Genomic DNA, 51,165 nt, shown 5'->3' with positions numbered 1-51,165 from the left:
ATGGCTGCTGTTGACGAGTACATCCCGACACCGGATCGTCCTGTTGACCAGGACTTCCTGATGCCGATCGAGGACGTGTTCTCCATTTCCGGTCGCGGTACAGTTGTGACCGGCCGTGTTGAGACCGGTATCGTGAAGGTTGGTGAGGAAATCGAGATCGTTGGTATCCGTGACACTCAGAAAACCACCTGTACAGGTGTTGAAATGTTCCGCAAGCTTCTGGACCAGGGCCAGGCTGGCGACAACATCGGTGCCCTTCTGCGTGGTGTTGGCCGTGAAGACGTTGAGCGTGGTCAGGTTCTTGCGAAGCCGGGTTCCATCACACCGCACACACACTTCTCTGCTGAGTGCTACATCCTGACGAAGGAAGAGGGTGGTCGTCACACGCCATTCTTCGGCAACTACCGTCCACAGTTCTATTTCCGTACCACAGACGTAACCGGTGTTGTTACTCTGGAAGAAGGTACTGAAATGGTCATGCCTGGCGACAACGTGAAGATCAACGTTGAGCTGATCGCTCCGATCGCCATGGACAAGGGTCTGCGTTTCGCGATCCGTGAAGGTGGTCGTACTGTTGGTGCCGGCGTCGTTGGCGACATCAGCAAGTAATATCTGAAATCCGCTTCAAAAGCGGGTTTTGGAAGCCGTTTTAGAGCTTCGAGGCGTAAAAGTTATCGTTTCTTTAAATTAGGCATTGCCTGTAACGGGGCGTTCTGTTATTAGAACGCCCCGTTACCTGTTTTTACCCGGCTTTCTTTTGAGGGGCGGAAAAAACGGGTTTCGTTTATGTTTGACTCTTATCGAACAAGAAAGGGGTTAACGGCGTTCCAATGCCTCTGGCAATGCCAAGGTAAGAACGGGTTAATCAAAGGTGGCTGAAAATGGACAGCCAAAACATTCGTATCCGCCTTAAGGCATACGATCACCGGGTGCTGGATCAATCCACTTCCGAGATCGTAAATACGGCAAAACGGACTGGCGCGCAGGTGCGTGGCCCGATCCCGCTGCCAACACGTATCGAGAAATTCACCGTTCTTCGTGGTCCTCACATTGACAAGAAGAGCCGTGAGCAATTCGAAATGCGTACGCACAAACGTCTTCTGGATATCATCGAACCAACTCCACAGACCGTAGACGCGCTGATGAAGCTCGATCTGGCTGCCGGTGTTGATGTCGAGATCAAACTGAAAGGCTGATTGAGATGCGTACGGGAATTATTGCGCAAAAACTTGGCATGTCTCGTGTCTTTACAGACGACGGGAGCCACGTTCCTGTTACTGTTCTGAAACTGGACAGCTGTCAGGTTGTAGATGTTCGCACCCAGGATCGTGACGGCTACACAGCCGTTCAGCTGGGTAGCGGTGAGGCGAAAGTGAAAAACGTCAGCAAAGCTGAGCGTGGTCACTTCGCAAAAGCTAAAGTTGCTCCCAAAAAGACCGTGGCCGAGTTCCGCGTGTCTGCTGATGCGCTTCTCGAAGTTGGTGCAGAGATCTCTGCAGACCACTTCATTGCGGGTCAGTATGTGGATGTAACCGGTACCTCTATCGGTAAGGGTTTTGCCGGTGCCATGAAACGCCACAACTTCGGTGGTCTTCGTGCGTCACACGGTGTTTCCATCTCCCACCGTTCCCACGGTTCCACTGGTAACAGCCAGGACCCGGGCAAGGTTTTCAAGGGTAAGAAAATGGCTGGTCATATGGGTGACCGTCGTGTGACAACCCAGAACCTTGAAGTGGTTGCCGCTGATGCTGAAAATGGTCTTCTGATGATCAAGGGTGCAATCCCTGGCTCAAAAGGCGGTTGGGTGTTTGTTCGCGATGCAGTGAAGCGTGCGCTTCCTGAAGGCGTTCCGTTCCCTGCCGGTCTGAAAGCTGGTGAAGCTGCTCCTGCTGAAGCAGAAGCGTCTGAAGAGAAGGATGCATAACCCATGAAAATCGCGGTTACTTCCCTCGAAAACAAAAAAGCCGGTGACATCGAGCTGAATGATGCTGTGTTCGGTCTGACCGTTCGCGGCGACATCCTGTCTCGCATGGTCAACTATCAGCTGGCAAAGCGTCGCGCTGGCACCCACAAGGTGAAAGAGCGCGGTGAAGTGTCTGGCTCCACACGCAAAATCAAGCGCCAGAAGGGCGGCGGTGCACGTCACGGTTCCATCCGTGCGAACATCTTCCGTGGTGGTGGTGTTGTTCACGGTCCACGCGTTCGTGATCACGCTATCGAACTGCCGAAGAAAGTGCGCAAGCTGGCTCTGAAAACAGCTCTTTCTGCAAAAGCTGCAGAAGGCAAGCTGATTGTTCTGGACAGCCTGAACGTGGGTGAAGCGAAAACCTCCGCTGTTGCCAAAACACTTGCAGGTCTCGGTTGGTCTTCTGCCCTGATCGTTGATGGTGCATCCGTAAGCGAAAACTTCGCTCGCGCTGCTCGCAACATTCCGGGTGTAGATGTGCTGCCTTCTCAGGGTGCGAACGTTTACGACATCCTGCGTCGCGACACACTGGTTCTGACCAAGGACGCTGTTGAAGCGCTGGAGGCTCGACTGTCATGAGCAGAGCACGTGCACGCAAAGCTACCCCGGCGGTAGTTGTTTCTACAGAGCGTACATACGAAATCCTTCGTCGCCCTGTCGTAACAGAAAAATCCACTCTGGGTGCTGACCACAATCAGGTCACATTCCAGGTTTCCCTCGATGCGACCAAGCCGGAAATCGGTGCGGCCGTTGAAGCACTTTTCGGTGTTAAGGTAAAGGCTGTGAATACCATCCGTCAGGCTGGTAAGAGCAAGCGTTTCCGTGGTCGTCCAGGCCGTCGCTCTGATTACAAAAAAGCGATCGTGACCCTGGAAGAAGGCCACAGCATCGACGTGACAACAGGAATCTGAACCGATGGCTTTGAAAACCTTTAATCCGGTTACGCCAAGCCAACGTAACCTGGTCCTGATTGATCGGTCCGAGCTTTACAAAGGCAAGCCGGTCAAGAAACTCACTGAGGGTCTGACCAAGTCCGGTGGTCGTAACAACACCGGTCGTATCACCATGCGTCGTCGTGGTGGTGGTCACAAGCGCAGCTACCGTCTGGTCGACTTCAAGCGTAACAAGCTTGACGTTCCAGGCACAGTTCAGCGTATCGAATACGATCCGAACCGTACTGCGTTTATCGCCCTGATCGAATACACCGACGGTGAGCTGGCTTACATCCTGGCTCCACAACGTCTTGCAGTAGGTGACCAGGTCATCTCTGCTGCCAAGGCGGACGTGAAGCCCGGTAACACCATGCCTCTGAGCGCGGTTCCGGTTGGTTCCATCGTTCACAACGTTGAACTGAAAGCAGGCAAGGGCGGTCAGCTGGCGCGTTCTGCAGGCTCTTACGTTCAGCTTGTTGGTCGTGATGGTCCCTACGCACAGATCCGTCTGAGCTCCGGCGAACTTCGTCTGGTTCGCGGTGAGTGCAAGGCGACAATCGGTGCGGTGTCCAACCCGGACAACTCCAACCAGAACCTTGGTAAGGCTGGTCGTAACCGTTGGCTGGGTCGTCGCGGCGCTGTTCGTGGTGTTGCCATGAACCCGATCGATCACCCGCACGGTGGTGGTGAAGGTCGTACATCCGGTGGTCGTCACCCAGTGACACCATGGGGTAAGCCGACCAAGGGTGCCAAGACCCGTCGCAACAAGAAGACGGATGGTCTGATCATTCGTCGTCGCAGTAACAAACGTTAATCGAGGAAGGCTAGTACTATGGCTCGCTCCGTATGGAAAGGCCCTTTCGTTGACGCCTACCTTCTCAAGAAGGCAGAAGCAGTTCGTTCTGCTGGTCGCAACGAAATCGTCAAGACCTGGTCTCGTCGCTCCACGATCATGCCACAGTTTGTTGGTTTGACGTTTGGCGTCTATAACGGCCAGAAGCACATCCCTGTTCTCGTTTCCGAGAACATGGTTGGTCACAAGTTCGGTGAATTCGCTCCATCCCGTACCTACTACGGTCACGGTGTGGACAAGAAAGCGAAGAAAGGCAGAAAATGAGCAAGTCTACACGTGAACGCGCGTTGGCAGACAACGAAGCTCGCGCAGTTGCTGTCAATCTTCGTACTTCTGCTCAGAAGCTCAACCTGGTTGCAGCTTCTATCCGTGGCAAGTCCGCGGAGGTTGCACTGGCAGAACTGACTTTCAACAAGCGTCGTATCGCTGAAGAAGTCAAAAAAGCCGTGCAAGCAGCAATTGCGAACGCTGAAAACAATCATCAGCTCGATGTTGACCGTCTCTACATTGCAGAGGCTTATGTCGGCAAGAGCTTCGTCATGAAGCGCTTCCGTGCTCGTGCACGCGGCCGTGTTGGTCGTCTGCTCAAGCCATGGTCCCGCCTGACTGTTGTTGTCCGTGAACGCGAGGAGGCCGCATAATGGGTCAGAAAATTAATCCAATCGGTCTTCGCGTCGGTATCAACCGTACTTGGGACTCCCGCTGGTTTGCAGATGGTGATTATGCCGATCTGCTGCATGAAGACCTGCGCATTCGTGAATTCCTGCGTAAAAAGCTGAAGCAGGCCGGTATCTCCCGCATCGTTGTGGAGCGCCCGGCCAAGAAAGCACGCGTTACCATCTACACTGCTCGTCCGGGCGTTGTGATCGGTAAAAAAGGCGCGGATATTGAAAAACTGCGTGGCGCACTTCAGAAAATGACTTCTTCCGAAGTTCATCTGAACATCGTCGAAATTCGCAAGCCTGAACTGGATGCGAATTTGGTTGCAGAGAACATCTGTTCTCAGCTAGAACGTCGCGTAGCATTCCGTCGTGCAATGAAGCGTGCGGTTCAGTCCGCTATGCGCCTCGGCGCTCAAGGTGTTCGTATCAACTGTGCCGGCCGTCTGGGTGGTGCAGAGATCGCGCGCACCGAGTGGTATCGTGAAGGCCGTGTTCCTCTCCACACACTGCGTGCGGAGATTGACTACGCTGAAGCTCGCGCACTGACAACCTACGGGATCCTGGGCGTCAAGGTCTGGATCTTCAAAGGTGAGGTGCTGGCGCACGATCCTATGGCTATGGACAAACGCGCTCAGGATTCACAGGCAGCTCGCTAACGCGGGCTCAGCTTGAGGAAATAGAAAAATGTTGCAACCAAAGCGGACGAAATTCCGCAAAGCACATAAAGGCCGGATCCACGGCACTGCAAAGGGTGGCACCGAACTGAATTTCGGTGCATACGGTCTCAAGGCCGTTAGCCCTGGTCGTGTTTCCGCCCGTCAGATTGAAGCGGCTCGTCGTTCTGTTACCCGTCACATGAAGCGTGTCGGTAAACTGTGGATCCGCATCTTTCCGGACACTCCTGTGTCCTCTAAACCCGCTGAGGTTCGTCAGGGTAAAGGTAAAGGTAACCCGGAATGGTGGGCTGCCAAAGTCAAACCCGGACGTGTCATGTTCGAACTGGACGGTGTTCCGTTGGAACTGGCTCGTGATGCCTTTAAACTGGCATCTGCGAAACTTCCTGTTCAGACCAAGTTTATCGTACGTCCAGGTGAGGGAGAAAAGTAATGAAAGCTTCTGATCTTCGCACCAAGTCTGTCGATGAGCTGAAAGCTGAACTGGCAACTCTTCGCAAAGAGCAGTTCAACCTGCGTTTCCAGGCGGCTTCCGGCCAGCTGGAGAACACAGCTCGTGCACGCCTCGTGCGTCGCGACATCGCCCGCGTAAAAACTGTCCTGCAGTCTCTGCAGGCTACCTCCTAAGGAGTTCGACCATGCCACGGCGTGTTCTACAGGGTGTTGTTGTGAGTGACAAAACTGACAAGACAGTAACTGTTCTTGTTGAGCGTCGCGTAATGCACCCGATTTATAAAAAGTTCATCAAGCGTTCCAAGAAGTATCACGCTCACGATGAGAACAACGCCTTCAGCGAAGGCGATACCGTTCGCATCATCGAGTGCACACCAATTTCCAAGACCAAGTCCTGGACAGTGGTGTCCGAGACTTCTGACGCATAAGTAAGGATTGAACCAATGATCCAGATGCAAACTCAACTTGATGTCGCCGACAACTCCGGCGCGCGTCGAGTCCAGTGCATCAAGGTGCTTGGCGGTTCCAAACGCAAAACCGCTGGTGTTGGTGACATCATCAAGGTTTCCGTAAAGGAAGCCATTCCACGCGGTCGCGTGAAGAAAGGTGATGTTCACCGTGCCGTCATCGTTCGTACAGCGAAGGAAATTCGCCGTCCGGATGGCACCTCGATCCGTTTCGACACCAACTCTGCAGTTCTGCTGAACAAGCAGGACGAGCCGATTGGTACTCGTATTTTTGGCCCGGTTACTCGTGAGCTGCGTGCGCGCAACTTCATGAAAATCGTATCTCTGGCACCGGAGGTTCTGTAATCATGGCACAAAGAATTAAAAAAGGTGACCAGGTTGTTGTGACAACCGGTCGCGACCAGGGTAAGAAAGGCGAAGTGCTTTCTGTTCTGACCAAGGAGAACCGTATCGTTGTCCAGGGTGTGAACATTGTGAAGCGCCACACGCGTCCTTCCCAGGTATCCGCAGGTGGGATCGTCGAGAAAGAAGCTCCCATCCACGTTTCAAACGTTGCACATGTTGATCCGAAGTCCGGCGAGGCGACCCGTGTTGGTTTCCGCGTTGACGACAAGGGCAACAAGGTGCGCTTCGCCAAGAAGTCTGGCGAAGCAATTGACGCGTAAGCAGGAGTAACCTGAAATGCAGCCGCGTTTGAAAAAACACTTCGAAGATACAGTTAAACCGGCTCTGACCGAGCAGTTTAACTACTCCAACCCGATGATGATGCCACGTCTTGAAAAAGTCGTTCTGAACATCGGTGTTGGTAAAGCCGTGCAAGACTCCAAGAAAGTGAAAGCTGCGGCTGAGGAGCTCACCAAAATCACAGGTCAGAAGCCTGTGATCACTCGTGCCAAGAAATCCATCGCGGGTTTCAAGGTTCGTGACGGTATGCCCCTCGGCTGCAAGGTCACTCTTCGCGGGGCCCAGATGTACGAATTCCTCGATCGTCTGATCACCATTGCCCTGCCGCGTGTTCGCGACTTCCGTGGTGTATCTGCCAAGGCATTTGACGGTCAAGGTAACTACAACATGGGTCTGAAAGAACAGATCGTTTTCCCAGAGATCGAATACGACCAGATCGACGAGATCCGCGGGATGAACATCACAATCTGTACCACTGCGAAGTCTGACGACGAAGCGCATGCGCTTCTGAAGGCTTTCGATATGCCTTTTGAGAAATAAGGGCTGAAAGGAACAGTATAATGGCAAAGAAATCTGCCGTAGCGAAAAACAAGCGTCGTGAGCGCCTGGTGGCTCAGCAAGCTGAAAAGCGCGCTGAACTCAAAGCACTCGCGACCAACCGTGATGTTTCTCCCGAAGAGCGTTTCATGGCTAACCTGAAGCTGGCTCAGCTGAAGCGTGACGGATCCAAGATCCGTCTTCGCAACCGTTGTGAAGTGACAGGTCGTCCTCGTGCGTTCTATCGCAAGTTCAAGATGTCTCGTATCGCCCTGCGTGATCTGGCCTCCGTTGGCCAGGTTCCAGGCGTCGTGAAATCTAGCTGGTAATGAAAGGATCTGCGAGATGGCGATGAGCGATCCCTTGGGGGATATGCTAACCCGCATCCGCAATGGACAACGGGTAGGCAAAGCCTCCGTTCGTACTCCGGCTTCCAAACTGCGCGCAAGCGTCCTGGAAGTCCTGTTGCGTGAAGGTTACATTCGTGGGTATTCCGAAGAAGAAATCCGTAAGGGCATCAACGAGTTCGTTGTAGAACTCAAGTATGCTGACGGCGAAGCGGCGATCTCCGAGATCAACCGTGTTTCCCGTCCTGGCCGTCGGGTTTACTCCAAAATCAAGGAATTGTCCCGTTTCTACAACGGTCTTGGTATCACAATCCTGTCCACTCCAAGTGGCGTGATGTCAGACAATGAGGCTCGCGCTGCCAATGTTGGCGGTGAAGTCCTCTGCCAGGTATTCTAAGGGGAGGGAACCACATGTCACGTGTTGGTAAGAACCCCGTCGCAATTCCTGACGGTGTGGAAGTAACTGTTGACGGTGTAACCGTTAAAGCCAAAGGCAAGCTCGGCGAGCTGTCCTTTGTAGCAACTGAAGATGTAAAAATCGCAGTTGAAGACAAGTCCGTCGTTGTAACACCTGTTAACGACAGCAAAAAGGCTCGCTCCATGTGGGGTACAGCCCGTGCACGCATCAGTAACCTGGTGGAAGGTGTTTCCAACGGCTTTGCGAAAGAGCTGGAAATCAACGGTGTTGGTTACCGTGCGCAAGTTCAGGGTCAAACTCTGAACCTGTCTCTCGGTTTCTCCCACGATGTTCTCTTCCCCATTCCTGAGGGTATCGAGATCAAGTGTGAAAAGCCTACATCCGTACGCGTTTCCGGTCGTGACAAACAGCTTGTTGGTCAGGTTGCTGCGAATATCCGCGCTTACCGCCCACCAGAGCCTTACAAGGGCAAAGGTGTGAAGTATGCGGACGAAGTAATCCTGCGCAAGGAAGGCAAGAAGAAGTAACCATGCAAAACGTATCTCTCAATGAGCGCCGCAAACGCCGCGTTCGTACACAGATCCGACGTAAAGCTGGTGGCCGTCTGCGTTTGTCAGTTTTTCGTTCGAGCAAGAACATCTACGCTCAGGTGATTGACGACAGCAAGGGTGTAACCGTTGCTGCTGCCTCCAGCCTGGAAGGTGATCTTAAAAAACAGCTGAAAACAGGTGCTGATGTGAATGCAGCCGCGTCTGTTGGCAAGCTGATCGGTGAACGTGCCCTTGCGGCTGGTGTCAGTGAAGTGGTCTTTGATCGTGGTGGTTATATCTTCCACGGTCGTGTAAAGGCTGTTGCTGATGCTGCCCGTGAAGCCGGCCTGAAGTTCTAAGGGGATCAGTAATGGCTCGTGCACAAAAAGAAGATCGCAATCGCGATCAGGAATCAGAACTGATCGAGAAACTGGTCGGTATCAACCGTGTTGCCAAGGTTGTCAAAGGTGGTCGTCGTTTCGGCTTCGCTGCGATGGTCGTTGTTGGTGATGGTCGTGGCCGCGTTGGCTACGGCACCGGTAAGGCTCGTGAAGTTCCTGAAGCCATCCGTAAGGCTACCGAAGATGCGAAACGCAAAATGATCCGCGTTCCGCTGCGTGAGGGTCGTACCCTTCACCACGACGTGAAAGGTCACTTCGGTGCTGGTAAAGTTGTCCTGCGTTCTGCGCCAGTTGGTACCGGTATCATTGCCGGTGGTCCGCTGCGTGCAGTATTCGAAGCCGTTGGCGTTCAGGACGTTGTTGCCAAGTCTAACGGGACCTCCAACCCGCACAACATGATCAAGGCCGCTTTCGAAGGCCTGGGTCGTAGCCGCAGCCCTCGTATGGTTGCGCAACGTCGCGGCAAGAAGGTTTCCGATATCCTTGGCTCACGTCCCGAAGCAGAAGCTTGAGGGGTAATGAACCATGGCTAAGAAAAAAACCATCACCGTTGTTCAGATCGGCAGCCCGATTGGTCGTACAAAAGATCAGCGTGCGACTCTGGTAGGCCTCGGCCTGAACAAAATGAACCGCCAACGTACACTGGAAGACACTCCTTCTGTTCGTGGCATGATCAACAAGGTGAGCCATCTTGTGAAAGTGGTGGAGGCGTAAGCCTCCTCCTCATCTCACCGAGATTGGGAAACTGGGACCAATACTATGAAGCTCAATCAGCTTTCCGATAACCCTGGTGCTACAAAAGACCGCAAACGCGTCGGTCGTGGTACCGGTTCCGGCTACGGCAAAAACGCCGGTGGCGGTCACAAGGGTCAGAAGTCCCGTTCCGGCGTAGCCATCAAAGGCTTCGAAGGTGGTCAGATGCCTCTGCACCGCCGCCTGCCGAAACGTGGTTTCAACAACATTTTCCGCAAGGATTACGTGCCACTGAACATTGGCCGTCTGCAAGCAGCGATCGACGCAAAGAAAATCGATGCTTCCAGCGCCATTGATACAGATGCACTGATTGCTTCCGGTCTGATCACCAAAGCCCGCGACGGTATCCGTCTGCTGGGTAGCGGTGAACTGACTGCGAAAGTCAACATCACTGTTGCCGGTGCTTCCAAAACAGCTGTTGCAGCTGTTGAGAAAGCAGGTGGTAGCGTGACTGTTACTGAAAGCAAGTAATAGCTCTTTGCTGCATGAAAACGGCGGTTGTCTCAATCTTTTGAGATGCCGCCGTTTTTTCGTGTTTGCGAAGCGGGAGTTAATTTGCTAGGTAAAGTCTCTCTTTAAGAATTTGACAACATTTATCGGAGATCAGGTCTCATGGCCTCTGCTGCCGAACAGCTCGCGCAGAATATGAATTTCAGCGCCCTGTCCAAAGCGACAGACCTCAAGAAACGCATCTGGTTCACCCTGGGTGCGCTGATCATCTATCGCCTTGGAACATATATCCCACTGCCAGGAATCGATCCGGAAACCTTCCGCCAGATCTACAGCAGTCAGTCCGGTGGTGTGCTGGATATGTTCAACGCCTTTTCCGGCGGTGCGCTCGAGCGTATGACCATCTTCGCACTGAACATCTTCCCCTACATTTCTGCATCGATCATCATGCAGCTCATGACCGCGATTGTTCCTTCGATCGAGGCGATGAAGAAAGAGGGTGAGGCGGGCCGCAAGAAGATCAACCAGTACACCCGTTACGGGACTGTTCTTCTGGCGTCTGTACAGGCTTACGGTATTGCTGTCGGTCTGGAAGCTGCGGGTGCTTCCGGTTTCGGGAGCGCGGTGATTGATCCGGGTATGTTCTTCCGTATCTCCACTGTGATCACCCTGACCGGTGGTACTGTCTTCCTGATGTGGCTGGGCGAGCAGATCACCCAGCGTGGTATCGGCAACGGTATTTCCCTGATCATCTTCTCCGGTATTGTGGCGAACCTGCCTCTTGCGCTGGCTGAAGCGTTCTCTCTGGGACAAAGCAACGGTATCGTGGCTGTGATCATCCTGGCTGTGCCTTTCATTATCGCAGGTATCGTTGCCTGTGAGCGTGCGCACCGCCGTGTGATTGTCCAGTATCCAAAGCGTCAGGTTGGCAACAAGATCTTTGGTGGTGATTCGTCTCACCTGCCAATCAAACTGAACGTTTCCGGTGTGATTCCTGCGATCTTTGCGTCCTCTCTGCTGCTGATGCCGCTTTCTGCTGCTAACCTGTCGGGTGCGGGCGGACCGGAGTGGCTGACTTGGGTTACTGCAAATCTGGGTCGCGGATCTGTTCTCTATCTGACAGCCTATTCGCTCCTTATTGCTTTCTTTGCTTTCTTCTACACCGGCATTGTCTTCAACACTGAAGAGACTGCCGACAACCTGAAGAAGCATGGTGGTTTTATCCCGGGTATTCGTCCGGGTGCGAACACAGCTGCGTTCCTGGAGCGCATTATCAACCGTCTGACTGTTGTTGGGGCTTCCTACCTTGTCGCAGTTTGTCTGCTGCCGGAACTCCTCATCACGGAATTTAACGTTCCGTTCTATTTCGGTGGCACGAGCTTGCTGATCGTTGTCTCCGTAACAATGGATACCGTTGGTCAGATTCACTCACACTTGGTGGCTCACCAATATGAAGGGCTTATCAAGAAGTCCAAGTTGAAGGGACGTCGTGGATGAACATTATTCTCTTTGGCCCTCCCGGGGCAGGGAAGGGTACACAAGCGGCCTTTCTGGTCGAGGAATTCGGAATTGTTCAGCTCTCTACCGGCGACATGCTGCGTGCAGCGATTGCCGAGGGAACCGAGCTGGGCAAGAAGGCCAAGGCGATCATTGACGCAGGTCAGCTGGTGGCCGATGATATTATGGTTGGCATCATCTCGGACCGCATTGACGAGCCGGACTGTGCAAAGGGCTTCATCCTTGATGGTTTCCCGCGCACAGTGGCCCAGGCCGAAGCCCTGGAAACGATGCTGGTTGAAAAGGGGCTTGATCTGGATGCCGTTATCGAAATCCAGGTTGATGAGCAGATCCTCTTTGACCGTATTGAAAAGCGTGTGTCTGAAACGCCTCCGGAACAGCGTCGTGCAGATGACAATGCGGAAACCCTGCGCAAGCGTCTGCAGGTCTATCGCGACCAGACTGCGCCGGTGCTGCCGTTCTATTCCGAACGCAAGATGCTGCGTCCTGTGGACGGCATGCAGCCTATTGAACAGGTGACCTTTCAGATCCTGTCCCAGATCGGGAACTGATCCAGACATAAAAAACAGGAAAAGGCCCTGCTCGAAAGAGCGGGGCTTTTTCTTTTTGCGGTTCGGAACCGGCCTGAAGGATTCTTTGACGGGCCGGGGAATGTAGGGATTGACAGCGCAGTTGTTATGCCTATAATCCGCCGCCAAACACAGGGTTTATCGGTGTTTTTGGCGGTTTGTATTCCATCGGGGAAAGGAATCGTCAGAAGCTCTGGTTTTTTGTGTGCTTTTTTCTTTGATTTTGCTGTTGTGACATCATAAGAAAGGGGCGATCAATCCAATGCATTCATAGCGCGGTGTATCTGACGCGCTGGCAAAGGGTTGAAAGTGTCGGCGTCTTCCTTCACCTCTGACGACTGCCGCGGATTTTGAACTGGAGTGTCATGGGATACTCCTTAACCGATTAGCGAGGAGACCTTAAGTGGCTCGTATTGCTGGCGTCAACATCCCGACGCAAAAACGGGTGGTGATTGCATTGACCTATATCCACGGTATTGGTCCTGCAAAAGCTCAAGAAATCTGCGATGCTGTTGCTATTCCGGCTGAACGCCGGGTCAATGAGCTGACAGATGATGAAGTACTTCGCATCCGCGAAACCATCGACAACAACTTCACTGTCGAAGGTGACCTGCGTCGCGAAGTTGCAATGAACATCAAGCGTTTGATGGACCTGGGTTGCCTGCGCGGCCTGCGTCATCGTAAGCGTCTGCCTGTACGTGGTCAGCGGACCCGTACAAATGCACGGACCCGCAAAGGCCCTGCAGTCGCAATCGCTGGTAAGAAGAAATAATTCTGGAAAGAGGATTTTAAGCCAATGGCAAAACCTCAGGCTCGTATTCGTCGTCGCGAGCGGAAGAATATTTCTTCCGGCATTGCGCACGTAAACTCTACATTCAACAACACCGTCATCACCATTACTGACGTTCAGGGCAATGCTATTTCCTGGGCTTCTGCTGGTGGTCTGGGTTTCAAAGGTTCCCGTAAGTCCACACCTTACGCTGCTCAGCTGGCTGCTGAAGAAGCGGGTAAAAAGGCTCAGGACCACGGTATGAAAACCCTGGAAGTCAACGTGAAGGGCCCTGGTTCAGGACGTGAATCTGCTCTGCGTGCGCTTCAGGCGGTTGGTTTCACAATCACTGCAATCCGTGATGTGACACCTATCCCGCACAACGGTTGTCGCCCTCCAAAGCGTCGCCGCGTATAATCCGCAAGGATTTTGAGCAGGGTCTGCGTTGGGCGATCCTGCTTTTTCCTGTCAGAAAGTCGGAAGAATGCTTCCGGCTTTTTGGCGTCTCAAAAGACAGGACGGGAACCATTGTTGCCTCCCAACGGCAAACGACAGCCTGTCCTTTATTTCAAGAGGTAATTCCGTGATTCAAACCAACTGGAATGCACTGATCAAGCCGGAAAATCTGGTCGTTGATAATGAAAAAGACGCAACCCGCATGGCGAAGGTTGTTGCCGAGCCGCTCGAGCGTGGTTTCGGTCTGACACTGGGCAATGCCCTGCGTCGTGTTCTGCTGTCTTCCCTGCAGGGTGCAGCGGTTACATCCATTCAAATCGACGGTGTGTTGCACGAGTTCTCTTCCATCCCGGGTGTCCGTGAAGACGTGACAGACGTCATCCTGAACATCAAAACCATCGCTCTGCGCATGGAAGGCGAAGGTCCGAAGCGCATGCGTCTGCGTGCTGAAGGCCCTGGTCCTGTAACTGCCGGTCAGATCGAAACCGGTGCGGATGTCGAGGTTCTCAGCCCTGATCTGGTGATCTGTAACCTTGACCAGGGTGCAACCCTGGACATGGAGCTGACCGTCAACACAGGCAAAGGCTACATTCCTGCTGCGCAAAACCGTCTGGAAGATGCGCCAATCGGTCTGATCCCGGTTGATTCCATCTTCTCGCCTGTTCGCAAGGTTTCCTACAAGGTCGACAACACGCGTGTTGGTCAGGTGACTGACTATGACAAGCTGACCATGGAAATCGAAACCGACGGTTCCATCACTCCGGAAGACGCGCTGGCTGTTGCATCCCGCATTCTGCAGGATCAGCTGCAACTCTTCATCAACTTCGACGAGCCACAGGCCGAGAAGGTTGAAGAGCATCCAAGCGAGCCTCCGTTCAACCGCAACCTGCTGCGCAAGGTTGACGAGCTGGAGCTGTCCGTTCGTTCTGCAAACTGCCTGAAGAACGACAACATCGTTTACATTGGTGATCTGGTTCAGAAGACCGAAGCTGAAATGCTCCGCACTCCGAACTTCGGTCGTAAGTCCCTGAACGAGATCAAGGAAGTTCTCGCCGGTATGGGCCTGCACCTCGGCATGGAAATTGTCGAGTGGCCACCGGAGAACATCGAAGAGCTTGCCAAGCGTCTGGAAGAGCCTTACTAAGGCAGCCAGCCGTTATGGTTTGATCGGGGATCTCCGGATCCCCGTTTACCCGCTGTTGCCAGAGGGGCACAGCACAACAGGTACACAGCCCGCTGACATGCTTTCGGGCCTGTTTCGGTTCTGCGGCCTGTTGACGTTCAATCTGTCTCATGCGTGAGACACCAGACATGGAGAAGAGAAATGCGCCATAGAATGTCCGGTCGTAAACTCAACCGTACCAGCAGCCACCGTAAAGCAATGTTCGCGAACATGGCTCACGCCCTGATCAAGCACGAGCAGATCAAGACAACCCTGCCGAAGGCAAAAGACCTTCGTCGCGTTGTCGAGAAACTTGTGACTCTCGGCAAACGTGGTGACCTGCACGCTCGTCGTCAGGCCGCTTCTGTTCTTCGCGATGATGCTCTGGTTGCCAAACTCTTCAGCGAAATCGCTGAGCGTTACACAGATCGCCCGGGTGGTTACACCCGCGTTCTGAAGGCAGGCTTCCGCCGCGGTGATATGGCTCCAATGGCCATCATCGAACTGGTGGACCGCAACGTTGATGCAAAAGGTCAGGACTCTGGCCCTGTTGCTGAGTTGGATGATCAGGCTGAAGGCGAAGAATAAGTCGCTGTTGGTCGAAAGATCCTGTCGGGTTTACCCGGCGAGAAAAGGCAACCGCAAGGTTGCCTTTTTTGTTTAAGAGCTTAGGTTTGAAAGAGGGGATGCGGATTCTGTCCCCTTGTGCTGAAAAGAACGGGGAAAATCGACAGTCTGTCGAACCGATTGTTTAAAGGGGACCCAGGGGTGATGCGTTTGATGAATAGAACAGGAAGTCTGAGATCTGCTGCGCTGGCCGGAGGCTTTGCAATCGCTCTTGCGGCCCTGCCGTCTCTGGTTGTGGCGCAGGACAATCAGACAACACGGACTGTTCCGGTTTCCCAGCAACAGGTTCTGCTGTCCTATTCCGAGGTGGTGAAAAAGACTGCGCCGGCTGTTGTGAACATCTTCACCAAGCAGGAAGTCACGCAGAAACAGGCGCGTTTGCCCGGGCTTTTCAATGATCCCTTTTTCAAGCGATTCTTTGGCCAGAATGCACCGGCGCGCAAAAGGAAGAGCAATTCTCTGGGCTCTGGTGTGATCGCAACGGAAGACGGTCTGATTGTGACCAACCATCACGTGATCAAGGGAGCGACCGAGATCAAGGTGGTCCTGTCTGATCGCCGCGAGTTTGATGCACAGCTCGTCATCAGTGATGAAGCGACCGATCTGGCGATCCTGCAGATTGATCCCGGCAATGAGACCCTGCCTGTTCTGGAGTTTCAGGACAGCGATTCCATCGAGGTCGGGGATCTGGTTCTGGCGATCGGAAATCCCTTCGGTGTCGGACAAACCGTGACCAGCGGTATTGTGTCTGCACTGGCCCGAACCCGTGTCGGAGTGGCTGACTACCAGTTCTTTATCCAGACAGATGCCGCAATCAACCCCGGTAACTCCGGTGGTGCGCTGGTGACGATGGACGGGAAGCTGCTGGGAATCAACACAGCCATTTTCTCCAAATCCGGTGGTTCTATCGGTATCGGCTTTGCCATTCCGGCCAACATGGTTCAGACCGTTGTCAGTTCTGCCGTTGAGGGGAATGAAGTTATTCGCGGCTGGCCGGGTCTGACCGGTCAAACGCTGACATCCGATCTGGCAGAAGGATTTGGACTGAGCAGGCCGGGTGGTGTTCTGGTGGCTAAAATCTATCCGGGTGGTCCGGCTGATCTTGCCGGATTGCAGGAAGGGGATGTCATCCTTGCTGTAAACAATCAGGAGATCACGGACTTCCAGTCCCTGCGGTTCCGTATTGCCACGGTTCCGGTCGGTCAGCAGACTGACCTCAAAATCTGGCGGAACAGGCAGGAGCTGACGCTTCCCTATATCTCCAGCATGGCACCGGAAACCCCGCCAGCCAATCGCCAGTTTGTCGAGGGACGGACGCCGCTTTCCGGAGCAGAGCTGGCCAATCTTTCACCGGCTCTTGCTGAAACGCTTGATCTGATCGGGCAGTGGGATGGTGTTGTGATCACCCGTGTTGCATCACGCTCTCCTGCCGCACAGTTGGGTTTCAAGCCGAGAGATATTGTCCTGTCCGTCAACGGTGTTGAAAGCCGCCGGGTTACGGATATCGAAACAGGTCTCCAGCAGCCGGGTCAACGCTGGAAGGTTGTGGTGCGGCGTAATGGCAAGATTAAAACCCTCGACCGCAAGCGCTAGGTCGCTTCTTTAGGAAAGCAGAAACAATGGCTGGCCTTTTTGAAAATCAGGCTTTGCGTCCGCTGGCTGACCGTCTTCGTCCGGCTGCACTGGAACAGGTCGTCGGGCAGGATCACCTGATTGGTGAGACCTCTCCCCTGGGGCGCATGGTCCGGGCACGGCGTCTGACCTCCATGATCCTCTGGGGGACGCCGGGCTGTGGAAAAACGACAATTGCCCGGTTGCTGGCTGATGTCACGGATATGCATTTCGAACAGCTTTCCGCGATCTTTTCCGGAGTGGCTGATCTTCGCAAGGTTTTTGACAGGGCGCGCGAGCGCAGGGCAATGGGGCAGGGCACACTGCTCTTTATTGACGAGATCCATCGTTTCAATCGTGCGCAGCAGGACAGCTTCCTGCCACATATGGAAGATGGCACCATCGTGCTTGTCGGAGCGACAACAGAGAATCCGTCCTTTGAGCTGAATGCGGCGTTGCTGTCGCGCTGTCAGGTTTTGACACTCAATCGCCTCAGTGACGAGGGCATGGAAGAACTGCTGAAGCGGGCGGAGAGCGAGATGGGCTATCCCCTGCCTTTGCAGGATGATGCCCGTGCTGCTGTTGTGGCCATGGCCGATGGCGACGGACGGTATCTGTTGAACATGGCTGAAGAGCTTTTCACGCTGCCGCCGGGGGAAGACCTGCCGGCTGACGGTCTGGAGCAGGTTCTGCAAAAACGTGCGCCAGTCTATGACAAGGCACAGGAAGGTCATTACAACCTGATGTCTGCCTTGCACAAGTCGTTGCGAGGGTCGGATTGTGATGCGGCGCTTTACTGGTTCGGGCGGATGCTGTCTGCCGGGGAGGACCCGCACTACATCGCCCGCAGGCTTTTGCGCTTTGCTGTCGAGGATATCGGTCTGGCTGATCCCAATGCGATGACGCAGGCTCTTCAGGCCTGGCAGACCTTTGAGAGACTGGGAACACCCGAGGGCGAACTGGCTCTGGCCCAGGCTGTGATCTATCTGGGGACGGCACCAAAATCGAATGCGGCCTACAAAGCCTACAAGCAGTCGGTGGCTGCGGCAAAGACAATGGGATCGCTTTCCCCGCCGAAACATATTCTCAATGCGCCAACGCGGCTGATGAAGGACCTCGGTTACGGTGACGGCTATGCCTATGACCATGATGCGCCGGACGGTTTTTCCGGCCAGGACTACTTCCCCGAGGAGATGCCCCGACAGCAGTTTTACCAGCCTGTGGATCGCGGTTTCGAGAGAGAGTTGAAAAAACGTCAGGAGTACTGGGCGCGACTTCGGGCAAACCGAAACAGGTAACAGGAGCGCTTTTGAATGGCTCTGTCGGCAGGAAACCATGATCATGAATCCTGCGCAGTGACGCTTGTTTCAGGGGAAGAGTTCATTTTTTTTCGTTAAAAAACAAAGGCGAAACCCTGTGTTGATTATCATCCAAGGGTTTTGTTTTGTTTTTTAACTTATGTTTTTCAATATATTAGACGATTTTTGAACGGTTAGATAAAAAGCTTTGCAAAAAATGCGCATCTGCTATGTTTTGTCGCGTCTTGTCAGACAGGGGCTTTGTCGCGTTAGCTGAGGGTCAGGATTACGACACGAGAGCCTCAACAGGAAATGGTAAAACTGAAGAGGGGGCTTTCGTTCGATCTGGCTCCAAGACCAGAAGTGCAAAAGCAATCCAGTGTGTCCTCTTTCCAGTGACCATAAGTGTGGTGTGAATGGTTCGGCTTTCCCAGTGCTTTCTTTGTGGCATTTGCGGAAAGTGATCAGTTAGGAAGATCGAATGCCTGAATATACAGCTCCGCTGAAAGACTCAGCTGCTTTGATAACTCTTTCAGCACAGCGTGATTATACCCTCCCGAAATCACCGATCCGGGCTTCAGGCCTGAAACGTGCTCTGCCTGCCCTGTCTCTTCTTGTACATGGCTGCCGTGACAAGTCACTTCCGATCTATCACTCCATTCGTCTCTATCGCCCCGATGGCTCGAATGTCGACGTCTGTCGTCGTCGGGATGTTGAAAACGGGCTGCGTGTCTTCATGCCGGGCAGCATGGGTGCTGAACTCATTCCTGAAGCACTGCCGGAAGACGACACGCATCGTATTGAGGCCGAACATCTTATGGCAGGCGAGTTTCAGACGATCGGCAACAGGGAAAAGATTTTCTATCGTCCCCGCTGGGGTGCCTTCCATGGAACCAACCTGGAAGAAGAGCTGAAAGCTCAGGGGATTACCACCTTGATCCTTTGTGGTTTCAGCTTTACGACAGCAACCCGCGCAACAGTTTACGAGGCATCTGCACGGGATTTTCGTGTCGTTGTTGTTCCCGATGCGCTGTGCAATGCCAGCGATGCGGCCCTGAGTGAGCTGGGTCGCATGGGTGTCTATCTGATGGAAAGCGAGCAGGTTGTGTCCTGGCTCGACTGAGTTTTGACCTGATATCACAAAATTGCTCCCGGATAATTTATTCGTTTTTTGCTATAATGCGGAAAATGTTGCGTTGAGGGAGTAACAAGACATGCGTGCCGTTATGGTTTTGATTGCTGTACTGGGATTGAATGCCTGCAAGACTGTTCCTGATGACGTAACTGTCAAGGGTGATGGTTACGAAGTTACTGTCGGGGATGAAAAGAGTGGAGATTTCTGTCCTCCCGGTCAGGCGAAAAAAGGCAACTGCTGATCAAAAGTATCTGAATATGACCTTGTTCATCATGAAAGCCCGGTTTTGATCCGGGCTTTGCTGTTTTCTGTCCTGCGTCTTTGAGTTTGCCTGAATAGCTGCTTTTTGATAGTTGAAAGGCCAGACTGATGGAGAAAGGTCGCTCATGTCCGTAAAAGTCCTGATATTTATCGCCATGGGTGGGGCCTTGGGGGCTGTGAGCCGCTATCTTTCGGTTGTGCTGGTGGGCAGGCTCTTTGACAGCGCCATGCCGCTGGGAACTCTTGCTGTGAACATTGTCGGTTCCTTTGTCATGGGGATGCTGGTTCCCTGGATTGGAAGCGGCATGGTCGTGGACCCGGCCATGCGTGCGCTGATGACGGTGGGTTTCCTTGGAGCCTTTACAACCTTTTCGACCTTTTCCATGGATGCGGTTTTGCTGCTTCAGCAAGGCAATCATATTCTGGCAGGGGCTTATATGACCCTGTCGGTGCTGGGGGCCGTTGGCGCCTTTATGGCTGGCTATGCCCTGATGAGAGGATTTGTTTCATGACCGGCGAAAATGAAAAGCCGACAGGCGGTGTGCGCCTTGAACAGGTGGGACGTGACGATGACGGCATGCGTCTGGACCGCTGGTTCAAAAAACACGTTCCGGCACTCAGTCACATCCAGGTGGAGAAGGCCCTCAGAAAGGGGCAGATTCGTCTGGATGGAAAGCGTGCGAAAGGGGCAACGCGCATCGAGGCCGGACAGTCTGTCCGCATTCCTCCGACCGGTGAAGGCAAGTCCGGTGCAGCTGGTGGTGAACGTCGCCAGCCTCAAAGTCGGCTGAGTGCAGAAGAAATAGCAGAAATTCGTGACTGGGTGATTTACAGGGACGAATGGATTATCGCCATCAACAAGCCTGCCGGGCTTGCGGTTCAGGGTGGTTCCGGTCAGACACGCCATCTTGATGGAATGCTGGAGGCCCTGCGCTACAACGCGGACGAGCGCCCGCGACTGGTTCACCGCCTGGACAAGGATACATCCGGTCTGCTCCTGCTGGCCCGCAATGCCACCATTGCCCGTTCCCTTGCAAAGATTTTCGAAGGGCGCTCCGCACACAAGATCTATTGGGCACTGGTGCGTCAGACACCGTCTCAGGACAAGGGCTGGATTTCCCTGCCGCTGGCCAAGCACCCCAGTCCGGCCGGAGAGAAAATGGTCGTGGATGAAGAGGACGGCAAGGAATCGCTTTCGCTCTATTATAAAATGGGCAAGGCCCGAAAGGGTGTTGGCTGGGTGGCTCTGATGCCGCTGACGGGGCGTACGCACCAGCTCCGGGTTCACTGTGCTGCTTCTGAAGCTCCCATTCTGGGGGATGGCAAATACGGCGGTCGGGATGCCTATCCCTTCAATGAGGACTTCCCGAAGGACCTGATGCTGCATGCAAGGGAACTTTCCCTGCCGCATCCTCATGATGGGACGACCCTGCGGTTGCAGGCGCCTGTGCCCACGCACATGAGCGAGGCTTTGTCCCAACTGCGCTTTGACCAGCGCAAGGGCGAGGATGCTGTTGATGTTCTGGAGCAGTATGCAACCGATCTCAAGCACTGTCCGCCGCGCGCCATTGATATCTTTTTCCGCAAGAAACCATTAAGAGACTAACGATGAACCAAGCCTTCAAACTGGTTGTTTTTGATTTTGACGGCACCATTGTCGACAGTCAGGCCATGATCCATCAGGGCATGAGCGAGGCCTTCCGTGTCAATGATCTGGATGCACCGTCGCTTTCTGCCGTGAAATCGATTGTCGGACTGTCACTGGAATATGCGATTGCGGAGCTGATGCCGGATGGCGGCAAGGACTGGGAGCGCACCTGCAAGGTGGCGGACAGCTACCGCCACGCCTTTGTGAAGTATCGTCAGGACCCGGATAACTTTCATGAACCTCTCTATCCCGGCGTGGAAGAGACCCTCAAGGGACTGCTGGAACAGAACTACAATCTGGCGATTGCAACCGGCAAGAATATGCGCGGTCTGGAAAACTCGCTGATCCATCATGGTCTGATGGACTACTTCGAAACGCTGAAAACTGCAGATCACGGTCGCAGCAAACCGCATCCGGATATCCTTCAGCAGGCTCTGGTCGAAAACACCGTCGAGCCACACGAGGCTATCATGATCGGGGACACCAGCTTTGACATGGCGATGGGACGTGCGGCCGGAACATCCTGTCTGGGGGTGCGCTGGGGCTATCACGAGGATGAGGAACTGATCAAGGCAGGTGCTCACAAGCTGATTGACAATTTCACTGATATTCCTGCGGCGCTGAATGAACTGGCTGCCGGTATCGCTGCCGAGTAATCCCGGGGAAGGTTGGGCAAAGAGATGGCTGAAATTTCCGAGAAAAAGACAACACCGATGAAACGCTTCTACAAGCAGGTTTCTGTCGGGGCTGTGGAAGAAAAAGACCGGGACGGCTGGCAGGTGCTGCTGGATGGACGCGTGCTGAAAACACCGGCCCAGCGCTCTCTGGTCCTGCCAACAGAAGCGCTGGCGCGGGAGCTGGCTGCGGAATGGGATGCCCAGAAGGATCAGATCGACGCCCAGACCATGCCGATCATGACGTTGGCCTGCACAGCCCTGGACTGGGTGGTTGATCATCGCCCGGCAGCAGAAGACACCCTGATCGATTACGGCAGTCATGATCTGCTGTGTTACTGGGATCACTCGGCCGATCAGTTGCTGGAGCTGCAGGAAAGGGTCTGGCAACCCCTGCTGGATCTCTCTGCCTCTGCAATGGGGGCGCCGCTGGAGAGGACATCAGGGCTTCTGGCAGTCGACCAGCCGGCTGAGTCCGCTCTTGCCCTTGCAAGGGTGATTGCGCGCTGCTCCGTGTTTCAGCTTTCTGCTCTGATGACCCTGGTACAGGAGGGCGGATCACTGGTCGTTGGCCTTCTGGCTCTGGGAAAGGCCATCACCGAAGAACAGGTTGTTGAAGCTGTTTTGCTCCATGACCAGTTCCAGCTTGATCGCTGGGGCAGCGATGATGATGCCCAGGCCCGCATAGCGGCCACCAAACGTGAATTCGAAGCCGTTTTCCGATTCCTGGACAGAGGCAGCCTTTTGGATGAAGACCTTCTGAAGTGATGCACCTGTTGCTGCGGGTGAAGCAAAACTTGCAGTGACTTCACATTTCCATACTTTTTTTGCGACAATTTTTCCGCAGGCCAGCCTCTTGCTGGTTCGGCGCAGTGACCCATGCTATAAAATTCTGATGTCATTCAGAAAACCAATGTCCGTCAGAGACTGTTGGCAGGGAGGAAACGCGTGAACGGTGTGCAGGATATCATTCGCCAGCTGGAGCAAAAACGTCAGGCTGCGCGTCAGGGGGGCGGTGAACAGCGGATCGCGGCCCAGCATGAAAAGGGCAAGTTGACAGCGCGGGAACGGCTGGACGTTCTGCTGGATGAGGGCTCTTTTGAAGAATGGGACATGTTTGTCGAACACCGCTGCAGTGATTTCGGCATGGAGAAGAACAAGGTTCCCGGTGATGGTGTTATCACCGGTCACGGTCTGATCAACGGCAGACTGGTTTTTGTCTTCTCCCAGGATTTCACGGTTCTTGGTGGCTCTCTTTCCAAAACCCATTCCGAGAAAATCTGCAAGATCATGGATCGCGCCATGGAGATGGGCGCACCGGTCATCGGGCTGAACGATTCAGGCGGGGCACGGATCCATGAGGGGGTGGATTCTCTTGCCGGCTATGCGGATGTCTTCCTGCGCAACACCCTTGCATCGGGTGTGGTTCCCCAGATTTCCATGATTATGGGTCCCTGTGCCGGTGGTGCTGTCTACTCTCCGGCACTGACCGACATGATTTTCATGGTCAAGGACAGCTCCTACATGTTTGTGACGGGGCCTGACGTGGTCAAGACTGTGACGCACGAAGAAGTCACAGCCGATGAACTGGGCGGGGCAAAAACCCATACAACCAAATCCGGTGTTGCCGACCTGGCTTTCCAGAATGATGTCGAAGCCCTGCTTGAACTGCGTCGTTTCATGGACTTTTTGCCATCCTCCAACAAGGACAAGGCACCGGATTTTCCGACTTCCGATCCTTACGAGCGCGATGTTGATGCGCTGGACATCATCGTACCGGACAATCCGAACAAGCCCTATGACATGAAAGACATCATCAACCAGATTGTCGATGACGGGGTTTTCTTCGAGCTGAAACCGGATTTTGCCGGCAACATCATCACGGGGCTGGCCCGTATGGGCGGCCAGTCTGTCGGTATCATTGCCAATCAGCCCATGGTTCTGGCGGGGTGTCTGGACATCAATGCCTCGACCAAGGCGGCGCGCTTTGTCCGTTTCTGTGACTGCTTCAACATTCCGCTGGTCACGCTGGTGGATGTCCCGGGCTTCCTGCCGGGTGTTGGGCAGGAGTACAACGGTATCATCCGTCACGGCGCAAAACTGCTCTTTGCCTATGCCGAGGCGACAGTGCCGAAAGTCACTGTGATTACCCGCAAGGCCTATGGAGGAGCCTATGACGTGATGTCTTCGAAGCACCTGCGCGGGGATGTCAACTATGCCTGGCCCAATGCGGAGATTGCCGTCATGGGAGCCAAGGGCGCGGTCGAGATTATCTTCCGCAAGGATCTGGATGATCCCGAAAAGATCGAAGAGCGCAGTAACGAATACAAGGAGAAGTTTGCCAATCCGTTTGTGGCTGCATCGCGGGGCTTTGTTGATGACATCATCATGCCTCATGGAACGCGGCGCAGGGTGATCAAGGCCCTGCAGATGCTGCGCAACAAGGATATCAAGAACCCCTGGAAGAAGCACAGCAACCTTCCGCTTTGAGGTTCCGCCCCTGTTGTTCCTGATGATCTTTTGACCGGATAGAGACCATGGCACTTTTCAACAAAATCCTGATTGCAAACCGCGGCGAGATTGCTTGCCGTATCATTCGTTCCGCCCAGTCGCTGGGTATCCAGACCGTTGCCGTCTACTCGGAAGCTGATGCCTCTGCGCTTCATGTTCGCATGGCAGATGAAGCCGTTCCCATTGGCGGCGCACTTTCAAGCGAGTCCTATCTGGTGATGGACCGCATCATTCAGGCCTGCAGGGACACGGGCGCAGATGCCGTGCATCCGGGCTTTGGCTTCCTGTCTGAAAATGCGGCCTTCGTTGCGGCGCTGCAAAAAGAAGGCATTGCCTTCATCGGCCCTTCCAGCCCTGCCATCGAGGCCATGGGTGACAAGATCCGCTCCAAGGAACTGGCCGCCGAGGCCGGTGTCTCGACTGTGCCCGGCAAGGGCGGGATCATCGAGGATGTTGAAGAGGCTCTCAGAATTGCCGGAGAGATCGGCTATCCGGTTATGATCAAGGCTTCTGCCGGTGGCGGCGGCAAGGGAATGCGGGTTGCCTGGTCCGAGGACGAAGCCCGCGAAGGTTTTTCCTCGGCCCGGAGTGAAGCGAAAAGCTCCTTTGGTGATGACCGTGTCTTTATCGAGAAGTTCATTGAAAATCCCCGCCACATTGAAATTCAGGTGCTGGCAGACAGTCACGGCAACACACTCTATCTGGGGGAACGCGAATGCTCCATTCAGCGCCGGAACCAGAAGGTGATCGAGGAAGCACCGTCTCCGTTCCTGGATGCCCAGACACGCCGTGCCATGGGGGAGCAGGCCGTGGCTCTGGCCAGAGCTGTGGACTATGTCACAGCGGGAACCGTCGAATTCATTGTTGATGACAAGAAGAATTTCTACTTCCTTGAAATGAATACGCGCATTCAGGTGGAGCACCCTGTTACAGAGATGGTCACAGGTCATGACCTGGTGGGCTGGATGATTCGTGTGGCGGCAGGGCAGGCTCTAGATTTTGTGCAAAGTGATGTGCAGATGAACGGCTGGGCCATCGAGGCTCGTCTTTATGCCGAGGACCCGTTGCGCAATTTCCTGCCCTCCATTGGTCGCCTTCAGAGTTACTCTGTGCCGACCAGTGAGCAGTTGTCTGTCGAGGGGGCGACCCTGCGCATTGACAGCGGTGTTGAGGAAGGCGCAGAGATTTCGATCTATTATGATCCGATGATTGCCAAGATGATCTGTCATGCCCCGACGCGAAGCGAAGCTGCACTGGGACTTGCCGAGGCACTGGATCGGACTGTTTTGAGGGGCCTGCAGAGCAACAGGGATTTCCTCTCCTGCATTCTGAGGCAGGACCGTTTTCTGTCCGGTCATCTGACAACCAATTACCTGCCCGAGGAGTTCCCGGATGGCTTTGAAGGTGTTGTGCCGTCGAAAGAGGCCATGCAGCATCTGATCGCTGTTTCGGCGCTGGTGCGCTATTCCCTGACCGAGCAGGCGGCGCTTGCCTCTTCGGTTGTGGCAGAACGTCCGGCCCGGGTTGGTGAGAGATGGCGGGTTTTCTCCAACGGGCATTCTGCATCAGTGGGGCTGATTGCTTCCGAAGACGGCTTTACCGTTGTTGGTGTCGACTTTGAGGGTGAGACTTTTGAGCGCTCCATTGTTGGGGGATGGTTCCCGCACGAGCGTTCCTTTGAACTGCTGGTGGACGGAGAGCTTTGTGCCTTCCAGATTGAGCGCCGTGACCCGCGTATGGTGATCAGTCTCGGTGGTGCCAATCTTGATTTTCTTGTGATTGAGGAACGTCTGGCAGAGTATCAGGCCCTCTTGCCAAAGCAGAACTCCTCTGTGGATGACAAGACGGTTCTGTCCCCGATGCCGGGCCTGCTGTTGTCCTTTGCCGTAGAGGAAGGGCAGACTGTTGAAGCAGGCGATGAACTGGCCAAGATCGAGGCCATGAAGATGGAAAACATTCTGCGTGCCGAACGTTCGGGGACGGTTTCAAAGCTCTGTGTCGAACCGGGGGAAAGTCTGCTGCTGGATCAGGAGATCCTTGAGTTTGAAGATTAGAGGCTTATGCTGTTGTTCGTAATCTCTTTGTTTTATGGGCGATTGTGATGGAGCAGCTTGAACATCCCCGTGAACGGATCTGGTCTGAAAGACAGCTCTGGTTTCAGGAAAGGGAAAACGTTTCTGCACAGAGGGGAGCTCCGGCGCCCTCTGAACAGAGCTGTGCCCTGATGATTGATGTGCAGTCTGCCTTCTGTGCGGGAGCCTTCTCCGCAGTGGTGATTATCACCGCTGCCATTGTTCAGGCACAGATCAAGGAATCCGGGGAGGAGCAGAATGCACTGGCGTCTGTTCCGCCTGAAGAACTGGCCTGGCTGAACAAGCTGCGCAACAAGCTGGTTCATGGTGACAAGCGATCACCGGGACTCACCATTGCTGATCAGTGGCACAACCGCGGTGAATGGGAAGACAAGGCCCGCCGCGCCATTCTGATTGCCTTTGATGTGCTTTACCCTGAACAGGGTAAAGGCGCGACACGACGCATTCGCAAGGTCGTCAGGGAGGGCTGAAAGATGAAAACCCGGCGTGTCATGATCTCGGGAAAGGTGCAGGGTGTCGGTTTTCGCCACTGGACCTGTCAGCAGGCCGGACAGCTCGGGCTTGCGGGCTGGGTGCGCAATCGCAGTTCAGGGGATGTGGAAGCCTGTTTTACCGGTGAGAACAATGCGGTGGAGATCATGCTGGATCGACTCTGGAAGGGGCCGGGTTTTTCAAAGGTAACGGCTGTAACGCTGCTGGAGGGTGAAGGGGATGCTGCCGGACCGGTGCCTGAGATGGATTTTGTGCGTTTGGAAACCCTGTAGCTGTTCCTGCCGTTTTCGAGATTGCTTTGAAGGTCCTGAAAGAGTGAGGGGAGTGATCTGATCTTGCGGCAAAGACTTGAAGTCCGTCCACAGAACCTCCTGCTTGGTGTTTCGCTGATCGTTGCAACGGGCTTTACCATCTCCGTTCAGGATGTGGTGTTCAAACTTTTCAGCAATGAACTGACGCTTTGGCAGATCTTTGTCCTGCGCGGTGTTCTGGCTGTTCCCCTGCTGCTTGCTGTCAGCAGGGTTCGGGGCAGGCACAGAGGGCTGTTGCGTACAGCCTTCGGGAAATGGGTGCTGTTGCGCTCACTGTTTATCACTACCACTTTCCTTGCCTTTTATGCTGCACTTCCCTTCCTGAGCTTGTCGACGGTTGGTGCGGCCAACTATCTTGCGCCGCTTTTTGTTACGCTGCTTTCTGCCTGTGTGATCAGGGAAGCTGTTGGCATCAGGGGATGGCTTGGGGTCTGTCTGGGCTTTGCCGGGATTGTGATCCTGCTGCGCCCCGGTACCGATGCCTTTTCGTCCTGGGCACTGCTTCCGGTTGTCGGTGCGGCTTTTTATGCTCTGGCCCACATTACAACAAGGGTCAGGTGTCAGGGCATTCCCCTTGCTGCAATCTCCCTGTCGCAGAATATCGTGATGATGCTCAGTGGTCTGCTTGTCAGTCTGGTGCTTTTCGGGGTTCAGCCTGAAGGGGCATTCTTTGAAGCCTATCCTTATGTTTTTGGTCTCTGGACAGCTCCGGATATGACGGACTGGCTGGTTCTGGCTTTATTGGCAGGCTTTGCTGTTGTCATCGGCATGATGCTGGCCGGTGCCTATCAGGCTGCGCCACCCTCTGTCGTATCAACCTTTGAATACAGCTACCTTGTCTTTGTCGCTGTGTGGGACATTCTGTTTTTTGGTATTGAACCCACACCGGGCTCTGTTACCGGCATGGTGCTGATTGTGCTGGCTGGCCTGCTTGTCCTGCAGCGAAGGCCAGTGACCTCTTGATCTGTCTGTTTGAAAGAAAAAGCCGCTCCGGAATACCGGAGCGGCTTTTGTTGCGACTTCAATCCCGTACTCTTCCCGGAGTAGATGGGGAAGGGTGCTTCCGGGGGACTTGCAAGCCAGTTGCCGATGTCAGGAGCATTTGGCGATCATCTGTCCATAATGATTGTATTTGTCACCGGTGCTCTGCAGAACGGCCTTTGCCTTTTCCTCAAAGAGGATGATGATATCCGATCCGCCGAACTGGAAAAATCCGAATTCATCGCCCTTTTTGCAGTCCTGATGATAGAGGCTTTCATACATGTGCACGGAAGAGCACTGGGCCATGCCAATCGGAATGACTGTCACGTAACCGATGTCCCCGTGTGCGGAGCCACTGGTGTCGATGGTGATCACACCACGGGCCTGGGTAAATTCATATCCGCCCTGTGCATTGTCAGGTGCATCAAACTGCCCGTTTTGAAGGGTGACATCCAGATAGGCCTGTCCGTGGACCTTGCGCACGTCGACAATCCTGCCACTGACGGGGATATGGAACCTGTGATAGGAAAAAGGCGAGAGGAAATAATGGGCAAAAAGTCCTGAATTGAACCTGTCCGCATAGTCATGGTTGTCGTGACAGTGCAGCAGCTCCCGGATTGTGGCAAAGCGATGCGTGTTCTTGATCGTAATGCCGGGGATTGTTCCCGTCGTGGAAATCGGAAAGCTTTTCCTGAAGGTGCAATCTGCCGGAAAGGTCGGAGCAAGATTGTTGTCAGGCTCGTGGACAGGTCTCAGTCCGTCTTTGATTTCCCGGCTGAAAAATTCGTTGAAGCTTTTCCAGCTTTCCGGATTTTTGTAGTCCTGGACCCTGTATTGCGGGGAATTGTTCGTGAAGTTTTCCAGCTGCTCTTTGGACCAGGAGTCCTCTGTGTTGAGGAAAGCCCCCCAGTCATTGGAAATTTTTGTGTAATAGGCCGGAAACTCTTCCTGCCATGTTGTTTCCTTACCGTTCAGCACAAAGGGCTGGTTGATCAGCCAGTAAAAGTGGCACAGGCGATCATAGACTTCCTGTGCAGAGCCGGTTTTGGGATCTTTCCAGGCCGGATTGTCCGTCTGATCCGGTGCCCATCTTACAAAGGCGCGGAGGTAATCCTGATAGTCTCCCCATCGTTCGGGCCAGTCCAGGGCTTCGAACAAGGCTCTGTCGAGCTTGTCCTGTGCAATTCTCTTCGCACTCAGAAGCGTTGCTTCAAACAGGGTCAGAAACACACAATCTTCGACTTCCCGGAACAGATCATTGATTGATCGCATATAATCATTGGTTGTGACGTTCATATCCATTTGAGGTCTCCTTGGAATCTGTAAATCAAGGATCATTACCATTAAGTGTAAACAAAATATGAAATACACCTATGAAGATTATTTGGGTATGCGATTTTCCTGTTTTGAAACAAGGAGAAGCAGATTTTGAGCCCCCTCAATCCTGCCCGGATGAGTGCCCGGTGACAGGGAGGAATGTTACGTTCTTTCGGGATGACTGGAGAAAGAGTGTATCTTTTCCTGCAAGACATGCTGTGCATTTTGCGGACAAACAAAAAACCGCCCCGAAATGTCGGGACGGTTTTTTGTTGTATCTTCAATCCGGTGTGGATTGCTGTCCAGTCAATCAGAAGCTGGAAAAGGCAATCTTGTGGATGTCACCGCGCTCGATGCCCAGATCGTAAAGAGCACCATCGCTCAGGGAGCGAAGCTCTTTTTCAGTCATGATAGCGTTGTACAGACCGGAGATTTTTTTGATGATTGCGTAAAGCATGGCGGACCTCAATGAAATAGGGTGTTTTACATTCCATCGGCGCTGCTATCAGCCGCCTTTGTTGAGTCTGATGTAATCCTCTTTTCCACAGTCGAGTAGTGCAAAAAAAGCAGGGCTGTTAGACGTTAAATGTATTGCTGTCGACATTAGCCAAATTGATGTCGCCAAATGGATAATTCCCTGTGTTTGTCAGGCTTTCAAGGCTGTGGCTGTTGATATGGATCAAGAAGGGCCTGCAGGAAACGGGGGACTTTTTTTCAATGTCTGTACTTTTCGGAAGGACTCGAAACAGTTTCTGGTGGTCATGCCTCTGGTTTGGCTGTAGCAAGGAAGGCTGTTCCCATAAAAAAACAGGCACCCTGTCCAATGAATGTCCTCGCACTTCCCATGCCCTTACGGGATTTTTCTGCTCTTGTTATGGTCATTGTGCTGTGGGGAATGAACTTCATTGCTGTCAAGTTCGGTGTGCTGGAGTTTCCTGTCTGGGCCTCGCTGTTTTTCCGCTTTGGTCTCGCGGCTCTTTTCCTGCTGCCTTTTTGTCCCTTTCCCAAAGGCCAGTTTCTGACCCTGCTCATGCTGACTGTACTGCTGGTTCTGGGACACTTTGCAACGATGTTCTGGGCCATTCAGCATTCGCCGTCGACCGGAATGGTGGCTGTGATCATGCAGATGACGCCCGCCTTTGCAATTATTCTGGCGTTTGCGTTCTTCAGGGAAGTGCCCGGAAAACGGCGCATCATCGGACTGGTGGTTTCCTTTCTGGGCGTTGTGGTCATTTTCTATGAGCCTGTTTTCTTTGATTCTGTAACGGCCATTGTTGTGACGCTTTTTTCTGCCTTTTTTCTGGCGTCCTACACAGTGATGCTCAGAGTGCGCGATGCCATTCCTCCCCTGACCATCATCTGCTGGACGTCGGTAATGGGGGGTGTGATGTCCCTGATCATCACCCTGCTTTTTGAGCCGTCCCTGCTTGAGACGGTGCAAACCGTTTCCCTCTCTGCATGGGGAGGTGTTGTTTTCACGGCAATTGGCGGCAGCATTCTGGGACACGGGGCCTATGCCTGGCTTTTGCGGCGCCAGCCCGTTTCTCTGGTGTTGCCCTTTACCCTGATTATTCCTGTGATCCCGCTTCTGATGGGATCGGTTCTCTTTGACGAGCCGCTGACATCACGCATCATTCTGGGCACTGTTGTAATTCTGCTGGGGATTGGATTTATTATGCGATCCAAAGCCTATGAGCGCTGATCCTCTTGGCTTGCCGACGCTTTTGTTCTATTCGTTGTAACGAATGAAAACAGATCGTCCTGCTGTGCGTAAAGGGGCGACGCAACAGGGTGAAAAACATGACATTGTTCTGGGCAACGGCGCTGGAACAGCAGTGGGGTATCACTGCTGAACTGACAGGGCTGGATGGTGAATACGATCTTAATTTTCTGGTTCGGGCCGGGGACGGACAACGCTATGTGCTGAAGGTCATGCGTGCCGGTTGTGAGGCTGGTCTCGTTGATATGCAGGTCAGGGCACTGGAACATATTCAGCAGACGGACCCGGAGCTTCCAAGCCCTTCCGTTATCAGATCCCTGTCGGGTGAGGCCATGCTTTCCATTCCCGATGAGGAGGGCCGGATCAGACTGGTCTGGTTGCTGGAGTGGTGTCCCGGTCGCTGCTATGCGGACTTCAAGCCGAAATCGGATGAACTGATCCACAGGATTGGTCAGGTTCTGGCGGGAACAACGCAGGCTCTTGAGAGCTTCGAGCATCCCGGACTGCAAAGAGAGTTCAAATGGGACCTCATGCAGGCAGGCTGGATCAGGGATCAGCTGGATGTTGTGACCGATCCGGAGCGCAGGCAGCTGCTGGAGGAAATTGTAACTGAGTTCACGGCTCTTCAGCCTGCCCTTGAAGCGCTGCCCGAACAGGCCATTCACAATGATGCCAATGACTATAACATCATGGTTGATGGAGGCCCGGGCAAGACGCTGACGGTGACCGGTCTGATTGACCTTGGTGACATGTGTGCGGCTCCGCGCATTTGTGATCTGGCGATTGCCGCGGCCTATATAGTTCTGGATCATCCGGCCCCGGAGACTGCGCTGGCGATGCTTGTTGCAGGCTATGACGAGGTTCATCCCCTGAGCGTGGAAGAGCTGGATCTGCTCTGGCCCCTGCTGCGGATGCGGCTGGCTGTCAGTGTGGTGAACTCGACCATGATGGCGCAGGAGAATCCTGATGATCCCTATGTGACCATCTCCCAGGCTCCGGCCTGGCGTTTTCTCGAGCGCGAGGGAATGCATGCCGGCCTGATTACTGCGCGGTTGCGGGCTGTTTGTGACCTGCCTGTGGTGGAGGGGGCTGATCGTGTTCTGGCGTGGCTGGATGAAGAACGCGGCAACTTTGCGCCCCTCATGGGCAAGGCGCTGGACCATGTTCCTGCCGGGTCCCTGTCTGTCGAGGAGAGCACGTTTCCCCAAAACCCCTTCCACATGCCCTTGCAGGAAGCTGCGCGTCTGGGGCAGGAGTATGGCGATGAAGAGGGATGGTGGCTGGGTTATTACCATGAACCGCGCCTGATCTATACAGAAGACGCCTTTCGCAAGGGGCCCTGGAAAGCCAGCGACCGCCGGACTGTTCATCTGGCCGTGGATGTGTTTGCACCGGCTGAAACGCCGCTTCATGCACCGCTCGCCGGTGAGGTGTTCGTTGTTGAAAACAGGGCGCAGCATCTTGATTATGGCGGCGTGATCATTCTGCGTCATGAAACAGAGGCCGGAGACAGTTTCTATACGCTCTACGGGCATTTGGATCCGGAATGCTGTGATCGTCTGGGCAGGGGAGACAGAATCGAAAAGGGTGAAAGCTTCTGTCGTCTGGGCGGGCCGGACGTTAACGGTGGCTGGGCTCCGCATGTTCACTTCCAACTGGCCCTGACCACCGAGGGGATCGAGGCCGACTGGCCGGGTGTCGGTGATCCTGACGAGATGTACCTCTGGTCAGCGGTCTGTCCAAATCCGGCTGCGCTGCTCAATCTGGCTGATGCTGATGTCTGTTATCAGCCAACAGACAGGGATGAACTGCAGCAGGAGCGCCAGGCACGCTTCAGCGACAATCTGCGACTGACCTACAGCAGCCCGGTCATGCTGGTGCGGGGCTGGAAGCATCACATGTTTGATGAGTGGGGGCGTCCCTATCTGGATGCCTACAACAATGTTCCCCATGTCGGGCACGCGCATCCGCGTATTCAGGCTGTTGCTGCTGACCAGCTGAAGCGGGTTAACACCAACACCCGTTATCTGCATCCGGCCCAGACAGCCTATGCCCGGAAGATCCTGAGCAAGATGCCGGATCATCTGGATGTCTGTTTTCTTGTGAACTCCGGAACAGAGGCCAATGAGCTGGCCCTGAGGCTGGTGCGGGCCTCTACGGGGTGTAAGGGTATGGTGACCCCTGATCACGGCTATCACGGCAACACGACCGGAGCGATTGATATCTCGGCCTACAAGTTTAATGCTGCAGGGGGTGTCGGACCATCTGACTGGGTTGAGCTGGTCGAGGTCGCCGATGACTATCGCGGATCGTTTCGCCGGAATGACCCTGACCGTGCACGGAAGTTTGCTGATCTGGTCGATCCTGCCATCGGGAAACTCCAACAGAGCGGTCACGGGCTCGCGGGCTTTATTGCCGAAACCTTTCCGTCTGTTGGCGGACAGATTATTCCGCCCGAGGGCTATTTGAAGGCTGTTTACAGCAAGATCAGGGCAGCCGGAGGTCTTTGCATTGCTGATGAAGTGCAGACCGGTCTGGGGCGGCTTGGCGACTATTATTTCGGTTTTGAGCAACAGGAGGTGTTGCCGGATATTGTCGTGCTGGGGAAACCTGCCGGAAACGGTCATCCGCTGGGTATTCTTGTGACCACACGGGCCATTGCTGACAGCTTTGCACAGGGACCTGAATTTTTCTCGACCTTTGGTGGTTCGACCCTTTCCTGCCGGATTGGCAAGGAGGTTCTGGACATTGTTGACGAGGAAGGCCTTCAGGAAAACGCGCGCCTTATGGGGCGTCGTCTGAAGGATGGCCTGCTTGAACTGGAACAGAAGTATGCCTGTGTCGGTGACGTGCGGGGAATCGGACTGTTCCTTGGCCTTGAACTGATTGAGGGTGATGGTTCCCAAAGCACGGTGATTTGCCAGTATGTGAAGAACCGCATGCGCGATTACCGGATTCTGATCGGGAGCGAGGGACCAAAGGACAACATCCTGAAAATCCGTCCGCCGCTGACGATTGAAGCCGAAGACGTGGACATGATCCTTGCTGTTCTGGACCAGGTGCTTTCAGAAGTTGAAAACTGAAGCTGCCCGGACAAAAGAAAAAGCGCGCCCGGTATGGAGCGCGCTTTTTTTATGGAGACAGAAGTCCGGGCTCAGGCCGCGTTTTCGTCTTCGTCCTTGTGGAAGGAAATCACCGGTGTCATGCGGGAGAACTGCTCCTCGCTGAGGTGACACTTGACCTGGTGGCCGTCGGCCCATTCCTTGACGGATGGAACCTCTTTGGCACAGAGATTGTCCGGGACTTCCTTGGCCCAGCGGCAGCGCGTGTGGAACGGGCAGCCTTTGGGTGGGCGCATCGCCGAGGGGATGTCGCCATCCAGAACGATGTGCTGTTTTTCCACAGAGGTATCGGCAATCGGAATGGCGGAAAGCAGCGCTTCTGTGTAGGGATGGTAGGGAGGAGCATAGATCTGGTCTGTGGTTCCCTGTTCCACGATATGCCCCAGATACATCACCACAACCCGGTCCGCGATATAGCGGACAACGGACAGGTCGTGGGAAATGAAGAGCATTGTCGTCTTCGCCTCACGCTGGATGTCCATCAGAAGCTCTGTCACTGCGGCCTGAACCGACACATCCAGAGCAGAGACGGGTTCATCTGCCACAACAACTTTCGGGTGGCCTGCAAAGCAGCGGGCGACACCGATACGCTGTTTCTGACCACCGGACAGCTGGCGCGGTTTCCGTCTGGCAAACTCGCGTGGCAGCTTGACCAGATCAAGCAGTTCCAGCATGCGCTGTTCCCGTTCTTCCTGGTTCTTGCCGATGTTGAATTTTTCCAGTGTCCGGACGATCTGCGACCCGATCGAGTGGCTCGGGTTCAGGGTATCAAACGGGTTCTGGAAGACCATCTGCAAGGAGGCAACGGTTTCAGGAGTACGGTTGTCGACCTCCACGCCCTGAATGTCGATCCCGTCGAGTGTGGCGCGACCTTCCGTTGCTGTTTCCAGCCCCAGAAGAACCTTCGCAAGAGTCGACTTGCCGCAACCGGATTCTCCCACAATTGCCGTTGTTTCTGACTCTCTGGCTGTGAAGGAAATACTCTCGTTTGCCTTGACGGTGACGGATTTCTTGCCGCCAAAGACCGCGTTGGCGGCAACGTGGTAGTATTTCTTGAGATCATCGACAACCAGGATTTCACGCCCCGGTTCAACAACCTCGTGCTTCTTCAGGTTTGTCGGCAGGGCAGTCCAGTCGACATCCTTGAAACGCAGGCAGCGTGTCAGGTGGCCGGGCGCATCCGGTACCTGTTGCATTTCAATGGTGCCGAAATCACAGATGGCTTCATCGAAGTGCTGACAGCGCGGACCGAAGTTGCAGCCTCTGGGGCGCTGGGTTGGCAGGGGAAGCTGGCCGGGAATGGCAATCAGGGGTTTCTCGTTCTTGTCTGCGCCGGGCAGAGGAATGGAACGGAACAGACCCTGGGTGTAAGGGTGCTGCATCTTGTCAAAGACTTCCTTGACCGTGCCTGTCTCCACAGCTTCACCGGAATACATGATTGTGACGCGATCACAGGTTTCCATGATCAGGCCGAGGTTGTGTGAAATGAAGAGCAGGGAGGTCCCGAAGCGTTTGCCCAGATCCTTGACCAGTTCCACGATCCCGGCCTCGACTGTAACATCCAGCGCTGTTGTCGGCTCGTCCAGCAGCAACAGATCCGGTTTTGACAGCAGGGCCATGGCAATCACGATACGCTGCTGCTGACCGCCGGACAGCTGGTGAGGGTAGGAATTCATGATCCGGGCCGGATCGGGAAGCTTGACGGCCTCAACCATCTCGATGGCGCGGTCGTAGGCCTCCTTCTCTGTTACCCCCTTTTCATGGATCAGCGGAACTTCCATCAGCTGTTTGCCGATTTTCATGGCCGGGTTCAGACTGGCCATGGGTTCCTGATAGATCATGGCAATCTTGGAACCGCGAATGTCGCGCAGTTCCTCGTTGGACATTTCGCCCATGTCCTTGCCCTTGAAGCGGATCTTGCCGCCCACGATTTTACCGCGGTTGCCCATGTCGCGCATGATACCCAGCGCAACAGTGGATTTTCCGCAACCGGATTCCCCGACAAGGCCCATTGCCTCTCCGGGCATGACCTTGCAGGAAAAATCCATGACCGCCGGGATTTCACCCGCGCGAACAAAGAAAGAGATATAGAGGTTCTCTATCTCCAGAATAGGTGTCGTCATAACGTAGCTCCCTCCTGAGGGCTGGAAGACGCTTTTTGTTTTTTTGGCGCGTCTTCCAGTGTTTCGTTCTGATTTTTGTTTTCGGGTTCCTTGCCTAGTCCTTGAGGGATTCCTCCCGCAGTGAGTCTGCCAGCATGTTGAGGCCCAGTACGAAGGACATCAGAGCCAGCGCAGGGAAGATGGCCGGGTGGGCATAGAGACGCAGGAGGCGGGAGCCATCCTTGATCGCTGTTCCCCAGTCCGGACTTTCAGGAGCCAGTCCAAGGCCGAAGTAACCCAGAGTTCCCAGCAGGATTGTGGTGTAGCCAATCCGCAGACAGGCATCGACAATCAGAGGACCACGCGCATTCGGGAGGATTTCCCACAGCATGATGTACCAGGGGCTTTCACCCCGGGTCTGGGCCGCTGCAATGTAGTCGCGTGTCTTGATGTCAAGCACCAGACCACGGACGATACGGAACACGGCCGGGCTGGTGACAAAGACAACCGAGACGAAGATGTTCAACTCGTTCGGGTCGATGGCAACAATGCCGAGCGGATCGGCATCAAAGACCAGACCGATGTAGATCCATCCTCCCAGCAGGAGCGTCAGGGCCATGTAGGGAACCAGCTTTTCCGAACGGTTCTTGAACTTGGTGTAGAAGAGCGTCAGGAAAAACAGGATCGGGAACATGAAAAAGACACCTGCCATGGCATAGGGAATTGGTGTTTCCATGATGCCCGGTGTTACCAGAAGGTAGAACAGCAGGATCACAGGGAACGCCAGCACCAGATTTGCCAGGAAGGAAACGATGGTGTCTGTCTTGCCACCGAAGTATCCGGCAGGCAGGCCGAGGACCGTGCCGACCATCAACGCAAAAGCTGTCGCCGCAGGCGCAATGATCAGAACGATCTGGCTGCCACTGACCACACGACTGAAGACATCGCGCGCCAGATTGTCCCCGCCAAAGAGGAAGGCAATACCCGTTCCGGGTTCAATCGTCCCCGGGAGCTTGTTCTTCATGGCCGGGAACTGGGCCAGGGGATCAACAGTGACAATGATGTCGGCAAAGAGAGCTGTGAAGACCCAGAAACCAAGGATCATCACACCGGCAATGCCAACACCGGAGCTGAAGAGGCGGCCGTACAGTCCCAGACGGTTCTGGTACATCAGGCCGGTGATGAGGATGAAGGCCAGCGCGATCCACACGGGCCAGAAGCGCCCGAGGGTGAGGCCGACAATTTCCAAGAAGCTTACAGATTCCATTTGAGCCCCCTTATTTAACGCGAATTCTCGGGTTCAGATAGGCATAGCCGATATCGGAGATCAGCTGTGTCACCAGAACCACGGCGACGGAGACGATGGAACATCCCAAAAGCAGGTCGATGTCGTTGTTGCTGGCCGCCTGGACCAGCGTGAAACCAAAGCCCTGATAGCGGAACATGACTTCGACCACGACAACCCCGGTCAGCAGGAACGGGAACTGCAGCATGATCACGGTAAAGGGAGCAATCAGTGCATTGCGCAGGGCGTGCTTCAGGACAACCGAGCGGAAACTCAGTCCCTTCAGCCGGGCCGTGCGGATGTACTGGGCTGTCATCACCTCGACCATCGAAGCCCGCGTCATTCGGGCAATGTAGCCCATGCCGTAAATGGCAATGGTCATGACGGGCAGGGCGAAGTTGTTAAAGGTGATGCCCTTGGATGTGGCTGATGCTGCAGAGGCATTCAGCACGCCCAGCCAGGCGGCAAAGATCACGGTGAAGATAACGCCTGAGACATATTCGGGCGTCGCGGTCGTTCCGATCGAGAGAATGGAAAGACTGCGGTCTGTTTTCGATCCTTCCCGCATGCCGGCCAGGACCCCGATGAGCAGGGCCGAGGGAATCATGACAATGAAGACCCACATCATGAGCCATCCCGTCGCGGCCAGTGCCGGGAAGAGCTTCCCGCCGACATTGGTCTGGAAGTTTGTCGAACACCCAAAATCACCCTGGAGAATACCACTGAACTTCGCTTCGGTGGTTGCATCACAATAGACAAAGCGGGGACGCGCTTCGCCTGTTTCCTCGTCGATGAGAGGATCCTTGGGCCAGACACCAAGCCATTCTGCATATTGCTCGATGAACGGGTCACGATAGCCATTCTTTTCCAGCCAGGAATAGATGGCTTCGTCTGTTGCTCTCGCGTTTGTTTGCTGAATTGCCAGTTTTCTCAGGTTGGGTTCAAGATTCACCAGAAAGAAAACGGCAAAGGTCAGGCACAGCATGGTCAGGCCCATGGTACCCAGACGGCGTAATATAAATGTTAGCATCTCTGCCCCAAAGGTGTCGTTAACACTCTGTTTACTATTTTTGGCAAAAAGAAAGAGGAGTCCCTTTCAGAGACTCCTCCCCCCAGCAGACAGTGATCAGACGTCGAGCCAGATCTTATCGAAGTGTACCTCGTAGGATGAGTGCATGTTGCGACCCTTGACGCCCTCGACAGAGTGACAGAACAGGGAGCGCCAGTAAGGCTGAACAAAGTGACCAGCTTCACGCAGAATTGCTGACATGTCTTTCATCAGGCCGCGACGTGTGTCGGCATCCGCGATGGACAGGGCCTGTTCAAGCTTTTTGTCGAATTCAGGGTTCGTGTGGCCGGTTTCGTTCCAGGCTTCGCCGGTGCGGTAGGCCAGAGCGTAGATCTGAACACCGAGCGGACGACCGTTCCAGTTGGTGATGGAGTAGGGATACTTCGCCCAGTTGTTCCAGAAAGTCGATGTTGGAAGAACTGTACGCTTCACCTTGATACCGGCTTCACGAAGCTGGGCTGCAACAGCATCAGCCGTGTTTTTGCGGTAGTCATCATCCAGGGAAATCAGCTCGTGCTCGAAATCCAGTTGCCCGGCCTCTGTCAGAAGCGCAATGGCCTTTGCATTGTCGCGCGCCTGCTTTGGAAGCTCGGCATACTCGGGATGCATCGGGCCACAGTGGAAGTTTTCACCAGCCAGTCCGGTACCGCCGATGGCAAGCTGCAGAATTGCCTCGTTGTCTGTTGCAATCTGCAGAGCCTGACGAACACGTGCATCGTTGTAGGGTGGTGCAGGCTCGTGCGTACGAACAACAACAGTGTCACCGGTTACAACTTCGCTGCGCTGCAGACCCAGACTGTCGAGGATTTCCAGGAAGTCGGAGGTTGTTTCATAGTTACAGTGGATTTCCTCTGACTCAAAGGCCGCGATTTCAGCAGCAGGGTCCGCACCGTAGTCGATGATCTCAATGCCATCCAGAGGCGCTTCGCCGCCCCACCATTTGCCATCGGAACGGCGCTGGTAGACAGCAAGTGTGCCAACGTCATAGGAAACCAGCTCGAACGGACCTGTGCCGATCGGTGCTGCGATAATATCGCCACCCTGTGCTTCGAAGTCACGGTGGATCACCTGGGACGGGTACTCGGAAATCGCAGGGATGATTGTGATATCCGGAACACGCAGGTTCAGGCGGACAGTGTAATCATCAACCTTTTCAATGCCACCCTCAACAGCAACGCCGGTGTCAGGATCGACCAGGCTGTTCAGGCGGGATGCCATGGAGTTACCTTCAGCAGCGGATTCACACCAGCGGCCAATGTTGAATGCAACATCGTCAGCATTGAATGTGTCACCGTTGTTCCATGTGACGCCCTTGCGGCAATAAAGTGTGTAGGTCTTCGCATCGTCGCTGACCTCCCAGCTTTCCAGAAGCTGGCCTTCGAAAACACCGTCCGAAGTCAGGCGGACCAGATTTTCAAGGAATGGACGGACAGCGTTGCCTTTCTCGGAAAGGTCAAAGGTGCGAGGCTCCGGAACATTGAAGAGCTTCTGGGAGACGCGAAGAACGCCACCCTTCTTCGGCTCTTCGGCCTGAGCTTCTGATGGTGCAGCCAGACCGATCATGCCGTAGGCTGTTGCAGCCGTTGCACCAAAGGCGCTTGCAAGTGCAAGGAATTCACGGCGGTCCATTTTGCCCGCCTTGGTATCCTCTGCCCACGCAACAACGTGATCAGGCATAGGTGTGCCATTGCGTTTGAAGAATTTCATTTTTTCCTCCCGGGGATATTTTTTTGTTTTGTTGTAAGGACATCTTTATTCGTTTGAAGAGCTTTGTCAAACGGATATCTTGTTAAGAATAAATATAGGCAAGGTGATGTCATAATGATGACGCTTTATAAAATAATTCTTATTTTTTGACTTGATATATTGTTGATTATCTTTGTGTTTGTGGGATGAAGGCAATTTTCTTATGGAAGTCATAAGATTTTTTGATTTTTTATTTTCCTGTGAAAAAGCTTCGATTTGTTTTGTGAAAAATTACTATTTGTATTCATGATGCAGGTTTTTCGTATATTGCTTGTATACGACTTGTGTCCAGATTCGTGACCTGCTGTGCCTGCTCTGAAGTCGGGTTCCGTTTTTTTGTGGGGTTTTGTCGCGAATCAGCCTGATTTCGATAAGAAAAGGTTAAAAAACAAGGCAATTTTTCGATTGTAGTGTTTTTGTTAATTATATCTTTACTGAAAGCTTGGAAAAATGCTTGGAAATTGTGGTTAATAATTTTGTTTTCTGAGGGTTAATCAAGTGAAATCAACCTTTCTACAGACCATTTCCCTTGTTGAGCGTCTGCACCGTCAGTGCCTTGAAGTTGTCAAAGGTGAATTGGACCGACGCGGCGTACGCGACCTGAACAATATTCAGGCTTTGATTCTTTATAATATCGGCGAGGAAGAACTGTCTGTCGGAGAGTTGACACATCGCGGGTATTATCTGGGGTCCAACGTTTCCTACAATGTGAAGAAAATGGTCGAAAACGGCTATCTGATCCAGGAGCGTTCTCCACACGACCGCCGTTCCTTCCATGTTCGGGCGTCAGACACCGGCCTTGAAATCTATCATGCTGTATCCGGTATGTTTGATCGCCACGCCCAGAAAATTTCCGAAGGTATTATTCCGGAGGAAGACATGCGCACGGCAATGGCTGCGCTTCACAAGATGCAGGTCTTCTGGGCCTCTCCGATGGCCTTTGCGTCGGAATAGAAAGACTGTTCTGCTTGTGTGGACTGTCAGAAAAGCAGGCGGAGGGTTGCAGGCCCTCCGTTTTTTGCTTTCTGGTGTTTCTGTTTCCTGCAAAGAGTGCGGGACTGATGGCTGTTTGAACAGCAAAAACCTGATTTTCCCTGGAGCGGGATGATTGTGAAAAATACGTCTGACATAGGGCAGGTCATTATCGAAATGACACCACAGGGAGGTTACGTGAAGGTTGTTGCCTTTCACGTGGCAAGCCTGATCGAGGTTTCCCTTGTCGGCGATCCAAGGCAGCCGGAATCGGTCTTGCGCAATCTTGCCCTGAAAAAAATGCGGTTCGTCCTTGAGAAAAAGGGCCTGCTGGGTCCGTCGGGACAGCAGGGCGGAGAAGCGTCTTCCGATCCGGTTAGGGGCAAGGACAAGGGCAGGGGCTGGCTTGTGTAGCTGTGCCACGTCAAAAAAACTGTTTCTCCTTCGAAGATGCTGGCCTTTCTCCTGAGGGGTTGCGCTTTCTTCAAGGAGGCCGATCTTCTGTAAAAAACGCGTTTTTCTGGCCCCGGGCTTCTTTTTGTCGCTCAGGATTCCTGATGTGACGTTTTTTGTGTGAAGTTTCACCGGGGAAATCGTCATATTTTTTTCGAAAAGAAAAGCTCTGGAGATCGCATTCCGGTTTCGTCAGAAGACCGGTTTGGGTAACAGTGAAAAAGAAAAACACCTGATAGGGTATTTTTCTTTTCCTGTTGTGCTTCGACATGCTAAGGCTTTTTCAGATTTCACGCATCTTGCGTGCTCTTGTGAAAAAAGGGCCTGTCAGGGGTTTCATGATGACTGAAAAGGTAATTGCTCTCGCCGCCGATCACGCTGGCTACACGATGAAAAACATGCTTCGCGATCAGCTCGCCGAAGAGGGTTTCGAGGTCCTGGATCTGGGGACAAATGCTTCAGATTCAGTGGATTATCCGGACTATGCAGGATTGCTGGCTGACAGCATTTTGCAGGGCAGGGCCGGACGTGGAGTTCTGGTGTGTGGTTCGGGTATCGGGATTTCAATTGCCGCGAATCGTCACAAAGGGATCCGTGCCGCGCTCTGTCACGACGAAACTCTCGCGCGACTGTCACGACAGCACAACGATGCGAACGTTCTGGTTCTGGGGGCTCGTACAACTGGCGAAGAAGTTGCCAAAGCCTGCCTGCAGACCTTTATGAGTACCGAATTTGACGGTGGTCGCCATCAAAAGCGTATCGACAAGCTCGGTTAACAAAAAGCTGTGGAGGGAAGGGACATGCCCTCTGGAAAGCAGCAAACAAAACACGGCCCCAGACGGGTGTAACTTGTTCAGAAAGCCGTAAAAAAACGACTATAACCTCTACTTCATTGGAGAGCGGACTATGACCCTCGACCCTAAAACATTCTTTACTGCTCCTCTGGAACAAACAGATCCGGAAATTGCTGCAGCGATCAATGACGAGCTGCATCGCCAGCAAAACCAGATCGAACTGATTGCATCCGAGAACATCGTTTCTCTGGCGACCATGCAGTCCCTGGGTACTGTTCTGACCAATAAATACGCCGAAGGCTACCCAAGCCGTCGTTACTATGGTGGTTGTGAGCACGTTGACGTTGTTGAACAACTGGCTATCGAGCGTGCGAAAAAGCTGTTCAACTGTGAATATGTCAATGTTCAGCCACACTCCGGCGCACAGGCAAACCAGTGTGTAACACTGGCTCTGCTGCAGCCTGGTGACACCATCATGGGTCTGGATCTGGCGTCCGGTGGTCACCTGACACACGGTGCGCGTCCAAACCTGTCCGGCAAGTGGTTCAACGCTGTATGCTATGGCGTTGACAAGGAAACACACCAGTTCAACTTCGACGAGATTCGCAAGCTGGCTCTCGAGTGCAAGCCAAAGCTGATCATCGCTGGTGGTTCTGCTTACCCGCGCACAATCGATTTTGCCAAGTTCCGTGAAATTGCGGACGAGGTTGGTGCTTACCTGCACGTTGACATGGCGCACTTTGCCGGTCTGGTCGCTGCCGGCCTGCACCCGAGCCCGCTGCCTCACGCTCACGTCGTGACCAGCACAACGCACAAGACACTGCGTGCCGGCCGTGGCGGTATCGTTCTGTCCAACGATCTGGATATCGGCAAGAAAATCAACTCTGCAGCCTTCCCCGGTCTGCAGGGTGGCCCGCTGATGCACTCCATCGCATCCAAGGCTGTTGCGTTCAAGGAAGCTCTGGATCCGGAGTTCAAGAACTACGCTCAAAACGTTATCAGCAATGCCCAGACACTGGCTGCGACACTGGTTGAAAACGGTTTTGCGATCACAACAGGCGGCACCGACACGCACCTGATGCTGGTTGACCTGCGTCCGAAAGGCCTGACAGGAAACATTGCCGAGGAAAGCCTGGATCGTGCCGGGATCACCTGTAACAAGAACGGCATTCCGTTTGATCCGGAAAAGCCGATGGTCACATCCGGTATCCGTCTGGGTACACCGGCTGGCACAAGCCGCGGTTTCGGCCAAGCCGAATTCCGCAAGGTTGGTGAGCTGATCACTCGTGTTCTGGATGGTCTGGCTGCAAACCCTGAAGACAACTCTGCTGTTGAAGCGGAAGTGAAAGCGGAAGTTCAGGCGCTTTGTGCTGAATTCCCGATCTATCCCGGGCTCTAAGCCGGATTGATATCGACCTTTCAGGTCTGAACAGGAAAAAGTCCCGGACTGATTTTCAGTTCGGGGCTTTTTTTATCTGCCGTAATGGGCGAGTATGGTATCTCTTGCGGGATGGGTGGTCAGGCCCGCGAAAATGAAAATGTCCGAGTAAAAACAAACTCGTCCCGGAAAACAGCAGGAGCCATTGATGCGTTGTCCCTTTTGCAGCAGTGAAGAAACGCAGGTAAAGGACTCTCGTCCGACAGAGGATCATGCCTCTATTCGCCGCCGCCGTCAGTGCGGGGGCTGTGGTGCCCGCTTTACGACCTTTGAGCGTGTGCAGCTCAGGGAGTTGACGGTTGTCAAGGACAATGGACAGCGCGAGCTTTTTGATCGGGACAAGGTCACGCGCTCCATGCGTCTGGCGCTTCAGAAAAGGAATGTCGGTGCAGAAAAGATTGATCAGGTGGTCAGCGGTATTGTGCGCCAGCTTGAATCATCCGGTGAGGCCGAAATTCCGACAGATCGCATCGGCAGTCTGGTGATGGACGCCCTGATGCATCTGGACAAGGTGGGATATATCCGCTTTGCCTCTGTCTATCGGGATTTTCAGGAAGTCAGTGACTTCAAGGATCTGGTGGGTCGTCTTGATGACAGGGATGAAGAGGGCCATATCGAAGAGGCCGCTTCCTAAGACTATACGACATTGACAGAGTAAACCCTATGACTGCATCAGGATTGTCCGCGACAGAATTTTCTTCCATCGAGCAGGGGTTCATGCAATCCGCCCTGAATCTTGCGCGCAGGGGGCTGGGAAAGGTTGCGCCCAATCCGGCCGTAGGCTGTGTGATTGTCCGCGAAGGACAGGTTGTCGGCCGGGGCTGGACACAGCCGGGCGGACGCCCCCATGCCGAAGCCGTTGCACTGGCGCAAGCCGGTGAAAGCGCGCGCGGAGCAACCGCCTATGTCACGCTGGAGCCCTGCGCTCACCACGGCAAGACGCCGCCCTGTGCCGAGGCTCTGGTGTCTGCCGGAATTACACGGTGTGTCGTGGCCTGCGGCGATCCGGATGAGCGAGTGTCCGGCAAGGGGCTGGAAATCCTGCGCAAGGCCGGTGTCACAGTTGACTTCGGCCTGATGGAAAGCGAAGCGCTGTCGCTCAACCGGGGGTTCTTTTCCCGTGTAAGCCGGGGACGCCCGATGGTGACAGTCAAGGTGGCGACCACACTGGATGGACGAATCGCGACCAAACGCGGCGAGAGCAAGTGGATTACCGGTGATCTGGCCCGTCAGGCTTCCCAGATGCTGCGCGTTGAGCACGATGCCATTCTGGTGGGAAGCGGAACAGCACTGGCTGACAATCCCAGACTGGATGTGCGTCTGCCCGGACTGGAGAGCTTTTCGCCCCTGCGGGTGATTATGGACGGGCGTTTGCGCCTGCCCCTGACGTCCGATCTGGTGGCGCGTGCTGCTGAATGCCCGACCTGCCTGATGACCTTTGATGAAAATGACAGTCACCGTTTGAAAGCCTATGAGGACGCAGGTGTGAAGGTTGTTCATATCAAACGGGATGACACGGGCTTTGTCTGCCCGCTGACAGCTCTGGACAAGCTGGGCGAGATGGGCATAACCCGTCTGCTTGTCGAGGGGGGGAGCCATGTGATCGGCTCGCTTTTGCGTCAGGGGCTGGTGGATGAGATCGTCTGGTTCCGTGCGGCGAAGGTGATTGGCGGTGACGGTTTGCCGGTCATGACGGGCTTCGGACTTGAGAATCTGGCCGATGCCCCGCAGTTCCGGCTGGTTGACAGCCGCTATCTGGGCGAGGATCGCATGGAGCACTACTGCAAAACCGGCTGACAACCCGGTGCAGACGATGGCGGGCTTGAAAAAGTGCGGGACGGACCGGTTCTGCTGTGCTAAGCGGAACGCAAACAAACGAGATCTCTGGCAGGTATTGCATGTTTACCGGAATTATCACTGACCTGGGTGCTGTCAAAAGCCGTGAAGACCGGGGTGACTCCCGCTTTGTGTTTCAGGCTTCCTATGACATGGACACTGTGGATATGGGCGCTTCCATTGCCTGTAGCGGTGTCTGTCTGACCGTTGTGGACAAGGGAAACTCTCCTGAAGGCAACTGGTTTGCAGCTGACGTATCCGGAGAAACCCTGTCGGTGACAACCCTGTCCGGCTGGCAGGCGGGTACAGCGGTCAACTTCGAGCGGGCGCTCAGGCTGGGTGACGAACTGGGCGGGCATCTTGTTTCGGGACATGTTGATGGGGTGGCTGAAATCACGGATCTGCGGATGGAAGGGGATTCCCGTCGTTTCACGTTCCGTGCGCCGGATGGTTTTGCACGTTTTGTGGCGCCAAAGGGTTCTGTCGTTCTGGATGGTGTGTCCCTGACTGTCAACGAGGTTGAGGACAGGGGGGCAGAGGGCTGTTTCTTTGGAGTGAATATCATTCCGCACACAGCAGAGATGACGACTTTTGGTCAACGCAAGCCCGGAGATCGTATCAACTTTGAAGTCGATCTGATGGCGCGCTATGTGGCGCAGCTTCTTGATCGCAACCAGGGTCTGAACAATTAAGGCGGACCCGACAGGACAAAGGGAACAATGATGAGTGATTTCAGTGGCATTATTTCCAGCCCTGCGGAGATCATTGAAGAGGCACGCAACGGCCGGATGTTCATTCTGGTGGACGATGAGGACCGCGAGAATGAAGGCGATCTTGTCATCCCGGCGCAGATGGCAACGCCTGAAGCGATCAACTTCATGGCCAAATACGGCCGTGGCCTGATCTGTCTGGCGATGACACGCGAGCGCGTTGAGGAGCTTGAGCTTCCCCTGATGGCCCAGAAAAACGGGACCCGTCACGAAACGGCCTTTACGGTTTCCATCGAGGCACTGGAAGGTGTGACCACCGGGATTTCCGCACCGGATCGCGCCCGGACGATTTCTGTTGCCATTGATCCTGCCAAGGCAGCCGGTGATATCGTAAGCCCGGGGCATGTGTTCCCGCTGGTTGCACGGGATGGCGGCGTGCTGGTTCGCACCGGTCATACGGAAGCTGCTGTCGATGTGGCGCGTCTGGCAGGTCTGAACCCTTCAGGGGTGATCTGCGAGATCATGAAGGATGACGGCACCATGGCCCGTCGCGATGATCTCATCGAGTTTGCAAAAGAGCATGAGCTCAAGATTGCAACCATTGCCGATCTGATTGCCTATCGCCGGCGCTATGACCGTCTGGTGGAGCGCACGGTCGAAACAACGCTTGAGACAGAGCAGGCGGGAACCTTCAATGCTGCTGTCTATGTCAGCCGGATCAGCTATGCCGAGCACATGGTTCTCTGGAAAGGGGATCTGCGCGGGGATGAGCCTGTGATGGTTCGCATGCACGCGCTTTCCGTTCTGGATGATGTTCTGGGCGATGCCGGCAGTGGCAAGGCGGGTGATCTCCAGAAATCCATGCAGATGATTGAAGCAGAGGGGCGTGGTGCCGTTGTGCTGATCCGCGAACCTGCCCCCAGTGCACTGTCTGATGCGATCCGCAGTCGCAAGGGGGAAAACGTTCATGCGCCCCATCATCTCCGCGATTACGGTACCGGTGCGCAGATCCTCACCGATCTGGGGATCGAGAAGATGATCCTGCTGACAAATTCCGAGAAAACCATTGTAGGGCTTGACGGATACGGTCTTTCAGTGGTTGAACAGCGCGCAATTGAAGATTAAGACTGTCCCTGCAGACAGTTTCCAACCCGCAACAAGGTCCCAGAGCCATGACTGAAACATTCGAAGCTCCGCACATCCTGATTGTTGATGCGCCTTATTATAAAGCCATTTCCGACGAGCTGCGTGCTGCAGCCATTGAAGAGCTGGAAAAGGATGGCTGCACTTACGAGATTGTGGAAGTGCCGGGTGCATTCGAGTTGCCTGCTGCGATCAAGTTTGCAACCCACCGCAAGGATGGTCGCTCCTTTGACGGCTTTATCGCGCTGGGTGTTGTGATCCGCGGCGAAACATCCCATTACGATTATGTCTGCGTTGAGTCTGCGCGCAAGCTGCAGGATCTGGCTGTTGATCACGATCTGGCTATTGGCTATGGCGTTCTGACTGTCGAAAATGAACAGCAGGCCTGGGCCCGTGCCAAGCGTGATGAAAAGAACAAGGGCGGTTTTGTTGCCCGTGCCTGTCTGGAAATGGTCAAGCTGAAGCGTCAGTTTGGTATCCACTAGGTCTTTCGGTCCGGGCCGGACTGTGATAGAGAAGGCCCGGATCACCCGGATGCCGAAGCAAATCGGCATTGCTGCTGTTTGACAGTTTGTTTGTTGCCCTTCTGCCTGAAGAAAGAAAAAGAGATGTCCGAGTCTGATAAAACCCCAGCGGAAAAGGTTGAGAAAAAGCACAAGCCGCTTTCGCCCAACATGCGTCGTTCAATGGCACGTATTGCTGCGGTTCAGGCTCTTTTCCAGGTCGAATTCAACCAGGCATCAGCCAACACTGTCGTCAATGAATTCCTCAATGACCGTGTGTCCGAAGATCTCGATGGCCTGCGCCTCAAGGGGCTGGATCAAAGTCTTTTTCTGGAGCTTCTCAAGGGGCTGATGCAGGAAAGGGAACTGACTGCCGACATGGTTGCTTCTGTTCTGGACAAGGACTGGACCATGGATCGTCTCGATCCCCTGCTGCGTTTGATCATGCAGGCCGGTGCCTACGAAATTCAACTGCGTCCCGATGTTCCTGCGCGTGTGGTGATTTCCGAGTATGTCGACATTGCCCACGCCTACTTTGGCAACAAGGAAACGGCCATGGTGAACGGCGTTCTGGACAAGCTGGCACATGCGCGTCGTGCAGACGAGTTTGAAAAGTAACCGATTTTCCCTGCACATTTCCTCTTCACTCGGGCAGGTCTGAAAGGGCATGATCAGTCTCATGTCAGACGATCACAGCACAGAACATGACAAAAGCGGGCAGAAGCCGGTCTCGAACACTCTTGGAGAGTTTGGCCGGATCGCCCGTTTTTTTGCATCCCTGACACATGACGAGGAAACCGATCATCTTGGCAATGATGCCGCGCTGCTCTCTGTTCCGGAGGGAATGGAGCTGGTGGTGACGACGGACAGTCTGGTCGAGAGCGTTCACTTCCTGCCGGAAGATGCCCTGCCGGACAAGGCTGAACAACTGGCCCTGAAAGTCCTTGGAACAAATCTGTCCGATCTCGCATCCATGGGGGCGAAGCCCTGGCGGTACAGCCTGTCCCTAGCAACAACAGAGCGGCAGGATGATCAATGGTTCGAATCCTTCGCAAAGGGTCTGGCCTCTTCGCAAAGAGAGCAGAAATGGGTCCTGAGCGGAGGGGATTCTGTCCGTTCGCTGTCCGGTCTGGTGGTGACTGTAACGGCAATGGGGCTGGTGCCGAAGGGGCGGGCCTTTCACAGGAAAAAAGCAAGGGCAGGACAGCTGCTGTGGGTGTCGGGAACGCTTGGCGATGCCGCAACAGGTTTGCGCATCCTGACAGGAAAGGTTTCAGATTCAGAAGATGAGAACGCTGCGGCTTTCCTGAAAGACCGCTATCATCTGCCCCAGCCGCGCACTGCATTGGGCTGGCGGCTTCAGGACGAGGGATTGACGCAGTGTTGTCTGGATGTTTCTGACGGATTGCTTGCCGATGCAGGGCATCTGTCCCGGGAAAGTGCGGTGCGCATAGTCATTCACGCTGAGAGTTTGCCCCTTTCCGATGCCCTGATTTCCGTTCTTCCCCCTGAAGGGCAGCTCGAGATGGCGGCAACTGGCGGGGATGACTATGAACTGCTCTTTACGGCCGAACCTGAAGAGACAGAGCGGCTGAAGGCACTTTCGCTTGCTCTGGGGATCCGGCTGACGCCAATTGGCATCATTGAAGAGGGGCGGGGTGTTGTGTTTCGGGATCAGGCCGGGCAGGCGATTGCCTTTTCAAGGTCGGGATGGGTTCACTCCTGATCACGGCTCGACTCCTGTTTCCTTTACCTTTCCTTTAGGCTCTGTCTTTAGGATTTTTGTCAGTTTCCAGGGTTCTCTTGCTTTGCAGGCCAGTCATTCATGAAGAAGATCATTATTATTGTCCTGATTGTTCTGTTGCTTGCAGCAGCAGGCGCAGCTGCCTGGTTCTTTCTGCTGAAGGAGGATCCCCCGCCCGAGGAGGTGGTGGAAGAGGTTGTTGAAGAACCGCCCCTGCCATCGGTTACGGTCGAGTATCAGCCGATCATTATCAATCTGATTCAGGAAAATGTTGTAACCAATCGCGTTTCCATTGTTGTGACGATGGAGGTGGCCGAGGGGGAAGATCACATCAACCTGCAAAGACAGGGCAAACGTCTTCGCGATCGCTTCATGAGTGAGCTGCATGCGCTTTACAGCTATCGCCTCTATACGATGGAAGGTTATGGCGGTGACGTGATCCGCAAGCGTCTGAGACATGTCGCTGACGAGATCATGGGGCCGGAACTCCTGCGATCTCTCACTATCGAGGTGAAGGATATTGTCAAACCCAAGCGGATCTAGAGTGTCTTGCTGTGTTTGAAAAACGAAAGGTGTCCTGAACCGGGGCACCTTTTTTATTGTGCCGGGTATGCCCCTGCAGGTGCCTGCAAGGGGAAGGCTGTTACCGAAGGACAGGATATTTTTCCCGTTGTGGCAATTCGTCTTCACTTTGGTTCTTGATGTACATCATTCAAATGTTGTTTATGTTCTGATAGCTTTGCTGCGCAGGTACAGGATAATACGAGGACGGAATGACAGGCGTTCAAGAGGGGAAAAACCCGAACGAGACTTCTGTTGTGGAGATGATACTCCCTGAAGAGGAAAAACAGCCTTACGGCTATGACAACAAACCGAATGTTCTGGTGCTGGCTCTTTGTCAGGCACTGGGGATGAGCAGCGCATCAATGATGGTGTCCATTTCTGCTCTTGTGGGGTCATCTCTGGCT

62 protein-coding genes (1 of these 62 running past the window's edge) are annotated in these 51,165 nt (G+C 54.2%); 56 read left to right on the top strand and 6 right to left on the bottom strand.

Annotated elements, in window-relative coordinates; all coding sequences use genetic code 11:
* The 41 genes from AAAH10_RS10600 to AAAH10_RS10400 form a co-directional block, all read left to right on the top strand.
* Window positions 1-609, top strand: a 609-nt coding sequence (locus AAAH10_RS10600; RefSeq protein ID WP_343563294.1) for an EF-Tu C-terminal domain-related protein, incomplete at its 5' end; no start/stop codon positions are given.
* Between the two features lie 272 nt (window positions 610-881).
* Window positions 882-1,196, top strand: a complete 315-nt coding sequence (rpsJ, locus tag AAAH10_RS10595) for a 30S ribosomal protein S10 (protein WP_343563292.1) — start codon at window positions 882-884, stop codon at window positions 1,194-1,196.
* A gap of 5 nt (window positions 1,197-1,201) precedes the next feature.
* Complete coding sequence (gene rplC / locus AAAH10_RS10590; protein ID WP_343563290.1) at window positions 1,202-1,924, top strand: 50S ribosomal protein L3; 723 nt, start codon at window positions 1,202-1,204, stop codon at window positions 1,922-1,924.
* A 3-nt stretch (window positions 1,925-1,927) separates the two neighbouring features.
* Window positions 1,928-2,545 carry a 50S ribosomal protein L4 gene (gene rplD, locus AAAH10_RS10585; protein WP_343563288.1) on the top strand — a complete coding sequence of 206 codons (618 nt, stop codon included), beginning with the start codon at window positions 1,928-1,930 and terminating at the stop codon, window positions 2,543-2,545.
* Window positions 2,542-2,877, top strand: coding sequence for a 50S ribosomal protein L23 (locus tag AAAH10_RS10580; RefSeq protein ID WP_343563286.1), 336 nt, complete (start codon window positions 2,542-2,544; stop codon window positions 2,875-2,877). The genes rplD and AAAH10_RS10580 overlap by 4 nt, the downstream gene beginning before the upstream one ends.
* Before the next feature lie 4 nt (window positions 2,878-2,881).
* Window positions 2,882-3,712, top strand: a complete 831-nt coding sequence (rplB, locus tag AAAH10_RS10575) for a 50S ribosomal protein L2 (RefSeq protein WP_343563285.1) — start codon at window positions 2,882-2,884, stop codon at window positions 3,710-3,712.
* Window positions 3,713-3,730: 18 nt separating this feature from the next.
* The gene (rpsS, locus tag AAAH10_RS10570; RefSeq protein WP_343563284.1) at window positions 3,731-4,015 is read left to right on the top strand and encodes a 30S ribosomal protein S19; all 285 of its coding nucleotides are present in this window, start codon (window positions 3,731-3,733) and stop codon (window positions 4,013-4,015) included.
* Complete coding sequence (gene rplV, locus AAAH10_RS10565) at window positions 4,012-4,392, top strand: 50S ribosomal protein L22 (RefSeq protein WP_343563281.1); 381 nt, start codon at window positions 4,012-4,014, stop codon at window positions 4,390-4,392. The genes rpsS and rplV overlap by 4 nt, the downstream gene beginning before the upstream one ends.
* Entirely contained in the window at window positions 4,392-5,069 is a 678-nt protein-coding gene (gene rpsC, locus AAAH10_RS10560) for a 30S ribosomal protein S3 (RefSeq protein WP_343563279.1), read from the top strand. The genes rplV and rpsC overlap by 1 nt, the downstream gene beginning before the upstream one ends.
* A 28-nt stretch (window positions 5,070-5,097) precedes the next feature.
* Window positions 5,098-5,520 carry a 50S ribosomal protein L16 gene (gene rplP / locus AAAH10_RS10555; RefSeq protein WP_343563277.1) on the top strand — a complete coding sequence of 141 codons (423 nt, stop codon included), beginning with the start codon at window positions 5,098-5,100 and terminating at the stop codon, window positions 5,518-5,520.
* A complete protein-coding gene (gene rpmC, locus AAAH10_RS10550) occupies window positions 5,520-5,714 on the top strand; it encodes a 50S ribosomal protein L29 (RefSeq protein ID WP_343563275.1) in 195 nt (64 codons plus the stop codon). The genes rplP and rpmC overlap by 1 nt, the downstream gene beginning before the upstream one ends.
* A gap of 11 nt (window positions 5,715-5,725) precedes the next feature.
* Entirely contained in the window at window positions 5,726-5,968 is a 243-nt protein-coding gene (gene rpsQ, locus AAAH10_RS10545; RefSeq protein WP_343563273.1) for a 30S ribosomal protein S17, read from the top strand.
* Between the two features lie 15 nt (window positions 5,969-5,983).
* Window positions 5,984-6,352 (top strand): 50S ribosomal protein L14, encoded by a 369-nt coding sequence (gene rplN, locus AAAH10_RS10540; RefSeq protein ID WP_343563271.1) that lies wholly within the window; start codon window positions 5,984-5,986, stop codon window positions 6,350-6,352.
* Window positions 6,352-6,672, top strand: a complete 321-nt coding sequence (gene rplX / locus AAAH10_RS10535) for a 50S ribosomal protein L24 (protein ID WP_343563308.1) — start codon at window positions 6,352-6,354, stop codon at window positions 6,670-6,672. The genes rplN and rplX overlap by 1 nt, the downstream gene beginning before the upstream one ends.
* A gap of 16 nt (window positions 6,673-6,688) precedes the next feature.
* Window positions 6,689-7,231, top strand: a complete 543-nt coding sequence (gene rplE, locus AAAH10_RS10530) for a 50S ribosomal protein L5 (RefSeq protein WP_343563269.1) — start codon at window positions 6,689-6,691, stop codon at window positions 7,229-7,231.
* Window positions 7,232-7,251: 20 nt separating this feature from the next.
* Window positions 7,252-7,557 (top strand): 30S ribosomal protein S14, encoded by a 306-nt coding sequence (rpsN, locus tag AAAH10_RS10525; protein WP_343563266.1) that lies wholly within the window; start codon window positions 7,252-7,254, stop codon window positions 7,555-7,557.
* Window positions 7,558-7,573: 16 nt separating this feature from the next.
* Complete coding sequence (gene rpsH / locus AAAH10_RS10520) at window positions 7,574-7,972, top strand: 30S ribosomal protein S8 (RefSeq protein ID WP_343563264.1); 399 nt, start codon at window positions 7,574-7,576, stop codon at window positions 7,970-7,972.
* A 14-nt stretch (window positions 7,973-7,986) separates the two neighbouring features.
* Window positions 7,987-8,520 (top strand): 50S ribosomal protein L6, encoded by a 534-nt coding sequence (gene rplF, locus AAAH10_RS10515; RefSeq protein ID WP_343563261.1) that lies wholly within the window; start codon window positions 7,987-7,989, stop codon window positions 8,518-8,520.
* Between the two features lie 2 nt (window positions 8,521-8,522).
* On the top strand, window positions 8,523-8,882 hold the full coding sequence (gene rplR / locus AAAH10_RS10510; RefSeq protein WP_343563259.1) for a 50S ribosomal protein L18: 360 nt from the start codon (window positions 8,523-8,525) through the stop codon (window positions 8,880-8,882).
* A gap of 11 nt (window positions 8,883-8,893) precedes the next feature.
* Window positions 8,894-9,436 carry a 30S ribosomal protein S5 gene (rpsE, locus tag AAAH10_RS10505; RefSeq protein WP_343563257.1) on the top strand — a complete coding sequence of 181 codons (543 nt, stop codon included), beginning with the start codon at window positions 8,894-8,896 and terminating at the stop codon, window positions 9,434-9,436.
* Window positions 9,437-9,449: 13 nt separating this feature from the next.
* Window positions 9,450-9,638, top strand: a complete 189-nt coding sequence (rpmD, locus tag AAAH10_RS10500) for a 50S ribosomal protein L30 (protein ID WP_343563255.1) — start codon at window positions 9,450-9,452, stop codon at window positions 9,636-9,638.
* Window positions 9,639-9,683: 45 nt separating this feature from the next.
* Entirely contained in the window at window positions 9,684-10,148 is a 465-nt protein-coding gene (gene rplO / locus AAAH10_RS10495; protein ID WP_343563253.1) for a 50S ribosomal protein L15, read from the top strand.
* 141 nt (window positions 10,149-10,289) lie between these two features.
* Complete coding sequence (gene secY / locus AAAH10_RS10490) at window positions 10,290-11,624, top strand: preprotein translocase subunit SecY (RefSeq protein ID WP_343563251.1); 1,335 nt, start codon at window positions 10,290-10,292, stop codon at window positions 11,622-11,624.
* Window positions 11,621-12,196 (top strand): adenylate kinase, encoded by a 576-nt coding sequence (locus AAAH10_RS10485; RefSeq protein ID WP_343563249.1) that lies wholly within the window; start codon window positions 11,621-11,623, stop codon window positions 12,194-12,196. The genes secY and AAAH10_RS10485 overlap by 4 nt, the downstream gene beginning before the upstream one ends.
* Window positions 12,197-12,617: 421 nt before the next feature.
* Entirely contained in the window at window positions 12,618-12,986 is a 369-nt protein-coding gene (gene rpsM / locus AAAH10_RS10480; RefSeq protein ID WP_343563247.1) for a 30S ribosomal protein S13, read from the top strand.
* A 24-nt stretch (window positions 12,987-13,010) separates the two neighbouring features.
* Window positions 13,011-13,400, top strand: a complete 390-nt coding sequence (gene rpsK / locus AAAH10_RS10475; protein ID WP_343563246.1) for a 30S ribosomal protein S11 — start codon at window positions 13,011-13,013, stop codon at window positions 13,398-13,400.
* A gap of 166 nt (window positions 13,401-13,566) precedes the next feature.
* Window positions 13,567-14,583 carry a DNA-directed RNA polymerase subunit alpha gene (locus tag AAAH10_RS10470; RefSeq protein ID WP_343563244.1) on the top strand — a complete coding sequence of 339 codons (1,017 nt, stop codon included), beginning with the start codon at window positions 13,567-13,569 and terminating at the stop codon, window positions 14,581-14,583.
* A gap of 180 nt (window positions 14,584-14,763) precedes the next feature.
* Window positions 14,764-15,189: a 50S ribosomal protein L17 gene (gene rplQ, locus AAAH10_RS10465; RefSeq protein WP_343563243.1), complete on the top strand. Its 426-nt coding sequence runs from the start codon at window positions 14,764-14,766 to the stop codon at window positions 15,187-15,189.
* 192 nt (window positions 15,190-15,381) lie between these two features.
* On the top strand, window positions 15,382-16,821 hold the full coding sequence (locus AAAH10_RS10460; RefSeq protein WP_343563242.1) for a DegQ family serine endoprotease: 1,440 nt from the start codon (window positions 15,382-15,384) through the stop codon (window positions 16,819-16,821).
* 26 nt (window positions 16,822-16,847) lie between these two features.
* On the top strand, window positions 16,848-18,137 hold the full coding sequence (locus tag AAAH10_RS10455; protein WP_343563240.1) for a replication-associated recombination protein A: 1,290 nt from the start codon (window positions 16,848-16,850) through the stop codon (window positions 18,135-18,137).
* 481 nt (window positions 18,138-18,618) lie between these two features.
* Window positions 18,619-19,260, top strand: a complete 642-nt coding sequence (locus AAAH10_RS10450; RefSeq protein WP_343563238.1) for a cysteine hydrolase family protein — start codon at window positions 18,619-18,621, stop codon at window positions 19,258-19,260.
* Window positions 19,261-19,351: 91 nt separating this feature from the next.
* A complete protein-coding gene (locus AAAH10_RS10445; RefSeq protein WP_343563236.1) occupies window positions 19,352-19,513 on the top strand; it encodes a hypothetical protein in 162 nt (53 codons plus the stop codon).
* 145 nt (window positions 19,514-19,658) lie between these two features.
* Complete coding sequence (gene crcB / locus AAAH10_RS10440) at window positions 19,659-20,045, top strand: fluoride efflux transporter CrcB (protein ID WP_343563234.1); 387 nt, start codon at window positions 19,659-19,661, stop codon at window positions 20,043-20,045.
* Window positions 20,042-21,139, top strand: coding sequence for an RluA family pseudouridine synthase (locus AAAH10_RS10435; protein ID WP_343563232.1), 1,098 nt, complete (start codon window positions 20,042-20,044; stop codon window positions 21,137-21,139). Before crcB ends, AAAH10_RS10435 begins: the two co-directional genes overlap by 4 nt.
* Window positions 21,140-21,141: 2 nt before the next feature.
* Window positions 21,142-21,837 (top strand): HAD-IA family hydrolase, encoded by a 696-nt coding sequence (locus AAAH10_RS10430; RefSeq protein ID WP_343563230.1) that lies wholly within the window; start codon window positions 21,142-21,144, stop codon window positions 21,835-21,837.
* A 24-nt stretch (window positions 21,838-21,861) separates the two neighbouring features.
* On the top strand, window positions 21,862-22,623 hold the full coding sequence (locus tag AAAH10_RS10425; protein ID WP_343563229.1) for an ATP12 family protein: 762 nt from the start codon (window positions 21,862-21,864) through the stop codon (window positions 22,621-22,623).
* A 189-nt stretch (window positions 22,624-22,812) separates the two neighbouring features.
* The gene (locus AAAH10_RS10420) at window positions 22,813-24,345 is read left to right on the top strand and encodes an acyl-CoA carboxylase subunit beta (protein ID WP_343563306.1); all 1,533 of its coding nucleotides are present in this window, start codon (window positions 22,813-22,815) and stop codon (window positions 24,343-24,345) included.
* A gap of 47 nt (window positions 24,346-24,392) precedes the next feature.
* Window positions 24,393-26,420, top strand: coding sequence for an acetyl-CoA carboxylase biotin carboxylase subunit (locus AAAH10_RS10415; RefSeq protein WP_343563228.1), 2,028 nt, complete (start codon window positions 24,393-24,395; stop codon window positions 26,418-26,420).
* Between the two features lie 47 nt (window positions 26,421-26,467).
* Entirely contained in the window at window positions 26,468-26,929 is a 462-nt protein-coding gene (locus AAAH10_RS10410; protein WP_343563226.1) for a hypothetical protein, read from the top strand.
* Between the two features lie 3 nt (window positions 26,930-26,932).
* Window positions 26,933-27,223, top strand: coding sequence for an acylphosphatase (locus tag AAAH10_RS10405; RefSeq protein ID WP_343563224.1), 291 nt, complete (start codon window positions 26,933-26,935; stop codon window positions 27,221-27,223).
* Between the two features lie 63 nt (window positions 27,224-27,286).
* The gene (locus AAAH10_RS10400) at window positions 27,287-28,225 is read left to right on the top strand and encodes a DMT family transporter (RefSeq protein ID WP_343563222.1); all 939 of its coding nucleotides are present in this window, start codon (window positions 27,287-27,289) and stop codon (window positions 28,223-28,225) included.
* Between the two features lie 129 nt (window positions 28,226-28,354).
* Here AAAH10_RS10400 and AAAH10_RS10395 read toward each other — a convergent pair whose 3' ends face one another.
* Together AAAH10_RS10395 and AAAH10_RS10390 are read right to left on the bottom strand one after the other, a co-directional pair.
* Window positions 28,355-29,545 (bottom strand): phosphatidylserine decarboxylase, encoded by a 1,191-nt coding sequence (locus tag AAAH10_RS10395; RefSeq protein ID WP_343563220.1) that lies wholly within the window; start codon window positions 29,543-29,545, stop codon window positions 28,355-28,357.
* Window positions 29,546-29,870: 325 nt separating this feature from the next.
* Complete coding sequence (locus AAAH10_RS10390; RefSeq protein WP_343563218.1) at window positions 29,871-30,017, bottom strand: DUF1127 domain-containing protein; 147 nt, start codon at window positions 30,015-30,017, stop codon at window positions 29,871-29,873.
* A gap of 366 nt (window positions 30,018-30,383) precedes the next feature.
* On the opposite strand from AAAH10_RS10390, the gene AAAH10_RS10385 reads away from it, so the two are divergent.
* Together AAAH10_RS10385 and AAAH10_RS10380 are read left to right on the top strand one after the other, a co-directional pair.
* A complete protein-coding gene (locus AAAH10_RS10385; protein ID WP_343563216.1) occupies window positions 30,384-31,262 on the top strand; it encodes a DMT family transporter in 879 nt (292 codons plus the stop codon).
* A 98-nt stretch (window positions 31,263-31,360) separates the two neighbouring features.
* On the top strand, window positions 31,361-34,363 hold the full coding sequence (locus AAAH10_RS10380) for an aminotransferase class III-fold pyridoxal phosphate-dependent enzyme (protein ID WP_343563214.1): 3,003 nt from the start codon (window positions 31,361-31,363) through the stop codon (window positions 34,361-34,363).
* A 71-nt stretch (window positions 34,364-34,434) separates the two neighbouring features.
* Here the strand turns inward: AAAH10_RS10380 and AAAH10_RS10375 are convergent, their stop codons facing one another.
* From AAAH10_RS10375 to AAAH10_RS10360, 4 genes are all read right to left on the bottom strand, one after another.
* Entirely contained in the window at window positions 34,435-36,525 is a 2,091-nt protein-coding gene (locus AAAH10_RS10375) for a dipeptide ABC transporter ATP-binding protein (RefSeq protein ID WP_343563213.1), read from the bottom strand.
* Window positions 36,526-36,619: 94 nt separating this feature from the next.
* On the bottom strand, window positions 36,620-37,771 hold the full coding sequence (locus AAAH10_RS10370) for an ABC transporter permease (protein WP_343563212.1): 1,152 nt from the start codon (window positions 37,769-37,771) through the stop codon (window positions 36,620-36,622).
* A 10-nt stretch (window positions 37,772-37,781) separates the two neighbouring features.
* Entirely contained in the window at window positions 37,782-38,819 is a 1,038-nt protein-coding gene (locus AAAH10_RS10365; RefSeq protein WP_343563210.1) for an ABC transporter permease, read from the bottom strand.
* A 96-nt stretch (window positions 38,820-38,915) separates the two neighbouring features.
* Complete coding sequence (locus tag AAAH10_RS10360; RefSeq protein WP_343563208.1) at window positions 38,916-40,565, bottom strand: ABC transporter substrate-binding protein; 1,650 nt, start codon at window positions 40,563-40,565, stop codon at window positions 38,916-38,918.
* Between the two features lie 537 nt (window positions 40,566-41,102).
* Here AAAH10_RS10360 and AAAH10_RS10355 point away from each other — a divergent pair.
* From AAAH10_RS10355 to AAAH10_RS10295, 13 genes are all read left to right on the top strand, one after another.
* Window positions 41,103-41,558, top strand: a complete 456-nt coding sequence (locus AAAH10_RS10355) for a MarR family winged helix-turn-helix transcriptional regulator (RefSeq protein WP_343563206.1) — start codon at window positions 41,103-41,105, stop codon at window positions 41,556-41,558.
* Window positions 41,559-41,714: 156 nt separating this feature from the next.
* Window positions 41,715-41,990: a DUF6898 family protein gene (locus AAAH10_RS10350; RefSeq protein ID WP_343563205.1), complete on the top strand. Its 276-nt coding sequence runs from the start codon at window positions 41,715-41,717 to the stop codon at window positions 41,988-41,990.
* A gap of 380 nt (window positions 41,991-42,370) precedes the next feature.
* On the top strand, window positions 42,371-42,805 hold the full coding sequence (gene rpiB, locus AAAH10_RS10345) for a ribose 5-phosphate isomerase B (protein ID WP_343563203.1): 435 nt from the start codon (window positions 42,371-42,373) through the stop codon (window positions 42,803-42,805).
* A 130-nt stretch (window positions 42,806-42,935) separates the two neighbouring features.
* Window positions 42,936-44,222, top strand: a complete 1,287-nt coding sequence (gene glyA / locus AAAH10_RS10340; protein WP_343563201.1) for a serine hydroxymethyltransferase — start codon at window positions 42,936-42,938, stop codon at window positions 44,220-44,222.
* 187 nt (window positions 44,223-44,409) lie between these two features.
* Entirely contained in the window at window positions 44,410-44,895 is a 486-nt protein-coding gene (nrdR, locus tag AAAH10_RS10335; RefSeq protein ID WP_343563199.1) for a transcriptional regulator NrdR, read from the top strand.
* Between the two features lie 29 nt (window positions 44,896-44,924).
* A complete protein-coding gene (gene ribD, locus AAAH10_RS10330) occupies window positions 44,925-46,058 on the top strand; it encodes a bifunctional diaminohydroxyphosphoribosylaminopyrimidine deaminase/5-amino-6-(5-phosphoribosylamino)uracil reductase RibD (RefSeq protein WP_343563197.1) in 1,134 nt (377 codons plus the stop codon).
* 101 nt (window positions 46,059-46,159) lie between these two features.
* Window positions 46,160-46,789, top strand: a complete 630-nt coding sequence (locus AAAH10_RS10325) for a riboflavin synthase (protein WP_343563195.1) — start codon at window positions 46,160-46,162, stop codon at window positions 46,787-46,789.
* A gap of 27 nt (window positions 46,790-46,816) precedes the next feature.
* Window positions 46,817-47,932, top strand: a complete 1,116-nt coding sequence (gene ribB, locus AAAH10_RS10320; RefSeq protein WP_442490270.1) for a 3,4-dihydroxy-2-butanone-4-phosphate synthase — start codon at window positions 46,817-46,819, stop codon at window positions 47,930-47,932.
* Between the two features lie 47 nt (window positions 47,933-47,979).
* Window positions 47,980-48,435, top strand: a complete 456-nt coding sequence (gene ribH, locus AAAH10_RS10315; RefSeq protein WP_343563191.1) for a 6,7-dimethyl-8-ribityllumazine synthase — start codon at window positions 47,980-47,982, stop codon at window positions 48,433-48,435.
* Window positions 48,436-48,558: 123 nt separating this feature from the next.
* Window positions 48,559-49,071, top strand: coding sequence for a transcription antitermination factor NusB (nusB, locus tag AAAH10_RS10310; RefSeq protein WP_343563189.1), 513 nt, complete (start codon window positions 48,559-48,561; stop codon window positions 49,069-49,071).
* A gap of 61 nt (window positions 49,072-49,132) precedes the next feature.
* Entirely contained in the window at window positions 49,133-50,179 is a 1,047-nt protein-coding gene (gene thiL / locus AAAH10_RS10305; protein WP_343563187.1) for a thiamine-phosphate kinase, read from the top strand.
* Window positions 50,180-50,278: 99 nt separating this feature from the next.
* A complete protein-coding gene (locus tag AAAH10_RS10300; RefSeq protein WP_343563185.1) occupies window positions 50,279-50,740 on the top strand; it encodes a hypothetical protein in 462 nt (153 codons plus the stop codon).
* Window positions 50,741-50,970: 230 nt separating this feature from the next.
* A protein-coding gene (locus AAAH10_RS10295) for an MFS transporter (RefSeq protein WP_343563183.1) crosses the window boundary here: on the top strand, window positions 50,971-51,165 show its beginning. 1,077 nt of this gene lie beyond the right edge of the window; only the first 195 of its 1,272 coding nucleotides appear in the window; the start codon lies at window positions 50,971-50,973; the stop codon falls past the right edge of the window.

Source organism: Carbonatibacter coralli (assembly GCF_039592655.1).
Lineage (GTDB): Bacteria > Pseudomonadota > Alphaproteobacteria > Kiloniellales > Kiloniellaceae > Carbonatibacter > Carbonatibacter coralli.
This window is presented reverse-complemented; position numbering and strand designations above follow the sequence as displayed.

Excerpts from the sequence above, each read along its gene's own strand:
- AAAH10_RS10435 (WP_343563232.1), top strand. The coding sequence starts at position 20,042 with ATGACCGGCGAAAATGAAAAGCCGACAGGCGGTGTGCGCCTTGAACAG.
- AAAH10_RS10415 (WP_343563228.1), top strand. The coding sequence starts at position 24,393 with ATGGCACTTTTCAACAAAATCCTGATTGCAAACCGCGGCGAGATTGCT.
- AAAH10_RS10460 (WP_343563242.1), top strand. The coding sequence starts at position 15,382 with ATGAATAGAACAGGAAGTCTGAGATCTGCTGCGCTGGCCGGAGGCTTT.
- rplR (WP_343563259.1), top strand. The coding sequence starts at position 8,523 with ATGCAAAACGTATCTCTCAATGAGCGCCGCAAACGCCGCGTTCGTACA.
- AAAH10_RS10360 (WP_343563208.1), bottom strand. The coding sequence starts at position 40,565 with ATGAAATTCTTCAAACGCAATGGCACACCTATGCCTGATCACGTTGTT.
- AAAH10_RS10430 (WP_343563230.1), top strand. The coding sequence starts at position 21,142 with ATGAACCAAGCCTTCAAACTGGTTGTTTTTGATTTTGACGGCACCATT.
- rplC (WP_343563290.1), top strand. The coding sequence starts at position 1,202 with ATGCGTACGGGAATTATTGCGCAAAAACTTGGCATGTCTCGTGTCTTT.
- AAAH10_RS10445 (WP_343563236.1), top strand. The coding sequence starts at position 19,352 with ATGCGTGCCGTTATGGTTTTGATTGCTGTACTGGGATTGAATGCCTGC.
- rplB (WP_343563285.1), top strand. The coding sequence starts at position 2,882 with ATGGCTTTGAAAACCTTTAATCCGGTTACGCCAAGCCAACGTAACCTG.
- rpmC (WP_343563275.1), top strand. The coding sequence starts at position 5,520 with ATGAAAGCTTCTGATCTTCGCACCAAGTCTGTCGATGAGCTGAAAGCT.
- rpsC (WP_343563279.1), top strand. The coding sequence starts at position 4,392 with ATGGGTCAGAAAATTAATCCAATCGGTCTTCGCGTCGGTATCAACCGT.
- AAAH10_RS10485 (WP_343563249.1), top strand. The coding sequence starts at position 11,621 with ATGAACATTATTCTCTTTGGCCCTCCCGGGGCAGGGAAGGGTACACAA.
- AAAH10_RS10370 (WP_343563212.1), bottom strand. The coding sequence starts at position 37,771 with ATGGAATCTGTAAGCTTCTTGGAAATTGTCGGCCTCACCCTCGGGCGC.
- glyA (WP_343563201.1), top strand. The coding sequence starts at position 42,936 with ATGACCCTCGACCCTAAAACATTCTTTACTGCTCCTCTGGAACAAACA.
- nusB (WP_343563189.1), top strand. The coding sequence starts at position 48,559 with ATGTCCGAGTCTGATAAAACCCCAGCGGAAAAGGTTGAGAAAAAGCAC.
- rpsH (WP_343563264.1), top strand. The coding sequence starts at position 7,574 with ATGGCGATGAGCGATCCCTTGGGGGATATGCTAACCCGCATCCGCAAT.
- AAAH10_RS10580 (WP_343563286.1), top strand. The coding sequence starts at position 2,542 with ATGAGCAGAGCACGTGCACGCAAAGCTACCCCGGCGGTAGTTGTTTCT.
- rpsS (WP_343563284.1), top strand. The coding sequence starts at position 3,731 with ATGGCTCGCTCCGTATGGAAAGGCCCTTTCGTTGACGCCTACCTTCTC.
- rpsQ (WP_343563273.1), top strand. The coding sequence starts at position 5,726 with ATGCCACGGCGTGTTCTACAGGGTGTTGTTGTGAGTGACAAAACTGAC.
- rpsE (WP_343563257.1), top strand. The coding sequence starts at position 8,894 with ATGGCTCGTGCACAAAAAGAAGATCGCAATCGCGATCAGGAATCAGAA.
- AAAH10_RS10300 (WP_343563185.1), top strand. The coding sequence starts at position 50,279 with ATGAAGAAGATCATTATTATTGTCCTGATTGTTCTGTTGCTTGCAGCA.
- AAAH10_RS10410 (WP_343563226.1), top strand. The coding sequence starts at position 26,468 with ATGGAGCAGCTTGAACATCCCCGTGAACGGATCTGGTCTGAAAGACAG.
- rplO (WP_343563253.1), top strand. The coding sequence starts at position 9,684 with ATGAAGCTCAATCAGCTTTCCGATAACCCTGGTGCTACAAAAGACCGC.
- AAAH10_RS10325 (WP_343563195.1), top strand. The coding sequence starts at position 46,160 with ATGTTTACCGGAATTATCACTGACCTGGGTGCTGTCAAAAGCCGTGAA.
- rpsN (WP_343563266.1), top strand. The coding sequence starts at position 7,252 with ATGGCAAAGAAATCTGCCGTAGCGAAAAACAAGCGTCGTGAGCGCCTG.
- AAAH10_RS10425 (WP_343563229.1), top strand. The coding sequence starts at position 21,862 with ATGGCTGAAATTTCCGAGAAAAAGACAACACCGATGAAACGCTTCTAC.
- ribH (WP_343563191.1), top strand. The coding sequence starts at position 47,980 with ATGACTGAAACATTCGAAGCTCCGCACATCCTGATTGTTGATGCGCCT.
- AAAH10_RS10375 (WP_343563213.1), bottom strand. The coding sequence starts at position 36,525 with ATGACGACACCTATTCTGGAGATAGAGAACCTCTATATCTCTTTCTTT.
- ribD (WP_343563197.1), top strand. The coding sequence starts at position 44,925 with ATGACTGCATCAGGATTGTCCGCGACAGAATTTTCTTCCATCGAGCAG.
- rpsJ (WP_343563292.1), top strand. The coding sequence starts at position 882 with ATGGACAGCCAAAACATTCGTATCCGCCTTAAGGCATACGATCACCGG.
- crcB (WP_343563234.1), top strand. The coding sequence starts at position 19,659 with ATGTCCGTAAAAGTCCTGATATTTATCGCCATGGGTGGGGCCTTGGGG.
- thiL (WP_343563187.1), top strand. The coding sequence starts at position 49,133 with ATGTCAGACGATCACAGCACAGAACATGACAAAAGCGGGCAGAAGCCG.
- AAAH10_RS10385 (WP_343563216.1), top strand. The coding sequence starts at position 30,384 with ATGAATGTCCTCGCACTTCCCATGCCCTTACGGGATTTTTCTGCTCTT.
- ribB (WP_442490270.1), top strand. The coding sequence starts at position 46,817 with ATGATGAGTGATTTCAGTGGCATTATTTCCAGCCCTGCGGAGATCATT.
- rplQ (WP_343563243.1), top strand. The coding sequence starts at position 14,764 with ATGCGCCATAGAATGTCCGGTCGTAAACTCAACCGTACCAGCAGCCAC.
- rplP (WP_343563277.1), top strand. The coding sequence starts at position 5,098 with ATGTTGCAACCAAAGCGGACGAAATTCCGCAAAGCACATAAAGGCCGG.
- rpiB (WP_343563203.1), top strand. The coding sequence starts at position 42,371 with ATGACTGAAAAGGTAATTGCTCTCGCCGCCGATCACGCTGGCTACACG.
- AAAH10_RS10390 (WP_343563218.1), bottom strand. The coding sequence starts at position 30,017 with ATGCTTTACGCAATCATCAAAAAAATCTCCGGTCTGTACAACGCTATC.
- AAAH10_RS10450 (WP_343563238.1), top strand. The coding sequence starts at position 18,619 with ATGCCTGAATATACAGCTCCGCTGAAAGACTCAGCTGCTTTGATAACT.
- rplV (WP_343563281.1), top strand. The coding sequence starts at position 4,012 with ATGAGCAAGTCTACACGTGAACGCGCGTTGGCAGACAACGAAGCTCGC.
- AAAH10_RS10405 (WP_343563224.1), top strand. The coding sequence starts at position 26,933 with ATGAAAACCCGGCGTGTCATGATCTCGGGAAAGGTGCAGGGTGTCGGT.
- rpmD (WP_343563255.1), top strand. The coding sequence starts at position 9,450 with ATGGCTAAGAAAAAAACCATCACCGTTGTTCAGATCGGCAGCCCGATT.
- AAAH10_RS10365 (WP_343563210.1), bottom strand. The coding sequence starts at position 38,819 with ATGCTAACATTTATATTACGCCGTCTGGGTACCATGGGCCTGACCATG.
- secY (WP_343563251.1), top strand. The coding sequence starts at position 10,290 with ATGGCCTCTGCTGCCGAACAGCTCGCGCAGAATATGAATTTCAGCGCC.
- AAAH10_RS10380 (WP_343563214.1), top strand. The coding sequence starts at position 31,361 with ATGACATTGTTCTGGGCAACGGCGCTGGAACAGCAGTGGGGTATCACT.
- AAAH10_RS10395 (WP_343563220.1), bottom strand. The coding sequence starts at position 29,545 with ATGGATATGAACGTCACAACCAATGATTATATGCGATCAATCAATGAT.
- AAAH10_RS10455 (WP_343563240.1), top strand. The coding sequence starts at position 16,848 with ATGGCTGGCCTTTTTGAAAATCAGGCTTTGCGTCCGCTGGCTGACCGT.
- rpsK (WP_343563246.1), top strand. The coding sequence starts at position 13,011 with ATGGCAAAACCTCAGGCTCGTATTCGTCGTCGCGAGCGGAAGAATATT.
- rplN (WP_343563271.1), top strand. The coding sequence starts at position 5,984 with ATGATCCAGATGCAAACTCAACTTGATGTCGCCGACAACTCCGGCGCG.
- rplF (WP_343563261.1), top strand. The coding sequence starts at position 7,987 with ATGTCACGTGTTGGTAAGAACCCCGTCGCAATTCCTGACGGTGTGGAA.
- nrdR (WP_343563199.1), top strand. The coding sequence starts at position 44,410 with ATGCGTTGTCCCTTTTGCAGCAGTGAAGAAACGCAGGTAAAGGACTCT.
- rplE (WP_343563269.1), top strand. The coding sequence starts at position 6,689 with ATGCAGCCGCGTTTGAAAAAACACTTCGAAGATACAGTTAAACCGGCT.
- rplD (WP_343563288.1), top strand. The coding sequence starts at position 1,928 with ATGAAAATCGCGGTTACTTCCCTCGAAAACAAAAAAGCCGGTGACATC.